The sequence below is a fragment of the Leucobacter sp. OLIS6 genome, from assembly GCF_002752355.1.
In the GTDB taxonomy this organism is placed as follows: domain Bacteria; phylum Actinomycetota; class Actinomycetes; order Actinomycetales; family Microbacteriaceae; genus Leucobacter.
Genome location: NZ_MRAV01000001.1, coordinates 113775 through 171146 on the forward strand (window position 1 = coordinate 113775; position 57372 = coordinate 171146).

The window sequence follows — 57372 nt, forward strand, 5'->3', positions numbered from 1 at the left end:
TCTCGGCGCTGAACGGGCGCTGACCCGCACCTGCGCTCCACGAGAGGGGGCCGAGCCGCTCGTCGGCCCGGCCCCCTCTCGTGCTTGAATACCGGCATGAGCGATGCAGCCGAGATCGATCCGGTACCCGCCCCGAGCCGGGCGGGCGCGACTGGCGGCGATGCCGCCCGCGAGGCGCGCGAGCATCCCGAGATCGAGACCTCGCAGCATCGCCCCGAATCCCGCACCGGCGCCGGGCGCTCCAGCGACGCGGCCGCCGAAGCGGAAGCGGAACCGGTGCTCGCTCTGCGCCCCGAACCCGTCGAGTTCCGCGTCGATCTCGAACGGATTCGCTTCTCGTCCTACTTCGCGAGGCTCTCCGCGGTCACGCAGGTCGTACCCCAGAGCGGGGTCGGACCCGTGATGCACAACCGGCTCACCCACTCGCTGAAGGTGAGCGCGGTCGCCCGCGTCATCGCCGGCCGCCTCGCCGGGCAGCAGGCCCGGCACGAGGCGTACGCAGCGGGTGCCGCCGTCGTCGACGACCCGACGGGCGCGATCATCGCCCGCCTCGGTGGCTGCGACACGATCGTCGCGCAGGCCGCGGCCCATGCCCACGACCTCGGGCACCCGCCCTTCGGGCACCTCGGAGAGCGCGTGCTCGACCGCGTCGCCCGCGAACGGCTCGGCCTGCCGGAGGGGTTCGAGGGCAACGCCCAGACCTTCCGGATCCTCACCCGCCTCGACACGCTCGGCCGGGACTTCTCGGGACTCAACCTCACCGCGGCCGTGCGCGCGGCGGTGCTCAAGTACCCCTGGACCCGTGCCCGCTGGATCGGGATCACCGCCGAGGAACTGCCCCTCGACGAGCGTCCTCGCGGAGTCGGCGGGGACCCCGTGAACGGCGCCGAGAAATTCTCGGCGTACGGCATGGACGCGCCCGAGATGGAATCCGCGCTCGCCGCTTTCCCCGCCATCGCGCCCGGCCTCCAGACGGTCGAGTGCAGCGTGATGGATCTCGCGGACGATATCGCCTACGCGATCCACGATCTCGACGACTTCGCGCGGGCCGGAGTGCTGCAGCAGGCGGCGGTCTCGGGGGAGTTCCGCGCCTGGCTCGCCGAGTCCGAAGAGCTGGCTCGGGTGTCGAGCGCCGAGCTGCGCGCCGAATGGCGCCGGCCGGGCAACTCGCTCGAGCTGCTCTGGCGGCGCCTCACTCGCAAGGATGACTGGATCGCGGAGCGCGAGACGTTCCGTGACGCGGTGGTCCGGGTCGGGGGTGAACTCCGCGACGAACTGCTCGCGGCCCCCTACGACGGAGGGATCGAGAGCGAGCGCGCCGTCTCCCGATTCACCAGGCGCTGGATCGAACACCTGCGGAGTTCCATCGTCGTCGAGGAGTTCCCGCACCTGCGCGGCGGCCACATCAGGCTCGAGCAAGCCGCCTGGCACGAGGTCGCGATCCTCAAGTTCGTGCACCAGCGTTTCGTGCTCGAGCGGCCGGAGCACGCGCTCGCCCAGCGCGGCATGGGGCGGGTCGTCTCCGACCTGGTGCTCGGCTTCGACGAATGGCTCGACGACCACGAGATCGCCGATCGTGCGCCGCGCCGGCTCATCGAATGGGTCGACGAGTCGACCGAGAGCCTGTTCGAGCTGCGGGCGCAGCGGCCCGAGCTGCTGACGGGCGACACGAGCGACGCCGGTCTGCGGCGGCAGGGGCGCTCGCGCGCCGTGCTCGACTACGTATCGTCGTTCACCGACCAGCAGGCGGCCGCGACGCACGATTCGATGACGGGAGCGGGGCCCGCGATCGCCTGAGCCGGTTCCTTGCGCAACCCTTGTCTGGGAATCCGCTGTCAAGTACGGTGAGACACGTGGCTCCGGGGGAGCCCTTACTCTCGACACACCTCGACTTCGTCGATCCACGCCCGGGCAATGCTGCCCGCGGGGATGACGGAAAGGCGCGATCAATGAAGCTCACCGTACCCACGCGCGCTCGCCGCACCGCCCTCGCGGGCGTTGCGGCAGCCGCACTCACCGCGCTCGCGGTCTCCTCGCCGATCGGACTCCCAGCGGCGCAGGCCGACGCGGCGCCGATCGACGGCGCCCCGAGCATCGGCGACTCGCTGTTCACAGGTATCGGCAACGGCGGATACGACGTCACGCACTACGACGTGAAGCTGCGGTATCAGACCGACAACACAATCACGGCGACCACGACGATCACCGCGAAGGCTGCGGTTCCGCTCAAGTCGTTCACCCTCGATTTCGAGGGGTTGAACGTGGACTCCGTGAAGGTGAACGGGGCTGATGCCGCGTTCACGCGCAACTCGGATCCGAGCATCGACTCGTACAAGCTGCGCGTCGCTCCGGCCGTCCCGGTCGCCGCGGGCGACTTCAGCGTCGAGGTCGCGTATTCGGGCACTCCGTCGACGCACACCGATCCCGACGGATCCAAAGAAGGATGGGTCAAGACCGCCGACGGCGCGACCGCCCTCGGCCAGCCGATCGGCACGATGACCTGGATTCCGAGCAACAACACCCCCGCCGACAAGGCGACTTACGACCTCGCGTTCACGATTCCCACCCAGATCGGCGGGGTCGACGCGGCCGCGGTCAGCAACGGCGAGCTGGTGTCGAAGACGCCCGTCAACGGCGGAGCCGAGACGACCTGGGCCTGGAAGCAGGATCGGCCGATGTCGACCATGGCCACCATGGTCTCGATCGGCAAGTATCTGTCCTACGAGGCGCCGATCACCCTGTCGAGCGGGCGCACGATCCAGGAGTGGAGCTTCGTGGATCCCGCAGTCACGACGGCGAACCAGGCCACGATCCAGACCCGTCGCGGCCAGATCGAGGGCATCCTGAACTTCCTCGAGTCGAAGTACGGCCCCTACCCCGGTGGAAGCACGGGCATCGTGGTCGACATCACGAGCCTCGGCTACGCGCTCGAGACGCAGGATCGCCCCTACTTCGAGCGGAGCGTTTCGCTCGGCACGCTCGTGCACGAGTTCGCGCACCAGTGGTTCGGCGACGCGATCAGCCCCGCCGACTGGAACAGCATCTGGCTGAGCGAGGGCATGGCGACGTACGCATCGGGCATGTACACCGAAGAGGTGAGCGGAGGGGCGAAGACCGCGGACACCTACTTCAACACCTGGAAGAACACCGCGGATGCGAGCCCCAACTGGGGCGTGCCGCCGGGCGGCATGACCGACCCCGCCGAACTCTTCGACTGGCAGGTCTACACGCGCGGCGCGATGGCCTACGAAGCGCTGAAGCAGACGCTCACCCCGCCCGTGTTCGCCGAACTGCTCAAGGAGTGGAACGCGCGCAACACGGGTACGAGCAAGACGACGGCGGACTTCCACGCGCTGGCAGAGGAGGTCTCGGGCAAGGACCTCGACGCCTTCTTCCAGGACTGGATCTTCGACGCCGACAAGCCGGCGTGGCCCGCGACCTGGAGCCTCGCGCTGACCAGCGATCCCGCAGCCGGGCAGATCGCAGCGGGTGACTCGGTCACCTACACGCTGACGGCGAAGAACACCGGCAAGGTCGCTCTGACCGGAGGCACCGCGACGGTCGACGTCGCGGCACTGCTGAAGCGCGGCACCATCGACGCGGGCGCACTGCCCGCCGGGCTCGCGCTCTCGGGCACGACCCTCACCTGGACCGTTCCCGAGACCGCGGCGGGTACCGACGCGACCGTCGCGTTCACGGGGAAGCTGAAGTCGACCGCGCACGGCGTCAGCATCCCCGTCACCGCGAAGTCCGACTCCCTCGGCTTCACCTGCACCGCGTGCTCCGTGACGCACACGACGCAGGCGCTGCCGAAGGTCGCCGAGGCGGATCTGACCGACGAGAACCGGGGCGGCATCGAAGCCCCGGCGACGGCGAAGCAGGGCGAGACCATCACCGTGCAGCTGGGCACCGGCGACTACGACGCCGAGCCGGTGACCGGCACGCTGTTCTCCGATCCGGTCGATCTCGGGTCCCCGACCGTCAGCGACGGATCGATCGAGCTGACGATCCCCGCGAACGCCGAGGTCCGTGCGCACAAGCTCGCGGTCACGAGCGACACGGGTGTGCTGATCGGCTGGGCCCCGATCGAGGTGCAGAAGGCCGGCGACAGCGCCGCGACCGCGGGCTCCGATGGGACCAGCGCAGCGGGCGGAGCGAACACCGGGGCGAACGGTAGCAGCACTGCCGGCGGCGCCGGTTCCGATGCGAACGCGAGTGCCGGCTCGAACGCCAACGCGAACGGCACCTCCGGAGCTGACGGGACCGGCCTGCCGACGACGGGCGGGGCAGCGCTGACGCCGATCCTCATCGCGGGTGGCGCAGTGATCCTGCTCGGCGCGATCGTGCTCGCCTTCGCCGCGGCTCGACGTCGCAAGAACGCTGGTGCGGAGGCCTCCGAGACGGAAACCGCCGGATCCGGTGACGAGGTGAATCCCCCCGCCTGATCCCGACACCGCGAGAGCGGGCGGCGCGTCATCGGACGCGCGCCGCCCGCTCTCGTTCGTGCGGAGCTCCGCTCAGCGCACCCGCAGTGCGGACGGCAGGATCGAGACCTCGAAGCCCGAGACTTCGCCGACCTCCTCGCCGTCGATCTCGAAGACCACGGGTGCGTCGAGGTCGACGGCGATGCGGCCCGCCTGCCGGTGCGCGGCGGTCGCGCTGCTCTCGGCCGAGTCCGCGCCGGTGAGCAGTCGCTTCAGTCCGTTGTCCCAGACCAGGTTGCGCATCGTGTCGAGCCAGGCGCCGACCCCGTCGGCGCTGAGCAGCAGGAAGTCGAGCCGGCCGTCGGCCGGATCCGCGTCCGGGAGCAGCGTGATCCCGCCCTGGATCGTGCCGCAGTTGGCGACGAGGAGGGTGTGGCCGCGGTGCGGTTCGGCCTCGCCGGAATCGAGCGCGGCGGTGAACTCCTGGACCTCCGCGCCCGAGACCGCGCGGCCGAGGGACTCGACGTACGCGAGCCACCCCGCGCGATCCTTGAGGTCGTCGTCGGTCTCGGCGATCATCTGAGCGTCGACGCCGAAGCCCACCATCACGGCGAAGCCGTGGCGCTCGGTGCGGCCGTCCGGACGCCGCAGCTCCACGATCCCGAGGTCGAGCGGGGATCCTTCGCCGGTGACGACCCGCGTCAGCGCGGCGGAGTGCTCGCCGAGCGGGATCCCGAGATTGCGGGCGAGCAGGTTGCCCGTGCCGAGCGGGAGGATTCCGAGTTCCGGCGCATCGTCGCGCTCGCCGAGCACCTCGGCGACCTCGCGGACGGTGCCGTCCCCGCCCGCGGCGACCACGACGGTGCAGCCCGCCTCGATCGCGGCCTCGGTCGCACCGCGGCCGGGATCCTCCGCGCTGGTCTCGAAGAGCCGGAATTCCGGCTGCGCCGGTCCGGGCGCGGAAGCCGCGTCGATGGCCGCGCGCAGCTCCTCCTCCTCGATCTTGGTGGGATTCCAGACGATGCCGATCAGATCGTTCACGATGCTCCTTCGGGGTCGGGTGCTTCCATCCTGTCTGCTTCGCGGCACCTCCGCCCGGATATCTGTGCTCTGCTGGACGAATTCACTGCATTCGTCCGGCCGAGCGCGGATATCCGGCCGGACGGGGGTCCCGTGCCGCACGGATAGTCTGAGTGGGTCGGACGAAGCGGGAGGAAGAGCATGGAACGGGACCTGGACGCGCGCGTCGCGGAGCTGATCGAGGTGGGCGCCGATGCGGTGTCGCGCGGGCTGGTGCTCGCGAGCGGGGGCAACCTCTCGGCCCGACTCGACGACGACGCGTTCGTGGTGACCGCCTCGGGCACCTGGCTCGATCGGCTGAGCCCCGCAGACTTCAGCGTCGTCGGCCTCGACGGCGAGGTGCGCGGCGGCAACCCCGCTCCGTCGAGCGAGTGGAAGCTGCACCAGCGGGCCTATCTCGCGCGTCCCGACGCCGAGTGCACGATCCACCTGCATCCGCAGCACGCGGTGGTGCTCGCGAGCCTCGGCAAGCCCATCCGGCTGCTCACGCTCGACCACGCCTTCTACGTCCGCTCCGTCGGCGTGACCCCCTTCTTCCACAACGGATCCGACGAGCTCGCCGACACCGCTGCCGAGCAGCTGCGCGAGCACGACTGCGTGGTGATGCGCCATCACGGCTGCTCCGTCGTCGCCGAGTCGGTGCGCATGGCCTACCGGCGCGCCCTCAACCTCGAGGACGCCGCGAAGGCGAGCATCCTGGCCCTGCAGCTGGGCGACACCGACACGGTGTTCCCGCCCGAGGCGCTCGCCGACATCCACCACGCCTGAGCCTCCGCGCCGGTTACGCGGCGGTGCGGCGCGCTCGGCCGGTGCCGAACGCGATCCCCACGCCGGCGAGGGCCAGCAGTGCCGCGCCGAGGATCACGATGCCCGCGGGATCCGAGGCGCCGGTGACGGCAAGGCCATCGCCCTTCGCCCCCGCGGTGCCCTGCGCATCGGTGCCCGCGCCTGCGGCGGTCGCGCCGTTCGCGCCATTCGCGCCGGAGCCGACGCTGCCGCCCGCTGCCGTCCCGTTGCCCGCGGCGGTGCCGTTCGCGCCCGACCCGGTGCTTCCGTTCGCGCCGGTCCCGGGTGCCGCGGTGATCGCGAGGGGGATCGCGACCTCGGAGCCGTCGGCACGCTTCGCGACCAGGGTGTGGGCTCCGGCCGGGGCGCTCGCGGGGATCGTGACCCGCTGCGAGAGCGTGCCCGAGGCGTCGGCGGTCGCGGTGCCGAGCGAGACCGGGGTCGAGTGCAGTTCGAGGGCGAGCTGCTCGCCGGGCGCGAAACCGGTGCCCGTGACCGTCACCGCGCTGCCGGCGGCGACCGAGGGGGCTGACACGGCGATCGCGGCCGGATCCGGCGTCGGGGCGTCGGGTTGCGAGACTCGCACCTGGTCGATGGCCCAGAACGCGCTGTTGATGCCGCTGTAGGAGAAGTTGAGCCGGATGCTCTTCGGCAGCCGGCCCTTCGCGTCGCGGGGCAGCTCGTACGAGAAGTGCTCGACCTGGTTCACCGGGTTCGCGCGGGTGCCGTTCGCGGGGTAGTCGACGAGCTTCTGCGGCTGCAGACCGGAGGCCTCGTCGAAACTGACGCGGACGCCGGCGCCCTGCGGGTCGTCGACGGCGTAGTCCGAGACGAAGGAGATGTCGACGGTGGCCGCACCGTTCAGCGGGTACTCGGGTGTGACGAGGGTGGAATCGAAGTTCCGGCTGCTCTTCGGACTCACGTCGTCCCACTCGTCGGAATCGGCGACGGCGAACACGTTGCGCGAGCGCACGTTGTTCTCGCGGTGCTGGCCGAGCTCGGCGTTCGAGAAGAAGTCGTCGGTCATGAAGGTCCAGCCGCGGAACTCGGTCGAACCGCCGGTCGGCATCTTCGAGTTGTCGACGGTCCAGCCTTCGGGCGCCTCGTTCGTCCAGCCGGTGATCCCGACGAGGCCCTTCTCGTCGACGGCGCCGCGCAGCTTCGGGCGCAGCGCGTCGAAGTCATCGGGCACGATGTCGTTCACGGCCTCGCCGTCGAGCTCCCAATCGGTCTTGCGCGCGATCCCGTCGTGTGCGAGCACGGTGGGAGCGATGTCGGCGATCCTGACGTCGTCGCGGGTGCTGCCCGCCGCGAACTCGGCGCCCTTCGCGATCACGAAGGTCTTGCGCTCGAGACGTGACGCCCCGCCGTGCCCGCCCGTGGGGGTGTGGCCGTGGTCGGCGGTGACGACGATGAGCCAGTCCTCGTTCGCGTAGTCGGGGCGCTGCTCGACGGCGCCCACGATCTTCGCGATCTGCTGATCCGCGGTCTTCAGCGCGGCGCGGTAGGCGGCCGAGGAGGATCCCGTGCTGTGCCCGGCGCCGTCGACCTCGTCGAGGTGCACGAACACGTCGTCGGGGTTGCCGGTGGACAGGCGCTCGACGGCCTTCGCGGTGGTGTCGGCATCGTTCTTGCCCTGCACCCGCTCGTCGACCGCGGAGCCGAAGACGGTGGTCGAGATCGGGCCCCAGGTGCCGACGACGAACGTGCTGCGCTGCGGCGCGGCCTGCTCGATGCGAGTCAGGTAGTCGGGGAACTGCGCGTAGTTCGGGTTGGTGAAGTTGTTGTCGGTGACCCGGTGCTTGTCGGGCCAGACGCCCGTGGCGATGGTCGACCAGCCGGCTCCCGAGACGGTAGGTGCCATGGGCGACGCGGGCAGGTTGCTGGTGGCGGTGAGACCGCCCTGCTGCAGCGCGTGGATCGACGGGGTCTCGGCCTGTTCGAGCACGTCGAACGAGGCGCCGTCGACGCCGATCACCAGGGTCTTCGGGGTGCGCGGCGCATCGGTCGGCACGGGGGCGCCGGTGGGCGTCGCGTTGGCGGCCGATCCGGCGCACACGCCGCTGATGCCGAGCAGGACTGCGGCGGCAGATGCCGCGACCGCGTGTTTCCTCACAGTGGTTCTCTCCAAATGGCTGAGGGGTTCGGGGACGGCCGCGCGAGGGAAGGACGGGCGACCGCACACCAGTCTGGGAAGGCGCCGGAGCGGACGCAGCGACACGCCAGACGGTCACGCGCGCTTCCGCGCGGAGACATCGTGGGTTCACTGCGGAGCTCGACCGATCCGCGGCCCGCTCGGCGTCAGCGCCGAGGAGCCGAAACAGGAAGATCCAGGTCCGATCGGTGAACCGGGGAAATCGACGAGCCGCACGGACGGTCCGCGCGAACTCCGGGGTTCGCGACTTCGCCGCCCGATGAACACTGCGGAAACGCGGCGGAGTACGCTTCGACCGTGACCTTCGAACCGCTGTTCCACCGCCTCGACCGCCTCGCCGGAGGCCGGAAGGCCGGCGAGCGGATCCCCGAGCAAGCATCCGAGCATCCGCGCACGCGTCGCTCGTTCCGCTGGATCGGCTGGCTGCTCGCCGTCGAACTCCTGATCGGGCTGGGCGCGGTCGTCGTCGCGGTCGTGCTGGCCGGGAACGGCGAGCAGGTGCCGTTCGCGGTCTGGATGCGCACGATCGTGGTGCTCGGCATGACGGCGACGCTGTTCTACTTCGCGTGGCGCGCCTCGCTCGGCTGGCGCTGGGCGTACCAGCGGCTGCGGCTGTTCGCGCAGATCTTCCCCGTGATCACCCTCGTCATGGCTGCGATCCCCGGGCTCTATCCCGCGTGGATGGTGACCGAGCAGATCGTCTTCAGCCTCATCATGATCGGGATCGCGGACTTCCTCACGAGCGACCACATGCGCGAAGCGTTCCGGGCTCCGTCGGAGGACCCGGCCGGGGACTGAACCGCCTCGTCATCCCGCCGCCCAGCCTCTCCGGGACACCGCTGCGCCGGTGAGACACCACGGAGTCTCGTGGTGTCTCACCGGCGCAGCGGTGTCCCGGCGGACCGCGGTCAGGCGAGCCGGCCGGCTGCGCGGGCGCGGACGATGACAGTGTCCTCCATATAGGCGACGGGCAGTTCCTCGAGCGCGAGCACCTCGACGGTGCCGACGCTCGCGCCGGCCGCGACGGCCCGCTCGATCGCCTCGGCGCGCACCGCGGCGACGGCCTCGGCGCGGGACGTCTCGCGCAGCGAGAACACCCGCTCCGCCTGCCCGGCGACGTCGCCGAGGGCCGCACCGACGGCGTTCGCCGCGCCCGCATGGTCGGGGCGGATCACGTCCGAGACGCCCGCGAGGCCGTCGGGGGAGATCACGGATCCGCCGCCGACGAGCACGATGGGCACGGGGGCCGCGCTCGGCTTCATGCGGTCGATCGATTCTTCGAGCAGCGCGCGGATCGCGGCCTCGCTCGCCTCGCGCAGCCGCGGCTCGACCGAGACCGGACGTCCGCCGTCGATCTCGAGGCGCCCGCCCGCGACCGCGATGTCGGTCGTGGTGAGCGTGCCGCCGCCGAACACGAGCGCCTCGCTCGTGATCCGGAAGCCGACGCTGTCGGGGCCGAGCACGACGGGGTTCTGCTCGGAGGCGCCGGTGCCGCGCACGACGGTTCCGCCGCCGAGCCCGACCGAGAGCACGTCGGGCATGCGGAAGTTGGTGCGGATCCCGCCGATCTCGGCCGCGTGCGCCGACTGGCGGGGGAAGCCGCCGACGAGCACTCCGATGTCGGTCGTGGTGCCGCCGATGTCGACGACGAGCGCGTCGCTCACCCCGCTCAGGTGCGCGGCGCCGCGGATCGAGTTGGTCGGGCCGCAGCCGATCGTCAGCACGGGGAACCGCAGCGCGAAGTCGAGTCGCATGAGCGTGCCGTCGTTCTGGCCGAAGTAGATGTCGGCTTCGATCCCGTGCGCATCGAGCGATTCGCGGAACCCGTCGGCCATGCGGCCGAGCGTGCGCACGAGCGCCGCGTTCAGGATCGTGGCGTTCTCGCGCTCCAGGAGCCCGATGGATCCGATCTCGGCCGAGCGCGAGACGGGCAGCCCGAGCTCCTCCTCGGCGATCTCGGCCGCGCGCAGCTCGTGCGCGTCGGCGACGGGTGAGAACACGCCGACCACGGCGACCGCGTCGACGGCTCCGCGCATCTCGGCGCAGGCGGCCCGTACAGCGGTCTCGTCGAGCGCGCTGATCTCGCGTCCGTCGAACTCGTTCCCGCCGGCGATCACGAAAGCCGGGCCGGCGACGGCCTCGCGCAGCTCCCGCGGCCAGCCCTCGAACGGCGGCACGGCCGTCGTCGCGGGGCCGCCGAGGCGCAGGACGCCGACCCGGCCGAGCCCGCGACGCTCGACGATCGCGTTGGTGCAGTGGGTGGTGCCGAGCATCGCCGCGCGCACCTCTGATGCCGGGATCCCCGAGGCTTCGAGCACGCGGTCGATCGCTCGGGCGACGCCGTCGCCCGAGTCGGCCTCGGTCGGCGACTTGATCGAGGCGACGACCTCCAGCCGCTCGTCCAGCACGACGGCGTCGGTGTTGGTGCCGCCGACGTCGATCCCGATCCGGTAGCTCATGCGCGGGCCTCCTCGGCCCGCAGCGCGAGCTCCTCGATCGACTCGTACGCGACGTCGTAGCCGAAGTACTGCGGACCCGCGGTCGCGAGTCCGATCTCGGTGCGCCACTGCGGGTGGCACGGGAACGCCACGACGGTGACGCGGGCGCCGTATCGCAGCGTCTCGGTGGTGATGGGGTGCCCGGTCGACTGATCGAGCACGGCGATGAGGTCGGGGGTGACCGCGGCGAGCACGCCGTCGCGGCGGCCGAGCAGCATCTCGTTCTGGAAGTCGAGCTCGAAGCCGGCGCCCCGGTCCTCTCCGGTGCCGGCGAGGATCGCGCGTCCCCTGGTGAAGCCGCCCGAGACGGTGCGCTCGATCTCGGCGACCTTGCCGTCGAACAGGCGGGTGCCGCCGAGCTCGTCGAGCATGCGGCCGATGCGCTCCTCGTCGCGCAGATCCGAACCGAGCAGCAGTTCGCCGATGCGGCGCGCGGTGCTCAGCGTGCCGGGGATCGCGACGTCGCGCACCACGGAGCCCGGGTACGCGTAGTCGATCATGGTGGCGGAACCGCCCATCTCGAACGACAGCACGCGTGCGAGCCGTTCGGACCACGCGCCGTTCACCGGTCGCGAGAGCACGGCGTTGCCCTGCGCGTCGACGAGCACCGTGGATCCCGGTCCGTAGCCGGCGAGGTGGTAGGTCACCATCTGCGCCTCGGGGAACGCGCGGCCCATGGCGTCGCCGTCGACGATCGGCAGACCGCGCTCGGCGGCCGCCGCGATCGGGATCAGCGAGTTGCCGCCGCCGATCTCGATCGGCATGATCGCCGCGACGCGCTGCCCCGTGCCCCGCTCGAGCAGGTCGATGGCGGTGACGAGCTCCTCGGCCGCGGCGATCTTCTCGATCGAGACGGAGGGGGCGCCGATCATGCCGACGGGGGCGACGATCCCGTCGTCGTCCAGGTCGGTGACGGCGACGACCGGCACGGGGCCGTGCTCGCGGATCGCGCGCTTCGCGTGCAGCGCGCCGACGTGCGGATCCCCGCCGCCTCCCGTGCCGAGCACGGCGGCACCGATCGCGATCGCGTCGATGTCCTCCTCGGTGATGCGGGTCAGGGCGGTTCCGGTGCGGGCCGCGGTCATCGATCGATCCCCTTCGCGATCTCGGCGGCGGCGCGCAGATCCTGCGCGGTCGCCTCGGTGATTCCGGTGTGGTCCTCGGTGCGCTCCGCCGCGTCGCTCGCGGCGGCGGTGCGATCGCGGCGCACGAACCCGATGAGGGCGTGGGCGGCGAATGCCGCGAGGATCGCGTCGAGCGCCGGGATGGTGGTGAGGCTGAAGAGCCCGAGGCCGAGCCCGTTGCCCGGTTGCGTCGTGCAGACACCGACGAGGCCGCCGATCGCCCACGAGACGAAGGCCCAGGGATCGACCGCCGGAACCGCGCTCGCGCCCGTGCGCAGGCGGCTCGAACGGCGGGCGAAGAACTCGGCGAGGTACACGCCGCCGTAGGGCGCGATGAACGTGCCCATGACCGAGATGAACGGGATGAACGCGTCGTAGATGCCGAACAGGGCCGCCGCGATCGCCACGATCCCGCCGATCACGGTGAGAGTCCGGCGGTTCACGCGAGTGAAGATCGTCGACAGGTTGAGCGCCGCCGAATAGAGGTTGTTGGTGTTCGTGGTCCACTGCGCGAGCGTGAGCACGACGACGGCGACCACGCCGAGGCCGAGCATGAAGAACATGCGCATCAGATCCTGCGCGCCCATCACGCGCGACAGGACCAGCGCGACGATCACGATGAGCGAGTTGCCGATGAAGAAGCCGATGAACCCGGCCGCCATCGCGTGCTTCGGGGTGCGCGCCCAGCGCGCGATGTCGGGCGAGATGACGACGCCGAAGACGAAGATGCCCATGACGAGCGAGACGGCGCCGCCGAAGGTGAACTGCGGGGTCACCTCGGCGAAGAGCTGGCCGCTGCCGAACTGCACGAAGGCGAGCACCACGGCGAGGCCGAGCAGCGCGATCAGCAGCGGGACCGCCCACGAGCTGAGGCGCTCGATCGAGCGGTATCCCCAGAGCGCGGTGAGGACCATGAGCGCGCCGCCGACCGCGGTGAACACCTGCACGGGCACGTCGACGTGCAGGAGCTCGTCGACCGCGATGCGGGCGTTGTCGGCGAAGAACCCGGTCTGCACGCCGAACCAGCCGAGCGACGAGATCGCCATCGCGATCGAGATCACGCGACCTCCGGCTCGCCCGAAGACGGTGCGGGCGATGACCGAGCTGGTGAAGCCGGTGGCCGCGCCGACGTAGGTGCAGGCCATCGCCAGCACGCCGAGCAGGATCGAGCCGATGATCGTCGCGGCGAGGGCCTCGCCGAAGGGCATGCCGGCGCCGAGCTGGACGCCCATGATGGTGCCCGACAGGTCGATGCCGATGGCGATCCAGATGCCGGCGATGGGCAGCCAGCCCTTGCGCTCCTCGGCGGGGACGACGCCCTGTTCGTAGTCGGAGCGGCCGCTGCTCTGCGGCGCGTCCGCCGGGGTGGACGGGGAAGTGGTCATGGTCGGTTCTCCTGAACCGGGATCCCGAAGCCGAGTGCGGCGGCCAGCAGATCCCAGGTGCGCGTGAGGTGCTCCGTGTAGAGCACGGGTTCGTAGTGCTTGAGCTGCAGGAACAGGCCGTCCATCAGGCAGGTGAAGTGCGCGGTGAAGGCGTCGGGATCGACGCGCGCGAACCTGCCCGCGTCGCGCCCCTCGATGTAGGTGGCGCGGATGGCTTCGGCGAGCTCCTCGTCCCAGCGGCGGAAGACGCCGGAGGGATCGGTGCCGGCGGGGATGCCGCCGGTGATGGACCGGAGATGGAAGTCCACGAGTTCGGGGCGCTCCTGGTAGAACGCGGGAACCCCCGTCAGGATCTTGTGGAGCCGTTCGAGCGGGTCGAGCTCGCGCGATTCTGCGAGCAGTCGGGTGAAGTAGTCGCGGTGCTCGGCGATGGACCGGGTGTAGACCTCCACGTAGAGCTCCTCCTTGCCGGAGAAGTGCGCGTAGATCGACGGGGCCTTGATCCCCACATCGGCGGCGATCTCCTTGAGGGACGTCTCCGCGTAGCCGGCCCGGGCGAATCGCTCGCGCGCGGCTGCGATGATCTGGGATCGGGTCATCTTCGAACCACCTAACTAACCTTCGTTAGGCAACGGTAAGACCACTGACCCGCGTTGTCAACACGGGCGGTGCCGGGACTAGGGGAGGACGGGGAACTCGCGGTCCCGATCCCAGTCGCCGCCCCAGCCGACCTCTGCGAAGAGCCGGGCGAGCAGCATGCCGGTGAACCCCCAGACCACGCGACCGCCGAAGCGCTCGTCGAGCCGGAACGCCTCGCCGCGGAACTCGTCGCCCGCACGGCGCAGCACCGAGGTGCCGCGGGCCGCCGGGTCGAGCAGCTCGGCGACGGGCACGCGGAACACCTCGACCGATTCCGTATGGTCGGCAGCGACCGCGCTCGGCAGGCGCCACCAGCCGACCACGGGGGTGACGAGGTTGCTGCTGACCGGCACCCAGATCTCGGGGAGCGTCCCGAGCACGTCGACGCCCGCGGGGTCGAGGCCCGTCTCCTCCCACGCCTCGCGCAGCGCGGTCGCGGCGCGGTCGAGGTCGCCGGGTTCCACACCGCCGCCCGGGAACGCGATCTGGCCCGCATGATGCCGCATGCTGTCGGCGCGGCGCGTCAGCAGCACGTCCAGGGTCGGCGGCACCGCAGGATCGGGCACCCGGCAGGGCACGTCGTCGAGGGCGCCGAACAGGATCAGCACCGCCGATCGTCGCGCAGGCAGCCCCGTATCGAGAGCCTGCGGGGTGATCGCGATGTCGAGCCCGGACGCGAGCGCGCGTTCGAGCTCGGCTCGTGCGTCCTCCGGGGTGCTCGGCACGGTCTCTCGATCAGCCCTCGTGCAGCAGCTCGCTGATCCCCTCGGGGACCCGCTGGGAACGAGCCCAGGGCTCGCGGTCGCGACGGGCGACGCGCTTCACCTGAGCGGTCTCCTCGGCGCGCGACCCGGTGAGTACCGCGATCACCGCGGCACGCTCGTGGTCGCGCACGCCGCGCGTCACGAAGCGGAAATCGTCGCCGTGCAGGGTCGGATCGGTCTCGCCGATCTCCTCGCGCTTGGCAGCGTCGCGGGCAGCAGCGTCCGGTGGCAGCAGTTCGTCGTTCACGTCGTCCTTCGGCCTAGAGCGGGATGTTGCCGTGCTTCTTGGCGGGCTGCTCGGTGCGCTTGCCGCGCAGGCCGCGGAGCGACTTGATGACCGCGAGGCGGGTGCCCGCGGGCTCGAGCACATTGTCGAGCTCGCCGCGCTCGGCCGCGAGGAACGGGCTCGTCACGTCGGCCGTGTACTTCGCGGTCAGCTCGGCGCGCAGCGCCTCGACGTCCTCGCCGCGCTCGGCGGCCGCGGCCAGCTCCTTGCGGTAGAGGATGTTGACGGCGCCCGAGCCGCCCATGACGGCGATCTCGGCGGTGGGCCAGGCGATGTTGAAGTCGGCGCCCATCTGCTTCGAACCCATCACGATGTACGCGCCGCCGTAGGCCTTGCGCGTGATGATGGTGACGAGGGGAACGGTCGCCTCGGCGTAGGCGTAGAGCAGCTTCGCACCGCGGCGGATCACGCCCTGCAGCTCCTGGTCGGTGCCGGGCAGGTAGCCGGGCACGTCGACGAGGGTGAGGATCGGGATCGAGAACGCGTCGCAGAACCGCACGAAGCGTGCGGCCTTCTCGCTCGCGTCGATGTTGAGCGTGCCCGCCATCTGCGCCGGCTGGTTCGCGACGATGCCGACGGTGCGGCCCTCGACGCGGCCGAAGCCGATCAGCATGTTGGGGGCGAACAGCGGCTGCACCTCGAGGAACTCGCCCGAGTCGAGGATCGCCTCGATGACGACCTTCATGTCGTAGGGCTGGTTCGGGCTGTCCGGGATGATCGTGTTGAGGCGGCGATCGACGTCGGTGATCTCGAACGCGGTGTCGCTGTCGTAGACCGGGGCCTCGGCCAGGTTGTTGTCGGGCAGATAGCTGATGAGCGACCGCGCGTAGTCGAGGGCGTCGTGCTCGTCGCTCGCGAGGTAGTGCGAGACGCCGCTCGTCTTGTTGTGCGTGAGCGCGCCGCCCAGCTCCTCGAAGCCGACCTCCTCGCCCGTGACGGTCTTGATGACGTCGGGGCCGGTGACGAACATGTGGCTGGTCTGGTCGACCATGATCACGAAGTCGGTGAGGGCGGGGGAGTAGACCGCGCCGCCGGCCGACGGGCCCATGACGATCGAGATCTGCGGGATGACGCCCGAGCACATGGTGTTCAGACGGAAGATGTTCGCGTACTTCGAGAGGGCAACAACGCCCTCCTGGATGCGGGCGCCGCCCGAGTCGAGGATGCCGAGCACGGGGGCACCGGTCTTGAGGGCGAACTCCATCGCCTTGACGATCTTCTCGCCGGCGACCTCGCCGAGCGATCCGCCGAAGGTCGTGAAGTCCTGCGAGTAGACGACGACCTGGCGGCCGTGGATGGTGCCCGCGCCGGTGACGACGGAGTCGCCGAACGGGCGGCTGTTCTCCATGCCGAAGCCCTGCGTGCGGTGCTTGACGTACTTGTCGAACTCGACGAAGCTGCCCGGATCGAGCAGCGCGGCGATGCGCTCGCGCGCCGTCATCTTGCCGCGGGGGTGCTGCTTCGCAGCTGCGGCGGCGTCGCGGTCGCCCACGGCCTCCTGGTACTTGCGCCGGTGGTCCGCGATGCGCGAGGCGGTCGTGGCGGCCGAGGGCTCGGTGGTCTCGGTGGCGTTCTCTGCAGTCACGGGTGTCAGCCTAGCGCGCGACCCATGCCGCAGGTTGGAGGAGCGCTCTCAAGGAACCGGCGATTCCGCTGGAGGAATCCTCCATCGGGCGGTGAGGAGGCCGCGCCGCTACGCTCGTTCGCATGGACCTGCCCCGCACCCGCGCCCTGCTGCCCCGCGTCGAGTGGCGCGAGTCGTCGCCCTCGACCAACGCCGAACTGCGCGAGCTCGTGGCGCGCGAACCGGGGCTCCCGAACGGCACGCTGCTCGCGACCGCCGATCAGACGGCGGGACGGGGGCGGCTCGGGCGCGGCTGGGTCACGCCGCCCGGCACGTCGATCGCGGCGTCGCTGCTGCTGCGCGGCCCGGGGATCCGAGCGGTCTCGGCAGAGCTCGGACCGGGCTGGACTCCGCTCATCGCCGGCTCCGCGGTGACGGACGCGCTCCAGTCGCGCTTCGGCGCGGACTCGGGCCTGCGGGTCGGCGTGAAGTGGCCGAACGACGTGCACGTGCGCGACGAGGACGACGCGATCGCGGGGCGTCCGGGACGCAAGCTGTGCGGGATTCTCTGCGAGATGCTGCCCGACGGGTCCGTGATCGTCGGCACCGGACTCAACCTGCTGATCCCCGAGTGGGAGCTGCCGACCGACCGGGCTTCGTCGCTGCTCGCCGCGGGCGCCGACGTGGGCGGCGCCGAAACGCTCGACAGCGACGCCGGCCGCGTCCTCGCCGACGAGATCCTCGCCGCGGTGACGGGCGGGCTGCTGCGCCTCGTCGAACGCGCGTCGCAGGATCCCGGCGCCGTGCGGGCGCGCGTGCTGCGGCACTCGCTCACCCTCGGATCCGAGGTGCGCGTGCACCTCGCCGACCGCGTGATCGACGGCCGCGCGCGCACCCTGTCGGACGACGGGTCGCTCGTGGTCGACCTGCCGACGGGCGGCGAACTCGTCGTGTCGGCGGGCGACGTGGAACACCTGCGGTAGAACGGATCGGCGTACGGCCTCTGCCCGCAACGGAATCGGGCCCGTGCCGGACACTCGACGATGCGAATGACCGGCGCGGGCCCGATCCTGGTTCGGCCGGAACCGACTAGCGGTTCGGCTCCAGCGGGAACTCGTCGCCGAGCTGGTCGATCTGCTCGGTGGTCGGCTCGCCCTCCGAGAAGTCCATCTTCGGCACGGGCTTGCGGAAGCCGCCGGTCACGATCGCGATGATGATCACGCCGACCACGAGCCAGATCGCGCCCACGAGCCAGGTGAGGGCCTGCAGCGAGGTCCACAGCCAGATGGTCAGCACGAAGCCGATCACCGGCAGCACGAGGTAGCGTACCCATTTCCAGAACCCGAACTGCTCGCGGCGGCCGCCCTTCGGGAACACGTAGGTGCGGATCACCGAGAGGTTCACGAGGGCGAACGCGGCCAGCGCGCCGAAGCTGATCATGAAGGCGACGGTGTCGAGCGATAGGAACAGCGCCGAGAGCGCGAAGATCGAGACGACGCACGCGGCGACGATCGGGGTGCCGAAGCGGCGGTGCAGCCGGGCGAGCGGCTTTGGCAGCATGCCGTCCCTGCCCATCGCGTAGAGGATGCGTGAGACGGAGACCTGGCCGGTCATGCCGGAGCCGAACGCGCCGACCACGTAGATCGCCACGAAGAACGCGGTGAACCAGCTCACGCCGAAGCTGTCCATGACCGTGGTGCCGGCGGCGTCGATCTGCTCCTTGTTGAGGGTCGACCAGTCCGGGTTGAAGGCGAGCGCGCCCGACCACGAGACGAGGATGAAGAAGAAACCGCCGACCAGGGTCGAGAGCAGGATCGCGCGCGGGATGTCCTTGCGGGGGCGCTTCGCCTCCTCCGACAGGGTCGAGACCGCGTCGAAGCCGAGGAACGAAAGCGCGAGCACCGCGGCGCCGGACGCGATGGCGCCGATGCCGCCCTCGCCGAAGGTGAAGGGATCGATGAGCCCGACCGACTGGTCGCCACCCAGGTACTCCTTGAACGCGAGCGCCATGAACACGACCACGAGCACCACCGACAGCGCGATGATCACGAAGTTCACCTTATTGACGAGGTTGATGCCCAGGATGTTGAACAGCAGCACGAGCAGCAGCGACGCGAGGGTGAATACCCACACCGGAACCGCGGGGAACTGCGTGTTCAGGTAGATGCCGATGAGCATGAAGTTGATCATCGGGATGAAGAGGTAGTCGAGCAGCATGACCCAGCCGGTGAGGAAGCCGATGGCCCCGCCGAAGGACTGCTGAGTGTAGGTGTACGCGGATCCCGCGACCGGGTAGCGGCGCACCATGGCGCCGTAGCTCGCCGCGGTGAAGAGCATGGTGACGACGGCGACCACGTAGGCCGCGGGCAGGTGGCCGTCGGTCACCTGGTTCACGATGCCGTAGGTGGTGAACACCGTGATGACCGTCATGTAGGTCACGCCGAAGAGCGTGAGGCCGGTCAGGCCGAGGGCGCGCTTGAGGTGCGGGCCCCCTGCGGTGCTGGTGGACACGGTTGCTGGATCGGACACGGGTTTTCTCCTTTGAAAAGGTCCGGATGAGCGCCTGGGCGCCCTAGGAGGATGATCCCACGAAGGTCGGACGACCCGCGAGCCACGTGCCGCGGATCGTGATCTCGGGGATCAGATTCGGGTCGACCGCGAGCGGGTTCGCCGAGAGCCAGACGAGGTCGGCGGTCATGCCGATGTCGAGGGTGCCTCGGTCGGTCGCGAGCGCCTGGCGGGCGATCCCGCGCGTGTAGGCCGCGAAGGCTTCTCCCGCGGGCACGCGTTCGTCGGGCAGCCACGACTCGGCGTCGGGTTCGAGGTGGCTGTGCCGGGTGATCGCGGTCGACAGCGCGGGGCGCCAGTCCTTGGTGGTGACGGGCCAGTCGCTGCCGAACGAGACGGTCGCGCCGCCGCGCAGCACCGAGCCGATGAGGTACTGCCAGCCCTCGCGGTCGTGCCCGATGTGCGGGATCGTGAGCGACTCCATCACCGCGTCGCACTGCGCCCAGTAGGGCTCGAAGTTCGCGATGATCCCGATCGCGGCGAAGCGCTCGGCGTCGCCGGGGGCGAGCATCGCGACGTGCGCGATCACGTGGTGCCGTTCGCGGGTCGGATCCTGCGCCTGTGCGGCCTCGAGCGCGTCGAGCGCCGATCGCACCGCGGCGTCGCCGATCGCGTGCAGGTGCAGCTGGAACTCGAGCGCGTCGAACGCGGCGGTGGCCGCCCGCAGCTCGGCCTCGTCCCAGTTGGGCAGGCCGCGGTCGTCGGGCCGGTCGGCGTAGGGGGAGGTGAGCGCCGCCGTGTGGTTCTCGATCACGCCGTCGACGAAGACCTTGACGGTCTCGGCGCTCAGGCGCGGGTGACCGAGTTCGCGGATCTCGGCGCGGATCGCGGCGAACTCGTCGAGCTGCTCGCGCCAGCGCATCGGATCGGCCCGCAGCGCCAGGTTGACGCGGGTGTGCAGCCGGTCCTCGCGCACCGCCGCGCGGTAGGTCTCGACGTCGCCGGAGTCGACCCAGGCGTCCTGGATCCACGTGGTGCCCTGCTCGGCGTAGGCGCGGGTCGCGGCCTCGATCGCGTCCACACGGGCTGCGAGGGAGAACCCGGGGACCACGTTCGCGAGGAAGTCGTTGGCGGCCGCTTCCTGCAGCGTGCCGAGCGGGCTGCCGTCCTCGCGGCGCACGATCCGGCCGAGGTGCGGATCCGGGGTCTCGGCGGTGATGCCGCCGGCCGCGAGCGCCGCGGAGTTGACCCAGGCGGTGTGGTAGTCCCAGGCGCGCAGCACGGTCGGGGTATCGCCCGTGACCTCGTCGAGCCAGCGGGCGTCGAAACGGCCGCCGGGCGCGAAGGTCGCGTCGTAGCTCGCGCCGACGATCCACTCGGCCTCGGGGTTCGCGGCCTTCCACTCGGCGACGGCGCGGAGGATCCCGTCGAGATCGGTCGCCTCGCGCACCGCGGGGCCGGCGGCTTCGAGGCCGCCGAGCACCGGGTGAGCGTGACCGTCGCCGGGCGCGGGGGCCAGGGTGCCGCCGGCGAGGTCGACGATCTCGGAGCCGGACTCCTGCGCGAGCGCGAGCGCCTCGGCCCCGTGGGCGATCACTCGGCCGTCGCGCACGGCGAGCGCGTCGCTCGTCTCCGCCGGCCCGGTCGCGGGCGCCGGGTCGATGATCACGGTGCCACCGGTGAAAACGGTCGTCATCTGCTGCGTCCTTGCTGCTGAGGGGCGTTCCGGCCGCTCGCGGCGCATGCGGGGTGCGGGCCGTGAGCGGAAGTGCCAAAATGAACAGGGTTCGTTTGAGCGCTGGGCAAGAGAATAGTACGAATGCCGTGCGGACGCGAATGAGTTTTGCGATCCGGCTCGGGGCGGGCCAGGATGAACCCGAGGGGGCGAAGATGACCACGACCGCGGACGACGGCGACCGCGCCGGCACCGGTGGCAGCACCGGGCCTTCGCGCCGTCGCGCGGGTCGTCCCGCGCAGGGGATCCTCTCGCGCCGGCTCATCTTCGAGACCGCGCTGCGCCTCGTGGATCGCGGCGGGGCGGAGGCCGCCGGGATACGGGCGGTCGCGAAGGAGCTCGGCGTGCAGCCCTCCGCGCTCTACAACCACGTGGACGGGTATCCCGACCTGGTCGCCGGGATGCGCGAGCTCATCAGCGATCGGATCCCGCTCGACATGTTCGATCGCAGCCCGTGGGACGAGGCGCTCGTCGAGTGGTCGGGGCACTACCGCGATACGTTCGCGGCGCACCCGTCGACCGTCGCGCTGCTCGCCGTGCTTCCGCTCGCCGAGGAGTCCACGACGACGCTCATGTACGACGGGGTGATCCGCGCGCTCGTGCGTGCCGGCTGGCCCGAGGAACGGGTGCTGATCCTGCTCGTCGCGCTCGAATCGTTCATCCTGGGGTCCGCGCTCGACCTCGGCGCCGACGAGCAGATGCTCGATCCCGGCCCGCGGGAGGACGTGCCCGTCTTCACCTCGGTCTACCGGGCCCGTGCCGCGATGCTCGCCGCGAAGCGGCAGAGCACGGCCGATGCCTCCTTCGAGTTCGGCTTGCGGGCCATGCTCACCGGCTTCCGCGCGGAGTTCGACGCGCTGCGGCGGGGACGGCCCGAGCCTGATCCCGCCTAGCGGAAGATGATGGTGCGGTCGCCGTCGGCCAGGATCCGGTTCTCGGCGAACCAGGTCACGGCGCGGCGCAGCGTGCGCGCCTCGCCGTCCTGGCCGAGCTGCATGAGCTCCTGCGGCGAGTAGGCGTGGTCGACGCGGGTGACGTCCTGCTCGATGATCGGACCCTCGTCGAGGTCGGTCGTGACGAAGTGCGCGGTGGCGCCGATCAGCTTCACGCCGCGCTGGTGCGCCTGGCGGTAGGGGTTCGCGCCCTTGAAGCCGGGCAGGAACGAGTGGTGGATGTTGATCGCGCGGCCCGCGAGCGCCTCGCAGAGCTCGGGGGAGAGGATCTGCATGTAGCGGGCGAGCACGACGAGCTCGATGTCCTGCTCCTCGACGACCTCGAGCACGCGACGCTCGAAGGCCGACTTGTCGTCGGGGCCGGCGACCGGGCGGTGCTCGAACGGCACGCCGTAGAAGTCGGCGATGTCGCGCACGGTCTCGTGGTTCGAGAGGATCAGCGGCACCTCGATCGGCAGCTGGCCGCCGCGCTGCCGGTACAGCAGGTCGTTCACGCAGTGGGTCGCGGTCGACGCGAGGATCAGGGTGCGCACCGGTCGGCCGACCACGTCGAGGCGCCAGGTCATGTGGTAGCGCTCGGTGACGGGCGCCAGCGCCTGCTCGAAGCGGGCCTCGAAGGTGTCGGGCTGCGCGACGGCCTCGACCTGCAGGCGCATGAAGAACCGGCCGGTGTCGTGGCTCGCGAACTGCTGGCTCTCGGCGATGTTGCCGCCGGCCGCGACGATCGCGCCGCTGATCGCGTGCACGATCCCCGGTCCGTCGATGCAGCTGAGGGTGAGCACCCACTGGGTGCTGGAGGAGTCCGTCGCGATCGTGTTCACGGGGTCCAAGGGTACTGGATCGGCGGACCCGCTCGCGGGCCGCGATCCACCGGTGACCGCGTGTGACCGGCGGCGTTCCCTTCCGAGCCCGGATTGCTACACTGTCGAACGTCGTGACTGGCGTGCAGATGGGACACCATCGGGAAACGACACCCCCTCTCGGAACGGCCGCTCGCCTGGGTCGAAAAACCGAACCGATGTCTTCCGCGCGCGCGGAACGAGAACCACGAGGAGTACACCGGATGTCGAACCAGTCTGCCTTCTTCAACGAGCCGCTCGAGGTCGTCGACCCCGAGATCGCGGAGGTCCTGAAGAACGAGCTCGGCCGCCAGCGCGGCACGCTCGAGATGATCGCGAGCGAGAACTTCGTTCCCCGCGCGGTCCTCGAGTCCCAGGGCTCCGTGCTCACCAACAAGTACGCCGAGGGCTACCCCGGTCGCCGCTACTATGGCGGCTGCGAGTTCGTCGACGTCGCCGAGGAGCTGGCGCGCGAGCGCGCCAAGAGCCTGTTCGGTGCGAAGTACGCGAACGTGCAGCCCCACTCGGGCGCCTCGGCCAACGCCGCGGTGCTGTCGGCCATCGCCGAGCCCGGCGACACGATCCTCGGCCTCGAGCTGGCCCACGGTGGCCACCTCACCCACGGCATGAAGCTCAACTTCTCGGGCAAGCTCTACAACGTCGTGCACTACGGCGTCGACCCCGAGACGTTCCTCATCGACATGGACGTCGTGCGCGAGAAGGCGCTCGAGCACAAGCCCAAGGTCATCATCGCCGGCTGGTCCGCCTACCCCCGCACCCTCGACTTCGCCAAGTTCCGCGAGATCGCCGACGAGGTCGGCGCGACCCTCTGGGTCGACATGGCGCACTTCGCGGGCCTCGTCGCCGCGGGCCTCTACCCGAGCCCGGTGCCGCACGCGCACGTCGTGTCGTCGACCGTGCACAAGACCATCGGCGGCCCCCGCTCCGGCTTCATCCTCACGAACGACCTCGAGCTCTTCAAGAAGCTCAATTCGAACGTGTTCCCCGGCCAGCAGGGCGGCCCGCTCATGCACGTGATCGCCGCGAAGGCGACCGCGTTCAAGCTCGCCGCGACCGACGAGTTCAAGGACCGCCAGGTGCGCACCCTCTCGGGCGCGAAGCTCGTCGCGGACGCGCTCACCAGCGAGGCATCGAAGGCGGCGGGCGTCGACGTGCTCACCGGCGGCACCGACGTGCACCTCGTGCTCGCCGACCTGCGCAACTCCGAGCTCGACGGACAGCAGGCGGAGGACGCGCTGCACGCCGTCGGCATCACCGTCAACCGCAACGCGGTGCCCTTCGACCCGCGCCCGCCGATGGTGACCAGCGGCCTCCGCATCGGCACCCCGGCCCTCGCGACCCGCGGCTTCGGCGACGTCGAGTTCGCCGAGGTGGCCGACATCATCGCGCTCACCCTCCAGCAGACGGGCGACGTCGAGGCCCTCAAAGCGCGCGTCACGGCGCTCGCCGACGCGTTCCCGCTGTACCCCGGCCTCGAGGAGTGGTGATCCTTGACCGCTGAGAAGCTCGACGGGACCGCCGCAGCGGCTTCGATCAAGCAGGAGCTCGCGGGGCGCGTCGCAGCGCTCCGCGAGCGCGGCGTCACCCCCGGTCTCGCCACCGTGCTGGTCGGCGAGGATCCCGGCTCGAAATGGTACGTCGCGGGCAAGCACCGCGACTGCGCCGAGGTCGGCATCGCGTCGATCCAGCGCGAGCTGCCCGACACGGTCACGCAGGAGGAGCTGGAGGCGGTGCTCGACGAGCTCAACGCCGACCCGGCCTGCACCGGGTACATCGTGCAGCTGCCGCTGCCGAAGCACATCGACACCGACCGGATCCTCGAGAAGATCGACCCGGACAAGGACGCCGACGGACTGCACCCGACCAACCTCGGGCGCCTCGTGCTGAACGCCAACACCGAGATCACCTCGCCGCTGCCGTGCACGCCGCGCGGCGTGATCGAGCTGGTCGAGCGCAACGGCCTGTCGTGGGCGGGCAAGAACGTCGTGGTCGTAGGCCGCGGCGTGACCGTCGGCCGTCCGATCGGGCCGCTGCTCACCCGCCGCGAGTTCAACGCGACGGTCACGCTCACCCACACGGGCACAGCGGACCTGGGTGCCGAGCTGCGCCGGGCCGACGTGATCGTCGCGGCGGCGGGCGTGGAGGGCATCGTGCGCGCCGAGGACGTCAAGCCGGGCGCGATCGTGCTCGACGTGGGCGTCTCGCGCAAGGTGGATCCCGAGACCGGCAAGAGCCGCGTCGTCGGCGACGTCGACCCGGCCGTGGCGGAGGTCGCCGCCTGGATCTCGCCGAACCCCGGCGGCGTGGGCCCCATGACCCGTGCCCTGCTGCTGAAGAACGTGGTCGAGATGGCGGAGCGCGCGGCCGACGCCGCCTGATCCGCTCGCGACACCACACCGACCGAGGAGAACCACATGTGCTCACCCGTGCGCTGCGCCGACTGCAGCAAGACCACCTGGGCCGGGTGCGGCCTGCACATCGAGGAGGCGCTGGAGGGCGTGGCCCAGGCCGATCGCTGCTCCTGCCCTCGCGACTGAGCCGCTGATCCGGTGCTGAAGCGCCGCGGGTCCGTTCCGACGGACCCGCGGCGCTTCGCTGTGCGTGCGGCGTGCCCGCCGGTGCCAGGCCAGTGCCAGAACCGCAGTGCATACTGGACTGCGGTGCCGAGATCCCGGTTGCCAGCCCACACCCGTGAACTGAAAGTCGGACCCCGGTGCTCCACTCCGCGCTCGCCTCGCTCGCAGGCTTCGTCACCCCGGCCCTGCTCGGCATCGATTGGCTCGACCCCGAGACGCTGCTGAAGGCGGGCGGCTGGGTCGCGCTGGTGCTCGCCTGCGCGTTCGTGTTCCTCGAGACCGGCGTGCTGGTGCTCGCGTTCCTGCCCGGCGATTCGCTGCTGTTCACGGTCGGACTGTTCTCGGCGACCGGCATCATCGACGTGCCCATCTGGATCACCTGCATCCTGCTCTTCGTCTTCGCGTTCGCCGGCGACCAGGTCGGGTTCATGATCGGGCGCAAGCTCGGTCCCGCGGTGTTCAGCCGCGAGAAGAGCAAGCTCTTCAACCCCGAGAACGTGCAGCGCACGCATGCCTTCTTCGAGAAGCACGGCCCGAAAGCGATCATCATCGCCCGCTTCCTCCCGGTGTTCCGCGCCTTCGTGCCGGCTGCGGCCGGTGTCGGCAAGATGGAGTACCGCCACTTCGTCGCGTACAACGCGATCGGTGCGCTGCTCTGGGGCGTCGGCGTCACGCTGATCGGCTTCTTCCTCGGTCAGATCCCGTTCGTGCACCAGTACTCCGAGGTGTTCATCATCGTGCTCGTGCTGCTGCCGGGCATCCCGATCCTCATCGAGGCGATCCGGGCGTTCCGTTCCTGGCTGCGCAAGCGCCGCGCCCCCCGGGATGCCTCCGCCGAGTAGCCCCGCCCCGCGCAATCTCCGGCATCGAAGGGGCCCCCTTTCCATCCTTCCCTCCGAGGAAGAGGAAGAAATGGGCCCGTTCTCTGTTGCAATGCCCCGCGTTCCCGCGCGCCCGGCGGACGGGGGTTGACGTTCGCGCGATCGCGACGTAATGTACAACCAAATGGTTGTACAAGAACTTTCCGACGCACAGATCGACCGGATCTTCCGGGCCCTCGCCGACGCCACGCGACGCGACATCGTCCGCCGCACGCTCACCGACGAGGCCTCGGTCTCCGAGCTCGCCCGCGACTACGACATGAGCTTCGCTGCCGTGCAGAAGCACGTGGCCGTGCTCGAGGCCGCCGATCTCGTCGCGAAGATCCCCCGAGGAAGGGAGCGCATCATCCGAGGAAACCCCGAGACCATCCGACGGGCGCAGGAACTCCTCCGCCACTTCGAGCAGCTCTGGCGCGGACGTATCGACCGACTCGATGCGCTGCTCGCCGAGGATCCGCCCGCGCGGTGACGCCGCTCCCGCTCCCGCTCCCGACACCGACCCCGCTTCGCGGATCGCTGATCACCGAACACGACCCCATCGAACACGACCCACCGAACACCTCGAACCGAAAGGACGCGCATCATGCCCGTCACCGCTGTCACCACCGATCCCGACTCGCTCACCCTGAGCGTCGTCGCCGATTTCACGGCCCCCGTGCGCCGGCTCTGGGACGCCTACCTCGATCCGCGCCAGCTGGAGCGCTTCTGGGGTCCGCCCGAGTACCCGGCGACGTTCACCCGTCATGACGGCTTCGTCGGCGGGCTCAGCGCCTACTTCATGACCGGGCCCGAGGGGGATACCCACGGCGGCTACTGGAAGTGGGTCGCCGTCGACGAGGGCCGATCCTTCGAGGTGCGCGACGGGTTCGCGAACGACGACGGGAGCCCGAACACCGAGCTGCCCGAGGGGCGGATGGTGCTCGAGTTCACCGAGACCGCGCTCGGTTCGCGCGTCTCGGTCACGAGCTACTTCGGCTCGGTCGAAGAGATGGAGCAGCTGCAGGCCATGGGCATGGTCGAGGGCATGCGCGAGGCGATGGGGCAGATGGACGCGGTGCTCGCGGACCTCGCCACCTTCGCCGCCGAGCTGCCGACGCAGCTGCAGCTCATCGGCGACACCCGGGCTCGCGTCTCGCGCGTGATCCGCGGCACCGTCGAGCAGGTCTGGCGCGCCCACCACGAGGCCGAGCTGATGCGCCGCTGGATGCTCGGTCCCGACGGTTGGGAGATGCCGGTGTGCGAGGTCGCGAGCGCGCCGGGCGAGCGGTTCCGCCAGGAGTGGCGCAACCTCGAGAGCGGCGAGACCTTCGGGTTCACCGGCGAGTTCCTCGAGGGCGAGCGCCCGGTGCGCGCGGTCACTACCGAGGCGATGACGACGCCCGAGGATCCCGACGGCGCGCAGAGCCCGGTGACCCGCAACGAGCTCACCCTCACGCCGGTCGAGGGCGGCACGCTCCTGACGCTGCTCATCACCTACCCCGACGCCGCGACGCGCGAGATGATCCTCGCGACCGGCATGGTCGACGGTATGGAGACGAGCTACCTGCGACTCGAGCGCGAGGCGCTCGTGGCCGCCTGACCCGACGACCGCGCCGTTCGCCCCGGCCCCGCGCATCGACGCGGGGCCGGGGCGAACGCACGTCTACTCGTGAGCGGGAGCGAGCAGCTCGGGATCCTGCTCGGGATCCGTGCCGGACCCGGTGCCCGGCCCTCCACGGCCGATGAGCGCGATCACGGGGAACAGGAACACCGTGAGCATGGCGGCGCCGACCATCGCGGCGGCGGTGCCGGTGTCGAGCACGCCCGTCTTCGTGCCGATCCCGGTGACCGCGATGACGAGCGGCAGCGTGGTCGCGGTGAAGAACGCGCTGCTGCGTCGGTCGGCTGCGGAGGATCCCGGATCCACCGTCCACAGCGCGGCCAGTCCGCGCACGAGCAGCATCGCGATGAGGAAGACGGGGATCAGGAGCAGTGCGCGCCGATCCTGCAGCAGCGACGCGAGCGGGAACGAGACGCCGGTCGCGACGAAGAAGATCGGCACGAAGAACCCGAAGGCGATCGATTCGAGCTTCGCCTCGACGACCTCCAGGTGCTCGGGATCGCCGCCACGCAGCACCACCCGCGCGAGCAGGCCCGCGGTGAACGCGCCGAGCAGGAAGTCGACGCCGAGCAGGAGCGCGAGCACGACGAGTACCGCGAGGATCGCGATGACGAGGCGCACCGCGAACTGTCCGCTGGTGCGCAGCGTGGCCGCGACGACACGGTGCAGCCAGTCGCGGCTGCCGTGCGAGGCGAGTCGGAACGCGAGGGCGGTCACGCCCGCGAAGACGAGCAGCGTGGCGAGACCCGCGATCGGCTGTCGGCCGCTGAAGAAGATCGAGATCGCCACGAGGGGCGCGAACTCGCCGATGGCGCCCGCCGATGAGAGCGCCGAACCGAGCGGGGTGCGCAGGATCCCCGAGTCGCGCAGCATGGGCATGATGGTGCCGAGCGCGGTGCCGGTCAGCGCGATGCCGATGAGCAGCGCGGCACCGGGTTCCGGTGCGATGAGGAAACCCGCACCGAGGGCGAGCACGGCCGAGGCACCCCACCCGGCGAGGGCGCGCTTGCCGCGATGGCCGAGCAGGGAGGCCGGTTCGATCTCGTTGCCGGCCATGAAGAAGAGCATCGCGAGACCGAGCTGCGAGAGCGCGTCGAGCAGCGGACCGTCGGCCACCCAGCCGAGGCCGCTCGGGCCGACGAGCATGCCGAGCGCGACCTCGAAGACGACGAGCGGGACGACGAGCGCGCGCGATACGACGCGCGCGAGCAGCGGCGCGACCACCGCGATGAGCGGCACCACGAGCAGCGTGACGGGAGCGTTCTCCATGGGACTCCGTGTCTCAGTGGGAGACCCGGTGGCGCTCGACGAGCACCACGAGGCCGGCCATGACGAGCGCGGCGAAGACGATCGGCGCGGGCAGGAACGCGCAGGCGGCGATCGCGATCGCGCCGAGCGGCACGAGCACCTTCGTCGTGCCCTCCAGGTTGTGCCGGAGGATCAGGAACCAGACGCCGAGCACGAAGATGCCGATCGGTACCGTGAGCGTCGCCGCCGACGTGACGGGGTCGAGCGCGCTCTCGCCCATCTGCGACGACAGCAGCACGGTGATGCCCGCCGAGAACGCGCCGGCCGCGGCGAAGACGAAGTAGTGCCCGTAGCCGAATGTGAGAGCGCTGCGGAGGTGGTCGAGACGTTCGGTGACCTCGGTGGCGAAGTAGAGCCACCACATGCCCGCAGCGAGCACGAGGCCCGCGAAGCCGGTCACGACGAGCTGGCCGAGATGGTGCGATCCGTCGGCGACCTCGACCACGGCCGTGGTCGAAGCCAGCACGGATTCGCCGAGCACGATGAGGGTGAACGAGCCGTAGCGATCGGCGATGTGCGCGGAATGCCACGGCGTCTTGCTCGCCGACTCGGCCCAGACCGGCACGGCGAGCTCGCACAGCACCAGCAGCAGGAACACCGGGATATGGAGGCTGGGCGAGATCCAGGGGAAGCCGATCCAGAGGATCTGGCAGATCACGACTCCGGCCGCGTACCGGAGCGCGGTGCGCCGCATCTCGGGATGGCTGCGCGAGGCGCGCAACCACTGCGTGACGAGGGCGAGGCGCATGATCACGTAGCCGAGGATCAGGACCCGGTAGTCGCCCTCCTCCATCGCCGCCTTGATGCCCGTGGCGAGCACGAGCACGCCGGCCATCTGGGTGAGGGTCAGCACCCGGTAGAACCAGTCGTCCACGTCGAACGCGCTCGCGAACCACGTGAAGTTCATCCACGCCCACCAGATGCCGAAGAAGGTGAGGAGGTATGCGACCACCCCCGCCCCGAGGCTCCCGTGGACCTCGATCTCGTGCAGCCGAGCAGAGCTGAACGAGACGGCGACGACGAAGATCAGGTCGAAGAACAGCTCGAGCGGGCTTGCCGCGCGGAACACCTGGGCGGGATCGCGGGGGCGCATGCGCGTGAGGCCGAAGCCTCCGCGGGCGTCGGCAGCGGTGTCGCCGGTCATGTCAGCCCTTCTTGGCCGCGGCCTTGGCGGCGCGCTTCGATTCGCGCACGAGCGCGAGCGTCTCGGGCGAGACGATATCGGCGACGCTGCGCATCGACCCCTCCTCGCCGTAGGGCGCCGAGGCCTCTCGCCAGCCGGCGCCGTCGAAGCCGCACTGCTTGCCGAGCAGCGCGAGGAAGATCTTCGCCTTCTGGTCACCGAACCCCGGCAGCGACTTCAGTCGCTTGAACACGGTCGGTCCGTCGGGGGCGCCCTCGGTCCAGATCGTCTCGGCGCGCCCGCCCCAGTCGTCGACCAGGACCCGGCAGAGCGTCTGCACGCGCCCCGCCATGGAGCCGGGGAAGCGGTGCACCGCGGGGGATTCGCGGAACGCCTCGACCACCGAGTCGGGGTCGGCTCCGGCGAGGGCCGCGGCATCGACGGTTCCGAGCCGCTCCTTGATCTTGAGGGGGCCCGAGAACGCGACCTCCATCGCGACCTGCTGGTCGAGCAGCATGCCGATGAGGAGCGCCGTCGGCTCGTCGCTGAGCAGGGCGTCGGCTGCGGGATCGTCGGTGAGGTGGATGGCCATGGGAACAGTGTGGCACCGGATCCACGGCTCGACCAGCACCGCGACCCCTGCGCGGGTGGCGCGGTGTGTGGGCTTCGCGCCTGTTCGGGCCTCGCTGTGCGCTGCCGACCGGACCCAAATGAACCGTTCCGAGACCGGAACGGTTCATTTGGGTCCGGTCGTGGGGAAGGCGAGGGTTCGGTCGGGGGGGGGCGTCCTCGGGAACGGAATGCCCCGGTCTCATGTGGATACCTGCTGATTCGAGATCTCGGCGGCGTACACTCGGATCATGGCACCGGATACGGCAACTCTGATTCGAGACGGACTCGCTCTCGACATCGATCAGCGCGCCCTTCTGGTGAACGCGCTGCTGGAGAGCCTCCACGAAGCGGCTGGATCGAGCGGGTCCCAGGCAGCGTGGCGTGCAGCAGCATCCCGGCGGTTGGCGGGGGTCCGATCCGGTCAGGTCGAACTGACGAATGCCGATGAGCACTACGCCAGTCTGCGTGACTCGCTGACTGCATGACGGCGGCGCAATGGGAGCACCCGGACGCCGTTGAAGAGTTCGATGCCGCGGCCCATTGGTATGAATCGCAGAGGCCAGGCACGGGCCTCAAACTTCTTGACCGGGCGCGTGAGGCACGCCGAGAGATCGCGGACTGGCCGGACGCCGCCCGCCTCTTCGCCAGGACCGACGACGGCGCCGTGATCCGGAGCAAGGACATTCGCGGTTTTCCGTATCGAATCCTGTATGCGCTTCTGCCGGATGCCATTGTGATTGTCGCCTACGCGCACGAGCACCGAAAGCCCGGGTACTGGGCTCGTCGCATTGCGAGCTCGGCCTAGAGACCGCTCGCGTTTCGACTTGCATCGGTCAATGTCGGTGGTGATTGCTACGTTCAGTCTGCTTGCGAAGTGGCAAGCAGATTGGAGAATTCAATGCCGAACTATGTAGTGAATAAGGTGCCTCAGGGAGGCACTCGAGACCATGAGGTTCATGATCGGGATTCCTGGAGAGGATGCGTTCCTGCTCTGGGTAACCAGGTTGATCTGGGCTATCACGCAAGCTGCGACACCGCGGTGCAGCAAGCTCGTGCTTACTACCCGACCGCCGACGGGTGCTACTACTGCGCGCCCGCTTGCCACACCTCGTAGTAGCCCGAGCCTGCTGGGTCCCCGAGCCGGGGACCCAGCAGCCTCACCGCACCGAGCGCACCTTCGCGACCGCGAGCGCGCCCGCGAACGCGAACACCCCCGCCATGAGGAACAGGCCAGTGAAGCCCGCGACGAACACCATGAGCGCCCCGAACAGGGGAGCCGCCGCCTGCGGCACGGCGGTCGCGATGTTCATGATCCCGAGGTCCTTGCCGCGGGTCTCGGGGTCGGGCAGCACCTGCGTCGCGAGCGCCTGGTCGACGGCGAGGAAGCAGCCGTAGCCAAGGCCGAGCAGCCCGGCCGCCACGAGCGTCGTCGCGAACGTCGGCACGAAGGCGAGCAGCAGCGCCGCGACCGCCTGCAGCGTCGACGAGAGGAACACGAACGACTTGCGCCGTCCCAGCGCATCGGAGAGCCGGCCGAGGGTGAGCGCGGCGATGATCACGAACACCATGTAGACGAGCACCGCGATCACGAGATCGTCCTCGGCGTTCTCGTCACCGAGTCCGAACTCCAGGAAGTAGAGCAGCAGGCTCGTGCCGAACGCGTTTCCGAAGTTCACGAGCACGCGGCTGAGCAGCGTCCAGCCGAAATCCGGGTACTGCCGCGGGCTGATCCAGAGCGAATCGAGCATGCCTCGCGGGGTCCACGGCTCCCGCTGGTCCGGCCGCAGCACGGCGTCGGGGCGCAGCAGGAACGGCACCACCAGCACCAGTAGCAGGATCGCCACCACCGCGTACCCGAGGAACGTGCCGAGCGACAGCATGGTCACGAGCAGGATCCCGGCGATGATGCCGATCGCTTGCGGAGCCGAGAGCCAGCCCGACACAGTGCCGCGCTGTCCGACGGGCACCTGGTCGCTGATGGTCGCGGTGAGCGCCGCGGTCAGCACGCAGAACCCGATGATCGCCAGCGACCAGAACACCCCGATCCCGAGGAGGGAGTGCTGCGCGCCGAGCAGCAGGAGCGAGAGCGCGAAAAGCAGCGCCCCGGCCGCGATCCACGGGCGGCGCCGACCGAAGCGGCTCGTCGTCCGATCCGAGAGCGCACCGGTGACGGGGAACGCGACGATCGCGCACAGCGCCGAGATCCCCGAGATCACCCCGAAGGCGAGGACGTTCTGCACCCAATCGGTCGTGCGCAGCTCCGCCTGGATCTGCGCCGGCAGCAGTAGCTGCACGGGCGTGAGCTGCGCCATCCACACCCCGAACCAGGCGAGCGCGAACGCGGCCACCCATCCGCCGCTCACCCGACGGGTGGGCTCGGCGAAGACATCGACGGTCGTCCGGATCGAAGAAGAGGCCATGGGCTGCTCCTGCACGTCATTGGGCGGAGCCGCGCGGCTACGCTGGCGACAGCGTACTCCCCGAACGCAGCGAACGGGTCGCTCGCAACGCCGTGCCCACCCCGATGAACGCGAGCACGGCGACTCCGGCTCCCATGACCGCTGCGGAGGTCGCGGCCGCGCTCGCCGCAGTCGCGGCGGGGGCCGCGGATCCGAGGGCGGAGCCGAGCGAGACGAGCACGCCGATGAGCGCCGAGAACACCGCGTTCGAGATGAGCTGGGCCGTGCTCACACCGGCCGCGGCCTTCGCGCTCTCCTCGGGCGTCGCCGCACTGCGCAGCGCGGCGACGCTGAGGTGGGGGAACGCGAGGCCGATGCCAGATCCGGCGAGCACGAGCGCGACGGCCCAGCCCCAGGCCGAGCCGGTGCTCGCGCCGGTCAGTTGCAGCAGCGCGTACCCGCCGAAGCCGAGCACCATGAGTACGGGACCGAGCACCATGGCCCGGCGGCGCCCCCGATCCGATTCGATGCTCACGCTGAAGATCTGGACGAAGCTCCAGCCGACCGAGACGGTCGCACCGAGGAGACCCGCGGGGAGTTCCGGCAGCCCGGCGATCTCCTGCCCGAATCGGGGCAGGTACACCTCGAGCATCGCGCCGGCGCTGGCGATGCCGAGCGTGAGGTAGATCCACTTCAGCGGGTTGCCGCGGCGGTAGGTGAACGCGGGCAGCACTGATGAGGACGCGCGGCGGTCGAGCAGCACGAATCCGAGGATCAGGGCGGCGCCCCCGAGGATCGCGCCGGCGGTCGCGGGGCCGGGCGGCACGATCGAGGCGATGCTGAAGGCTGCCGCCGCGAGCACGAGCGCGGACAGCGAGGCGATGGGGAATCGGCCGTTCGGGTGCGCGGGCCCGCGGCCGGCCGGCAGGGCGCGCAGCGCGAGCACGCCGAGGAGGAACGAGACGGCGGCGCGCAGCGCGAACGCCCAGCGCCAGATTCCGAGCTGCGCGAAGAGCCCGCCGAGCGCGGGCCCGATGAGCGTGCCGACGCCCCACATCGCCGAGATGAGGCCGGTCGCGCGGGTCCAGAGGTGCTCGGGCAGGGCCTGACGGATCACGGCGTAGCCGAGACCGGCGAGGAGCCCGCCGCCGAGCCCTTGGGCGACGCGCATCGCGAGGAAGAATTCCATGCTCGGGGCGAGGGCGGCGCCGAGCGTTCCGGTGCCGAACACCGCGAATGCGAGGAGATAGCCGCGGGCGGCGCCGAAGCGGCCGAGCACGCGCGTCACGAGCATCGATGCGAGCACGGAGGCGATGAGGAACGCGGTGACGACCCAGGCGAAGTACTCGGACCCGCCGACCTCGGCGATCGTCGAGGGGAGCAGCGCGGCGGTGAAGAAGGTGTTCATTGCATACATCGCGACGCCGCCGGCGAGCACGAGGGCGGCGGCGAGGTGCGCTCCGCTGAAGAGTTCGCGCCAGCTGCCGGAGTCGATCCGGGGCTCGGCGATCGGGATCGTGCGGGAAGGAGTGTCCATGGAGATGACGGTAGAACCTCAAGTGAAGTTGAGGTCAAGTCCGGTTCGGCGGATGCGCGCGACCGGCGCGTCCCCCGTTCGGGGGTCATTTCGGATCGAAGCGACGCGGTGGGATCGGACGGCGACTACGTTCAACGGTGAGTTCTGCCGTCACCGTGAGTCGGGGATCGTCCGTCGCCGACGGGAGGTCCCTGATTCGCGGAGCGTGTCGGGTGCGACCCGGCGCGACTGCGGCGATGACGTCCGATGGCGGAGTGCGGGAGTTCGTGTCCGCACTCGGCCACCGGTTCGACCGCCGATCCCGTCCCCGAGACGGGTCGGCGGTGGTTCGGCCGTGTCAGGCACCCCCTCTGCGCAGCACGGCCACGAACGGTCGATCGCGTCGGCGCACCGCCGGAGCGATCGGCCGTTCAGCCGCTCGGGGGAACCGGTCTCCCGGAGGACGCCTTGCTGCGGTACTGTCCATCCGGGGACGCTGGTGCGCGCGGGGGCGCGCCGATGCAGGGGGATACATGGTGGTTCGCGCGCTGCGGTCGACGATCGGCGACCTCCTCGGCGACCAGCGGGCGCTGGCGCGCGGGGACGGATGGGCGACGACCTCCGTGCTGCGGTCGATCCGCCGCGTCGCACTGCTCGTCGCAGCCGGATGGCAGCTCGTGATGCTGCTCGCCTCGTTCGCCGCGCTCGGGCCTGCGGCCTGGCCGCTCGTGCTCGCGCAGCTCGTGCTGGCCGCGACCGCGCTGGCCGCCCTGCGGCGACGGATCCCAGCCTTCCTGGTCCCGCTCGGCATGATGGGGATCGGGCTCTGGAGCTACCTGGCCAGCGGCGACATCGACTCGGCGCTGGTGTTCGCCGCATGCTGGGAGATCGACTTCGCGAGCTGCCTCATGGGACTGCTGGTGCTGCACCGGATCTCCATCCTCCTCGTCGTGGTCCCCGCCGTGGCGACGACCGCGACCGTGCTGCTGGCGCTGCCCGACTGGGGCGCGCAGCTGCCGGTCGCGATCATCGTGACCCAGAGCTCGATCATCCTCGCGATGCGGGCGGGACTGCCGTGGCTGCTGCGGCTCGCGGCCGAGACGGACGCCGCCACCGCGCGGGCCGAGACCGCGGCGTTGCGCATCGAGACGATCCGACGCACGAGCGCGCGGCTCGCAGAGGAGTCACGCACGCTGCACGATACGGCGATCAACACCCTCGGTGCGGTCGCCAACGGCGGCGCGGGCGTCGCGGATTCCGAGCGGGTGCGTGCGCAGTGCGCTCGCGACATCGACCTGCTGCGGGCGCTGCGCGGCGAACGAGCGGCGAACGAGCCGGTGCGGTTGCGTTCGCTCTTCGAACACGTCCCGCTACCGGTACGTCGAGCCGGGCTCGGCGACGAAGAACTCGAGCGGATCGGGAGACTGCTCGGCGCGGAACGGGTGCGCGCCGTGGTCGCGTGCGCGCGGGAGGCCGCGACGAACGCGGCCAAGCACTCCGGTGCGGATCGGCTCGAGATCCTGGTGACCGAGGACGCCGAGCAGCTGCGCGTCGTGGTGCGGGACTCGGGCCGCGGGTTCGACGGTGCGATCCCGGACGGGCGGGGGATCGCCTCGTCGATCCTCGCACGGGCGGACGCGGCGGGCTTCTCGGCCGAGGTGACCAGCCGCCCCGGCGCGGGCACCGCGGTCGAGCTGCGCGTTCCGATCCGCCCGGCGGCCGACGCGCAGGACGGGGAGCGGGTGAGCCGGGCCCCCGCGTGGAGCGGGAACGACGTCGGCGCGTCGGTCTCTGCCCTGCACGGACGCGCCGGGGATCTCTGGGCGCTTGGCGTCACCGCGATCAGTCTCGTGCTGACCCTCGGCGGCGGCACCAACCGTTACTTCGCGCTCTACCCGATGATCGGCGTCATGCTGCTCGCCTGGGCGGCGTCGCGGTCGGCCGCGCTCAGACGGGGGCCCGCCGTGCTGAGCACGGTCCTGGTCGCCTGCACCTGCGCAGTGTTCTTCCTCTCCGCAGCGGCGACCGCGTTCGGTTCGGACGGGGCGGTCAACTGGCAGGCCCTCGCCCCGACCGGCGCGTTCGTGCTGCTGCTCTCGCTCGACACGGGGCGCACGGCTCGGGCCGTCGGTGCGGCCGCCGGGATCTTCGTCGCCTTCGGGACCGCGATGATCGTCTGGCGGACCTCGCCGACGGCGGGGCAGATCACCGTGATCGCGGCGCTCGTCGGACTCGGTTTCGTCGTGGTCTGGGAGACGTTCCGCGCCCGGGTCGGGCGGCTCGCCGAGCAGGCGGAGCGGGCGCGGCGCCGTTCGCTCGAGGCCGAGCTGCGAGCCGAGCTCGACTCGGCGGCGCAGGCCGATCACCGGCGCTGGACCGACGCCGGGCTCGACACCTCGGTCGAGCTGCTGCGTGCCATCGCCGAGGGAGAACGCGACCCGTCCGATCCCGAGCTCCGACTCGCCTGCGCGGCGGAGGAGCGCTACCTGCGGCAGCTCGTGCAGCTCAGCCCCGAGCTCGTGCACCTGAGCCGCTCGCTCGTGCCGGCACTGCGGCTCGCGCGCGAGCGAGCGGTCGACTTCTCGCTGCGGATCGGCGGGACCGACACGGGTGATGAGGCGGCCGCGCGCGACATCGCAGGAACCGTTCTCGGGGGCCTGCGCGCGGCGCCGCGCGGATCCGCGCTGTCGGCCTCGCTCTTCCCGGTCGGCGAGTCACTGCAGCTCACGCTGATCGGCCCGGGCATCGTGCCCCAGCGGTCGCTCGGACCGGGGGAGCGGCACGAGCGGATCGGGGAACTCGAACTGTTGGAACTGAGCTACGCGCGCGATACGGTCGCGGCGGGGAACACGGAGGAATCATGATGCCGAGGGGATCCGCGGTGTGCCGCGTCGCGATCGTCGAGGACCACGCCCTGCAGCGGGCCCGCACGGAGGAACTGCTCGGGCGGGACGGCGAGTTCGAAGTCGTGTTCAGCGGAACGACCGCCCCGGAATTCATGGCCTGGGCCCGCTCCGTGCCCCGAGAGCGACGGCCCCACCTGCTGGTGCTCGACCTGATGGTGGATCGGGAGCCGAGCGTCGACGTCGAGCTCGTCGCGTCCCTGCTCGCCGCAGGGCTCCGGATCGTCGTGCTCTCGGCGCTCGCCTCGCCGCCGCTCGTGCGCGGCATCGTGCGCGCCGGAGTCTCGGGTATCGTCGGCAAACGCGACAGCGAGGCCGACATCCTCGCGGCGATCCGCGCGGTGCTGCGCGGCGACGAGTGGATGACGCCCGAACTCGCCTCGGTGATCGCCGGCGACCCCGAGCGTCCGAGCCTCAGCGTGCAGGAGGAGCGCGCCCTCGTGCTCTACGCATCGGGGCTCACGGTCGACCAGGTGGGCGAGGCCATGAACATCGGGCGGGAGACCGCCAAGCAGTACCTCGACCGAGTACGCAAGAAGTACGCGTCGGTCGGTATCGCCGTGAGTTCGAAGCTCGACTTCGGCCGCATCGCCTGGGTCGAGGGGTACCTGGATCCGGGGTTCCCGGCTGCGGCCGGACTGGAGCCGCGGACCTCGACCGAGAACTGACCGGTCGCCTCGACGATCCGTTCCGCAATGATCGGGCCCGCAGGCCGAACGCTCTCGCACACCGTCTGCACCCCGGCGCATCTTCGGGCCGTTCGGCTCGAGCCGACGACTGCCGTGCGGTTCCGGTCGTCGACGTTCCGGCGGGAGGCGCTGCTCATCACGGGATGAGGGTGCACGATGGTCTGGTGAAGATGCTCTGGATCGGCGGCCTCCTGGTGCTCGCGGGGGCGGTCGCCTGGGCGACCGGTGTCGTCTCCGGTCCCGTCGTCGCCGATACGGTGGAACGTGCCTGGCCGGTTCTGGTATTCGTCATCGCGATCACGGTGGTGGCCGAGCTCGCCGCCGCGGCCGGGGTCTTCGAAGCCGCAGCCGCGAGGCTCGGAGCCGCCGCGCGAGGGAGCGTGCTCACTCTCTGGCTGCTCGTCGTGCTGCTCGCGGTCGTCTGCACGGCTTTTCTCTCGCTCGACACCACCGCAGTTCTCCTCACGCCCGTGGTGCTGTCGTTGGCGAGAACCCTGGGCATCGCGCCGCTGCCCTTCGCGATCACCACGGTCTGGCTCGCGAACACCGCGTCTTTGGCATTGCCCGTGTCGAACCTGACCAACCTCCTGGCGGCCGGTCGGCTCGATCTCCACGGGAGCGGCGACTTCGTCGGGCTGCTGGGCCTACCCGCCCTGTGCGCGATCGCCGCCACCGCGGTCCTGCTCTGGACGCTCAACCGCGGCGGCCTGCGCGGCCGATACTCGGTTCCTCGAACGCGTCGCGTCGTCGACCGTCCGCTGCTGCTGCTGAGCAGCGCGATCGTTGTCGTGCTGATCCCCTTCCTCGTGCTCGCTCCCGCACCCTGGGTGCCTGCCCTGTGCGCGGCGTCCGCTCTCGTCCTGCTGTTCCGGATTCGCAGGCCGGCTGCGCTTCGCCCGGGTCTGGTCCCCTGGCCGTTGCTCGTCTTCGCCTCCGGGCTGTTCCTGATGGCCGGAGCGATCGAAGCCTCCGGTGCGCTGGCCTGGCTCGGTCCTGCGCTCGGTTCAGGTCCGGGGAACGTCTGGGGGTTCGCCGGCACCGGTGTCATCGGGGCGAACGCGATCAACAATCTTCCGGCCTACCTCCTCTTGGAGCCGGCGGCATCGAACCGCTCCTCCCTCGCGGCCCTCCTCATCGGAGTCAACGTCGGGCCCCTCATCACTCCGTGGGCCTCGTTGGCGACGCTGCTGTGGCATCAACGGCTCATCGCCGACGGCGTCGCATTCTCCTGGGCGCAGTACGTGCGCTGGGGAGTGATCGCGGCGCCGCTCGTAACCGCTGCAGCGGTCCTTCCGCTGTTCCTGGCCGCCTGACCGGGAGGGACGCCCCGAGACGTCCCTCCCGGCGCGGATCCCCTCGATCTACTGGCCGCTGAACTTCTGCGGGTAGAGCCCGGCCGCGATCCGCTGCACCGCGTCGATGTTGCCCAGGGTGCCCGGGAACGTGTCGCTGAACGGGATCGAGATGAGGCGGTCGTTCTTCACCGCGGGCATGTCGGGGAAGGTCTTCCGCAGGTAGTCTCGCGTCGCGCGCTCGTGCGCGTCGTCCGTCACCGCGAACACGAGCGCGTCCGGGCGCTTGGCCGCGAGCGCCTCCGGGGTGATCTGGGCGGCGAAGAAGTCGGCGAATGCGGGATCCTTCGGGCCGTAGAGGTTCTCGGCGCCGGCGAGGCGCATGATGTCGTGCTCGACGCCGGCTCCGATCGCGGACAGCGAGGTCCCGTCGACGTAGACCTGCGCCGCCTTCGGCTTCGGCTCGCCGTCGATGGTCCGACGTACCTCGGCGAGATCCTGTTTCGCCCGGTCGGTGAGTCGAGCCGCTGCATCCTCGGCCCGGAAGATCCGGCCCAGGTTCTGCAGGTCGACGAAGAGGTCGTCGACGGTTCCGGTCATGCGGCGGTCGAAGCACCCTCCGGTGGCGACGTAGGCCGTGGCGCCGGCGGCGGTCAGCTGGTCGATGCTGGCGAATCCCTTCTCCGCGGTGAACTCGTAGGTGGTCGGCGAGTAGACGAAGTCCGGCGCTGCCGCGAGCAGATCCTCACGGCTCGGCGGGGACGCCTCGCCGATCACGGGAATCTTCGTCGCGAGCTTCGCGACGTCGTCGGGGAGGGCGAGCGAGGTGGTCTGCGCCTGGCCGACCATGCGGTCGGCGACGCCGAGGCGGAGCAGCAGTTCCGTCTGCGACGGGTGGAGGCCGACCACGGCCTTCGGCGTGCTCGGCACGGTGATGTCTCGACCGCAGTTCTCGAGCGAGACCGGGCCGGCGTCCGTCGAAGCCTGCGGCCGATCATTCGCCACAGCGGTGCCGCAGCCGACGAGAGCGAGTGCGAGCACCGATGCCGATACCGCGAGCGGGATCCGGGCTCGGACCGCTCGTGATCGCGGGGTGGTGATGCGCTGGTGCATGGTTCTCCTTGATTATTCGTGCGCGGGTGCGCGGGTGGGGTCGGGTTCGGCGAGCGGCCGGAACCTCAGGAAGCGGTGGCCGGAGGCATCCTCCGTCGACGGGCGCGGATCGACCCCGAAGACCTCACGGACGAGGGGTGCGCTGAGGACATCGCCCGGGGAGCCGAACGCGCGCACTCGGCCCTCGTGGAGCACGGCGACGTCGTCGCAGAAGTCGGCGGCGAGCGCGAGGTCGTGCAGTGCGGCGACGACGGTGATGCCGAGTCCGCCGACGAGTCGCATGATCTCGAGCTGGTGGGTGATGTCGAGGTGGTTGGTCGGTTCGTCGAGCACGAGGATCCGTCCGTCCTGCGCGAGCGCTCGCGCGAGCATCGCCCGCTGGCGTTGACCGCCGGACAGCTGCCGGAGCAGCCGCTCCGCGTGCGCTTCGAGGCCCACGGTTCGCAGCGCTCGATCGACGGCGAGCCGATCGATCGCGCGGTCCGGTGCGAACGCCGCCTGGTGCGGTGCGCGACCGACCATGACGGTCTCGCGCACCGTCAGGTCGAATTCGGACGGCGCGTCCTGGAGCATGACGGCGACCGTCCTGGCGAGCTGCCGCGGCGGGATGCCCACGACGTCGGCGCCGTCGATGGTGACGCGGCCCCGCGTGGGCCGGCGGGCGCCGAAGACGGTGCGCAGCAGCGTCGATTTCCCGCTGCCGTTCGGTCCGATCAGCGCGGTGACCCGGCCGGGCCGGATCCGCAGGTCGACGCCCGTCAGGACGGGGCGTCCGCCGAGGTCGACGCGGAGGCCGTGGAATTCGATGCTCATCGGTCGAACCCCGCTCGTTCGCCGCCGCGGCGCATCAGCCACAGGAAGAAGGGGGCGCCGACGAAGGCCGTGAGGATCCCGAGGGGGATCTCGGTCGGCACGGCGACGGTACGGGCGAGCAGGTCGGCGACCATCAGGAACAGCGCCCCGGCGAGCACGGTCGCCGGCAGCATCCTGCGGTGGTCGGAACCGACGAGCATGCGCGCGGCATGGGGGACGACGAGCCCGACGAAGCCGATGCCGCCGCTCACCGCGACCACCACTCCGGTGAGCAGGGATGCGATGACGAGCAGGAGCGCTCGGAGCCGGGTGGTGCGCACCCCGACGGCCAGCGCGGACTCGTCGCCCGAGAGCAGCGCGTTCATCGGTCGGGCGAGCGCCAGTGCCGCTGCGCAGGACACGAGGAGGGCGACGGCGGGGATCGGCAACGACGACATGGTCGCGGCCGAGACGCTGCCGAGGAGGAAGAACATGATGCTCACGACGTTCTGCGCGTCCGTCGTGAGCGTGAGGTAGCTCGTGACGGCGCTGAGGAGGGACCCGAGCGCGACGCCGGCGAGGATCATCCGGGTGGGGGAGAGCTCGCCCCGACGGCGGGCGAGGAAGACCACGAGGATCCCGGCCAGCATCGCGCCGAGGAAGGCGGCGCCGCTGAGCCCGAGCCCCGCGGCCGCGGCGCTCCCGCCGATGATGACGAGCACGGCGCCGACGCTTGCTCCGGAGGAGACGCCGAGGATGTAGGGCTCTGCGAGCGGATTGCGGACCACCACCTGCATGATCGCGCCGGCGAGTGCGAGGCCCGCCCCCGAGATGCCCGCGAGCAGGGCACGGGGCAACCGGAACTGCCAGACCGCCTGATCCTGAAGCGGGGTCAGCGACCCGTCGGTCATCCACGGCATCCCCGGGATGAGGTGCCCGATTACGAGCCGTGCAGCGTCGGCGAGCCCGACCTGCACCGTGCCGGTCGAACCCGAGACCACGAGCACGGCGAGGATCCCGCAGGCCAGCGCGCTCAGCAGTGGGACCCGGCGGAACGCGCCGGTCCGGCGGCCGGCGGTCATGCACCGGCCATCCCGGTCGTGCGCGCCGCGAACGAGAGGATCCGGGACCCGATGGCGTGCAGCGCATCCAGGTGGTTGATCCCGTGACCGGCGTCCCCTGCTTCCCAGAGCTCCGCCCGACTGCCGCGCTCGCGCAGGGCGTCGATGACGCGCCGGGTGTCGTCTGGCGCCACTCGGGTGTCCTCCGCGAGCACGATACCGAGGAACGCCGGAACGGGCTGACCGGGTCGCAGGCTCCTCGCGCGTTCGAGCGGCGAGAGGCGTCGTAGCCGTTCGCGGCTCTCGTCGGTCCCGTCGTCGCCGAACTCGTCGCGCCACAGGCGCCCGAGCGGGTGGGCGTCGAGGGCGAGCAGGTCCAGCGGCGCTGCGGTCGTCGCGATCCCCGCGAAGCTTCCGGGATGTTCGAGCCCGCAGGCTGCCGCGATGCATCCGCCGTGGGATGCGCCCGCCAGCACCAGCAGCTCGGGGCGCGTGATGTCGGCCGCGCAGAGCCCCGCGGCCGCAGCGGCGAGATCGTCGACGGCGCGCTGCTTCCGCGCTCCGCTTCCCGCCCACCACCACTCGTTCCCGCGCTCGCCGCCGCCCCGGATCTGCGCGATCGCGTATCCGCCCCCGTGGGCGACCCAGGCGGGGATCGTCGGCTCGAACGCGGGGAGGGTCGGCACGCCGAAGCCGCCGTAGCAGGTGAGGATCACGGGGATCGGATCGGTGCGGTCACGTGGGAGGGTGAGGATCACCGTGATCTCGGCCCCGTCATCTGCGCGCACGGTCAGCGTCGAGGTGCGGGACCCGTCCTCGGAGCCCGGCGCGAGCTCGGTGTTCGTGGTCGGGGCGGTCGCCTCGGCCAGCGGGATCACGCGGGGCGGAAGGAGCGGGGCCTCGACGCGGACGACCGCCCCTTCTTCGGTCATCGCGATCCCCGTCGCGGCAACGGGGCCGTGGCCGGCGAGGACTTCGCGGACCTCGCGGAACGCTCCGTCGGACAGGCTCACGATGACACTGCGTCCGTCGCGGACCCCGAGCGCGAGGATCCCGTCGCCGGAGGAGGCGAGGTCGGTGATCCGGAGTCCCGGTTCGTGCCAGCTCCACCGGTGCGCGCCGCGGCAGGAGAAGCGGTCGATGCCCCGGTCGTGCCAGACGACGAACCCCTCGGCGCAGATCGCCGTCCGGTGCACCGCGCCGTAGCGGCCGACCGATGCACCGGTGCTCCGGTCGATCAGTTCGGTCGGTCCGCCGTCCGGACGCCGGGCCAGCAGGCCCTTCGCGCCTCCGGGCAGCAGTCGGACGCGTTCCGCGCCGGCAACGGGCGTTCTCGTGATCCGGCCCGATGCGACGTCCAGCTCGACGATCGCGCGTTCCCGGCTCGCGGCGACCTCGAGGCGAGAGGAATCGGCGCTCCAGAGCACCGGGTCGTAGCGCACGCCGATGCGCTCGTGGAGACGGAGCTCCTTGCGCTCGACGTCGACGATCCCGAGCACGGCGTTCTCATCGGCGCGGCATGCCCACTCCACCGCGATCCGGCGCCGATCCGGTGACGGAGTGATGCGGAGCAGGTGGCCGTCCGGCTCGATGACGGTGGTGCCGTCGACGCGGTAGAGCCCGGTCCGGGGCCTCATCGGGCGGCGGCCGAGCACGAAACCGTCGACGGGGAGACCGGGGCGCTCGTGCGCTTCCCAGCCTCTGAGGGCGGTGTCGAGCGAGTCGGCGATCCGCGTCCGCGGCGGGGGCGATGAATCAGGCATGTCGGCGAGTCTAGTAGATATTGAGAATCATTTTCATCTAGGGTGTGATCACTCGCCCGGCGAGTCCGTCCGAGAACCCTCGGACGGTGCACACACGAAAGGACGCACCGCAATGGAGAAGCGAATCATCGCCGAGATCGAAGAGACCGAGCAGCTCGCGCATCACTCGGCAACCCACTCGAACGCTCTGGTCGAGAACCCCTTCGACTGAGAACGGGGCCTCCCTCGGCCCGCATCCGGCCCGGTCGGGCGATTCGTCGCCCGACCGGGCTCCCCCCCCCCCGAGAACCACACTGAGGAACCACATGGAACAGCAGAAGCAGGCGCTCCCGATCCCGGACACCCGAGCCCAGCTCGTCGCCGCCGCCCCCGCCCGGGACGTCGTGCACCTGGCATCCGGACGGCTGGTCCGGATCCAGGACCGTCCCGACGATCTCGAATCGCTGCTCGGCGCGGGAGGCCTCGGTGCCGCAACCGACCTCGACGCCGAGTACCTCCGGCGACTGGCCGAGGAGATCCGGTCCGAGGAGGCCGCGGCCCGGGCCGAACGCTGGCCCGGGCACCGCCGCGAGGTGCTGCTGATCGGCCCTGCCGGAGACGTGCTCGATGCAGTCGAGGCCGCCCTGGGGGCCTGGGGCGCCGACGTGCGCCGGGCGGATCTGGGGTCGGACTCCGACCCCGTCTCGGGGTCCGGGCCCGGACTCGCCGTCCTCTACGCCGAAGATGCGCGCTCGCGGGGCGCCTGGCCGGCCTGGGAATCCCGCGCAATCGATGGCACGGCCCGCATCCGGGCGTATCGAGAAGGGGAGACCGTGTTCGTGGACCCCATCGCAGTCGAGGCGGGCGACCCGACCGCGGAACAGGTCATCGGTCGTCGCGTGGCCGCGAGCTCGGCGCCGGACGAGCTCGAGGCCTGGATCGCTACGGCGGCGGAGCCGCCGTACCCGCTCGACGCGGCGGCTCGAACGCTCCTTGTCGCCCGGGTGCTCGAGCTCGCGATCGCCTGGGCTCGAGCCGAAGCGACCCTCGACGCCCTCCGTCGTACGCTCTGGAAACTCGTGGTGCCGACCGGCTCGATCGGGCTGCACCCGCTGCTCGCGTACCCGGAGACGCCCGAGCGTGCGATCCGCTGAACCCGTGCCCGCACCGCACCGCTGCTCGGCGCGGGACGGCGTCGAACTGAGGGGACTGCTCTGGGCCCCGCGGAACCCGCGCGGTACCGTCCTGATCCGCACCCCCTACGACGCCGGGGCGCACGCCCCGATCGCCCGCTCCTGGAACCGGCGCGGATACCGCTGCATCGTGCAGGACGTGCGCGGCCGGTACGCCTCCGACGGCGAGTGGGACCCCTACCGGCGCGAAGCGGAAGACGGCGCCGACACCCTCCGTGCCGTCGATCGCGAATTCCCCGGGACCCCGCTCCTGCTCTACGGGGCATCGTACGCGGCGCACACCGCGCTCGAAGCCGCCCGCGCCTGGGACGGAACACCGTCGGGAGTGCTGCTGCTCGTCCCGGCGCTCGGGCTCGCCGAGACCGCCCGCTCCGCCGACGGCACGCCCCAGTATCGATCCCGCATCGGATGGTGGCACGAGCACGGTCGCGGTCCGCGCTCCGCACCGCCCCTGCCCGAGGACGAGCTGTCGGCCCGGACGCTGCACGCCCACCAGCACGGACCCCTGCGTGCCGCCGAGACCTGGGGGTGGCCCGCGGACGTTCTCGAACGCTGGCGAAACCTCTGGGACGCCAAGCCACGGGACTTCGCCGGCTGCACTTCGGAGCGTACGGAACCGCTGCTCATGATCCGCGGAGACGCCGACTTCTTCCACGCCGATGCCGGACGGCTCGCCGCGGTCTGGCCCGGCCGCACCCACCTCGTCGACGGCCCGTGGGGTCATCGGCTCGCCGCCGACCTCGATCCGACGTCGGCGGCGGCGCTCGGGGCCGCCGGCGGTCTCGGCGTCGTCATCGACGGCTGGCTCGCCCGCGAGGGTCTGCCCGTTCCGTCGCCCAGCAGACCCCTCGTCCTCCCCGACGGCCCGGCCACCCGCTCCGTGTTCGACCCCGCAGACGGCGCCTGGCGCCATGAGAGGATCCCCATGCACTCGTCCCACCTGACCGAGCCGCTTCCCGTCGAGGCCCTGGTCGATGCGGAATGCGGGATCATCCGATCGATCGCCCGGGTGGAGCCGCCGCCCGGTACCCCGCCGGCGTACCTCGCCCTCACCGCGTCGGTATCGGACGCGCGCCGCCTCGGCGAGTGGCCGGCGGACCGCGTTTCCCTCGGCACCTCGTTCGGCGATCCGGCCGCGGCGCGCATCGCCGCGATCGGTGAGGGGATCGAGCGCTACTGCGGCAACTGGATCCCGGCGGATCCGCTTCCCGAGGACCTGCGCGTCGGCACCGCCGAGCAATTGCGCGCCGACGGCGAGTCGGTCGTGCCGCCGACCGAGCTCCCGTCCTTCGCCCCCTGGCAGCTCGATCGGACGGACTTCCCCTACCAGCCCCTCCGCGAGGACACCCCCACGCTGTGGGCCCGCTGCTCGGATCGTACGGGGCGAGCCCACTGGCTCCCCGCGGCGCTGACGCACCTGAACTGGCGTCAGCGCCGGTTCCGCGGGCTGCCGCGGACCCACCACCTGAACTACGCCGGGATCGCCACGGGAACGGGGGTCGAGGACGCGGCCGACCGCGGCGTGCTCGAGGTGATCGAGCGGGACGCGCTCGAAACCTGGTGGCATCTCGACGGCCCGACCTTCGGCATCGACCCGGCGACGGTTCCCGGCCTGCTCGACGACCTGGACGGCGGCGACCTGAGCGTGCACCTCGTGGCCATGCCGTCGGAGTTCGCCCCGGCGGTCGCGGCGCTCGTGCACGACGAACGGCGCGGACTCTACGCCGCTGGGTTCTCCGCGCACCTCGATCCGGTGCGGGCCGCGCGCAAGGCGGTGCTCGAAGCGGTGCACACCTGGGTCTACACGCAGGGGTGCACGGCGGCCGACGGCTGGGTGTTCCGCGCGATCGACCGGGGGCTCATGGCCTCGGGCCTGCATCTCGAGCACCGTGCGAACGCCGACTACACCGCGATCGCCGGCCCCCGGTTCGAACGGGTGATCGATCTCGGTGCGCACGTGCAGGTCTGGCTCGATCCCGAGGTGCACCGTGAAGCCCGTCGGTTCACCGAGCCGGCGCTCGGCGTCCGCTCGATCGATGCGCTCGTGCCGACGACCATGCCGCAGGTCTACACGGAATTGGAACGGCGCGGCCACCGCGTGCTCACGAGGGATCTCACCAGCCCCGACGTGCTCCGCACCGCGCTGCGCGTCGTGCGCACCGTGGTCACCGGGCTCGTGCCCAATGCTCCGGCCGCCTTTGCCTACCTCGGGATGCCGCGCTTCGGCGAGGCAGCGCTCGAACGCGGCTGGCGTGATCGCTGGACCGGGGGCCCGGACGAGTTCACCCTCGTCCCGCCCCCGCACATGTGAGACGCACGATGGAACCGCGCATCCTTCCCTCGCCCGTCGCGGCGCCCCCGATCCCGGAACTCCTCCGGCGCGCATTCTCCGGCGCGCACCCGGGCCCTCCGGTGCCTCCCGGCCCGCGCGGGAACCCCTGGTGGAACGCGGGCGCCGAACCCGCGGAGGTCGCACCTGGGGTCCAGGCGCTCGCCGACGCGCTGCTGCGGGCGGGGGAGCCGCACCGCACCGCATCGGGCGAGCCGACCTCGATCCCTCGTCGTCCGATCCCCTCGGCCGGGGGCGCGTACCCGGTGCAGCTCCACCTGGTGGGTCCCGACGGCGGACGTTTCGCGTACGACCCCGATGCCGCCCGCTGGTGGCGACGCAGCCCGACGCGGGAGCGCGCTGCCGGATGGCCCTCCGGGGTCCGTCCCCGAGGAAGCCGCCTGGTGCTCGCGGTCCAGCCGGGACGGAGCTTCGGCCGATATCGGCATCGGGCCTGGCCGCTGTGGATCGCGGACACGGCGTATGCGCTGCAGGCGGCGCGCTTCGTGCTGGCCGGCTCTCACCGGGTTCGGCTCGGTCCCGACGCGGACCTCCGCGCGCTGTTGGCGTTCCCCGCCGCGCACGACGACGATGCCTGGCTCCGGCTCGGGCTCGCGCCGCTGCTCCCGCTCGCGATGATGGAGATCGCCGACGACCCCGCGGTGCTCGAAGCGCATCGGAATCTGCTGCGCGAGCGGCGGAGCCCGGAACATTCGGAGTATCTCGCCCGGGCCGAGGGAGATCCGCCGGATCCCGGGGTCGAACGCGTCGCGCTCGCTTCGGGGCAATCGTGGGTCCGGGGAGCCTCGGCGGTGCGCGTCTGGTCCGTGCCCGCCGATCCGCCGGCCGACCTGCTGCTCCGAGAGCTCTGGCGTGCGCATCTCGAGGCCGCCGAACTGCTCACCTCGGCGCTGCGCTCGGGCGCGTACGGCGTTCGCCCGGTGTCCGGCTTCTCGCCGGAACCCGGCACCTGGATCCTGCACGCCTCTGCCCTGCTCGCCCGCTCGAAGGAGTCCGACCGATGATGCTGGTGCCCGTTCTCTGGCGCGAGGCCCTGAGATTCCCTCTGCCCTTCCTCCTCTCCGCGGTGCTGCAGCTCGCCGTCCTCGCCACGCACGTGCTGCAGGCGGCCGCCATCGCGTGGGCGCTGTCGGGCTTCTTCCGCGGCGACACCGCTCAGGTGATCGCCTGCGCGGGGGCGATCCTCGTCGGCGCGGTGCTCAGGATCCTGCTCGCGCTGGGGCAGGCGGCCTCGTCCGCGCGTCTCGGCGGGTGCGTCCGGAGCTCGCTGCGCCGCCGGGCGCTGATCTCGGTGCTGCGCCCCGAACGGCTGCACGACGCGGCAGCGGGCGACGGCGCCGCTGCTGCCGCGATCGTCGACGGAGTCGAAGGGACCGACGCGTACGTGTCGAAGTACATTCCGGCGACCGTGCAGCTCGTCGTCGGCACCCCGATCGTGCTCCTGGTCCTCTGCTCCATCTCTCCGCTCGCGGCTGGATGCGTCGCCCTCGGCGTCCTGCTCGCGGTGCTCGGCCCGCTGCTCTGGAAGCGAGCACTGGCGCGACGGGGCGACGGGCAGTGGGGCGAGTACGAATCCCTGAGCGGCGAAGTGCTCCACTCGCTGCGGGGCATGTCGACGCTCCGCCTGCTCGGCGATGTGGATCGCACGCGGGAGCGCATCGCGCGCAGGTCGGACGCGCTGGGCCGGGCGACGGAACGAACCATGCGGGCGTCTCTCGCGGGCACTGCGGTGACCGACTTCGCAGTGCAGGGCGGGCTCGTCGCCGCCGCGATCGTCGCGGTCGGGAGCGCGGTCTCCGGCTCCCCGGCGCCGTTCGCGATCTACGCCGTGCTCATGCTCTCGTCGGAGGCGTTCCGGCCGGTCCGCGATCTCTCCCGGCACTGGCACGCCGGGTTCCTCGGCCTGACCGCGGTGCCCAGTCTGCGCGAGCTGGGCGCCTTCTCCACTGAAGATCCGCGTCGGGATCGCGGTCGGGGGCTTCCTTGCCCCGGGGAAGGCCCCGTCGCATCCCCGCGAGGAGAGGTCCTCCGGCTCGACCGGGTGTCGTTCCGCTATCCGTCGGCGGAACAGGACGTGGTGCACGACGCCGAGCTCGTCGTGGAGCGCGGCCGCCTGCACGCCGTCGTCGGGCCCTCGGGCGTCGGCAAATCGACGCTGTTCGATCTGGTGCTCGGCTTTCTGACTCCCGACTCCGGCCGGATCGAACTCGACGGACGGCCGCTCCTGCCCGGCGATACCGCCGTGCTCTCCCAACGGCCCGTGCTCTTCGCGGGCACGCTGCGCGAGAACCTCGACCCGCACGGGAGCGCATCGCAGGAGGCGCTCGTCGACGCCTGCGCCCGCGCCGGAATCCTGCCGGAGATCCGCGCCCTGCCCGATGGCTTCCGTACCGAGGTGACCGAGGCGGGCTCGAGCTTCTCCGGCGGGCAGCGGCAGCGGATCGCCCTCGCCCGGGCACTCCTCGCCGACCGCCCGATCCTCCTCGTCGACGAGCCGACCAGCGCGCTCGATCCGGCGAGCGCGGAGATCGTGATGCGGTCGCTCCACGAGGTCGCTCGGGACCGGATCGTGCTCATGATCACCCACCGGATCGAGACGCTCCGCGGCGTCTCTGACATCCATCTGCTCGACGCCGGCCGGCTCCGGTCGCAGGAAGGCATCGTATGAAGACGTCGGAGGCCCTGCGCGCCTATGCCCGGCTCCTGGTGGCCCTGCGGCCCGAACGCGCCGGCATGGTGCGGGGATTCGCGACCGGCGCCGCGAGCGCGGTGGGCCTCGCCGTGCTCTCGGCGCTCATCGCCGGTGGCGTCGGCGGGGCGCTCGTGACGGGAGCGTGGCCGCCGGTCTGGTGGACCGCCGTGGTCCTCGCGCTGGTACTCATCCGTGCAGTCCTCACCTGGCACGAGATGGACTTCTCCCACGCGCTCGCGTACCGGGTGCTGGCCCGCCTCCGGGCGGCGCTGTTCGACTCCTACGCACGCAGCACGCCGGCCCGTCGGCGGGAACACTCCGCGAAGGGAGCTGCGGCCGCGCTGGGCGACATCGAGAAACTGGAGTTCTTCTATGCGCACACCGTCGCGCAGCTCGCGACCTCGGTGCTCGTGTTCGTGCTCTCCGCGCTCGCGTCCGCGGTGCTGCTGCCCGCCGCGGCCCTGGTCGTGCTGCTCGGCGGGGCGCTCGTGCTCGGGTCGATCGTGCTCGGCGCCCGGACGGCGCGGGCGCTCGGCGTCCGCGAGCAGCGTGAGCGGGAGCAGCTGACGACGAGCATCGTCGATGCGCTGGGAGCGCTCCGGGAGGTGCTCTCGGCCGGTCTGGAACTCCGGGTGGTCGCCGGTGCCGAGGCGGCGACCCGGCGGTCGGCGCGGGCCTCGGCCCGCACCGAAATGCTCGCGCAGGCCGTCTCCGGGATCCGCGAGCTCGCCGTCGCGGTCGTCGTCATCGGAGTCGTCCTCGCCGGAGCTGCGGCCTCCGGGCTCCTCGGCGGCGATCCGGTGCCGGCCGACACGACGGCGACCCTGCCCGCACTGATCGCGATCGCGGTCGCCGGTGTCGCCGCGCTGAGCGATGCCACGGCCACCCTCGGGCAGCTCGGCCCCCTGGTCGCGAGCGCGCGGAACGTCGCAGCAGGGCTCGACCGACCGGCCGTCGTCGGGTGGACGCGGGACGGAGAACCGCTTCCCGATGGCCCGCTCGGGATCCGATTCAGATCGGTGGGGTTCACCTACGGCGGACGGAGCGCCGTGCTTTCGGGCTGGTCTGCGACGGTCCGTCCCGGCGCCCACGTCGGTCTCGCGGGCGCCTCAGGATCGGGGAAGAGTACCCTGCTCGCCCTCGCCGGCCGGCTTTGGGATCCGGACTCGGGCTCGGTCGAGCTCGTCGACAGCACCGGACGCGGGTACGCGCTCGACTCCGTCTCCGATGCGGAACTCCGCCGGGCCATCGGTTTCGTGGAGCAGGACGGGCATCTCTTCCCCGGGACGGTCCGGGACAATCTGCTCCGCGGCGCGGGCACCGAGGAGTGCGGCGATGAGGTCCTGCGCGATGCGCTCGCCGAGGTCGGCGCCGATGATTGGATCTCGCTGGACGACGAGCTCGGAGAGCAGGGGGTCCGGTTATCCGGTGGACAGCACGCGAGGTTGCGGCTGGCTCGCGCGCTGCTCCGGCGCCCCCGCGTGCTGATCGTCGACGAGATCACCGCCAGCCTCGACCCCGAAGCGGAGCGCGTGATCTCCGAGGTCATCGCCCGGTTCCCCGGAACAGTACTGGCCGCTTCCCACCGCACCGAAACCCTGGAACGCTTCGACGAGGTGCTCCGCCTCGATCCGGCCCGTGCCGCCCGTTCGGGCGATCCTGCGGGCGATCCCGGGAGCGAGTCCGCCTAGCCCCGCTCGCCGCCGCGGGGCGATCCCGCACTGCCCAGGGAATCGAGCGCATCGCGCAGGAGCCGCTCGTTCCTCACGAGTGCGGGGTCGCGTCTCAGCCAGGGGCGGAGGACGCGGGTCACCGTGGGCATCACGACGAACGTCATGAGGGGGACGAGCGAGGACACCAGGAGGAGGGAGCGCACGGCGATCGGGAGGTGTCCCCACCACGGCAGCTGCGTCGCTACGGAGGTCACGCCGATGTTGAGCGGCAGCATGCCGCACCAGATCGCCGTCGCCTGCTTCCAGCGAGGCGGTGCCGAAGACGGGGACACTGTTCCCGGACGGTCCCGCTTGGTGCCGCGACCGGGCGAGGCCTGGGTCTCCGCGAACCACCCCTCCAGCCCGGTGCGCCGCTGAACATCGGCCACTCGGGCCAGGGGAGCACCGTCCCGCGTCCATCCGTGCCACTGCTCCGAGTGGTTCCACCGCTCGAGCGAGCGCCTGTCGGTGAACGCGTAGACCGTGATCAGCACGTTCTTGCGGGAGGCATCTCGCAGAACACCCCCTCCGAGATACCCCTCGAAGTCTCGGGCGAGCAGGAGGCCCTGATCCAACCAGGCTAGGACCTCATCCACGCGTGTATCGACCGTTTCTCTGCGCACTGTGACGGTGACCGGAAGGCTCATGCGCACCAGTGGAACAGAGCAATGTTCGGGAGCGGTTTCGCGACGGTTTCGGGGAGGTTTCGATCTGGGCGGGCTCGGGTCTGCCCGGGACCGACGAGGCGCCCGTCGCAGAGCCCGTCTCCCTGTCAGGCCCCGACGAGCTCTGCACTCCGGGTGTTGTTCGTCGCATCGACATCGCCGGGCAGATCCAAGATGGTGGAGGTGATGCTTCCGCTGTAGCTGGGATCGATGTCTGCGGCAATCGTCGCGGGGGCGTCGCCGGGCTTGAGCGCCTGTTTGGTCCGACACGTCACCACGAGGGTCTCCGTGAAGGCTCCCCCCGTGTTCAGCGTCGTGGGCAGCGGCGACGGATCGCAGGTGAGACGGGGGTCCACCGTCCAGGTCGCGGTTCCCACGCCGCCCCCGTACACGTTGTTCTTGATCGTGAACTCGACGACCGACCCCGCAGGCACGGCGGCGGTCGAAGCAGCGCTCGGGCCGAATGAACCGGTGTACGTGATCGACTGCACGCCGAGGTCGTCAACCGAATTGGTCAGGTCCGCCGTCACCTCGCCGTCGAGCACGGTCGGCTTCGGCGTCGGCGTCGGCTCCGGTGTGGGCTGGGGCGTCGGCTCCGGCGTCGGCGCGGGTGTGGGTGCGGGCGTCGGCTCCGGCGTCGGTGCAGGCGTCGGTGCTGCTGTCTGAACCTTTGCCGGGGGACAGGGGGAAGCCGCAACCGCCGGCTGGGAGGCAAGGCCCGTCAAGGTCGCCGCGCCGACCAGAATCGCGGTCAGTACGAGAGCTCCCTGAACGGCGCGCGGTGCCCTTCTGCGCAACACCAATGCCGTGCCGAGCACGAGGGCTGCAGCCCCCGCGATCAGAAGAAAGAGATTCGGTTCGCTCCCCGTCTCCGCCAGTACACAGTCCATACGACACGCTCCTCCAGGAACAGATTTTCAAGAGAAAGAGTTGGTCCCATGCTGACGAGCATCATGCGACCCGCCGCGGGCAGCGGCACCCAGCAGAGGTACTCGTCGAAGTGACCTCTGGCAGGACCGACTTGTCGCACCGGGCGGTGGGTTCGTTCATTCTCCCCAGACGGATGACCCGTCGCGCCTTGCGTTCGAGAGCAAGGAGCGCCTCATTATTTCATTCATCCTGGTCGACGGTGTCGCGCCGAGCGCAAGCCGACTTCAGCGGGGCGTTCTTCCAACCGCGTGACGCGTTGGCCGATCGAATCTGCAGTCCCGATACAGCAGAAGACCCCCGCCGAAGCGGGGGTCTCTGGCCCTGGTGAGGAGTGGGCCCGGCGGGGCTCGAACCCGCGACCCGATCCGCGGACTATGGGTTCGCTCTTTCGTGGTTCGACGAACCAGCCAGTGGGGTGATCCACGTCGACTGCAGCGGGCCGGTCTTTAGATACTTGGCAAGCCAACCGCGTCCAGAAGCGGCTATTTGAAACAATGCGCTGAGGCGCGGAACCTGTACCTTTCGCGTTTTCAGCAGGAGTGTCATGGGCCACGCTACCCGCGCTCGCGGCCCTCCGCCGCCTCGAGCAGCACGGCGCGGAAGTACTTGAGAGACCGTGCCGATGCTGCTCGCGAGGCGCGAGGCGCGAGGCGCGAGACCGACACCGCGCGCGACGTAGCCGGGCTCATCGCCGCCCGCCCGCAGCGCCACTACGAGATCGCCGACGACGCCCGCAAACTCAAGGCGCAGCCCGAGGCTCCGAGGGGGACCTGATCGCGGGCCTCATCGAGCCCGCGCCGTCGTTCGACGACCCCGGTCCGCGAGGCCGACTGGCGGCGCCGCGCGGACACGGTCGCCTGCTACCGCGACCAGTACGGCGTCGACACGGACGACGCGCTCGGCCGCGAGCACACCTACGCACGGAACCGGGAACGCGACCGGCACATCGCGGCGGCGGCGGACTCAGGCCACACGGAGCCCACCTTCGAACATCAGTAGACGGCGACCCATCGACCCAAACCTGTCACTGGCCCACGTTCTCGTCGTAAGCAGCGGTGCCCCGCCCTCCCCGAAGAGCGGGCGCGGAGCACCATTGGCTGCGGAGCCTGTCAGCGCGTCGTCTGCGGCCCACTACACAGGATCTTCAACCGCTGATGCTCGGTAGCCCGAGTCGAAGCCGACTTGCGCGGTGCTGCGTCAGGGGTCAGAGTGCGAGCAGGCGATCGGCGCGGGCAGATTCAACGCCGCCATGCCAGCCGGAGAGGGGCGGAGGGACGTCCGACCTCGGCCCGCCCGCCCACGCCGCGGCGACCTCCTGGCGGGAAACGAAGCGATCCCAGCTCGCCGCATTCTCGCTCGGCAGCACGCCGAACTCCGCGAGACCGATCAGGATCCCGTAGCGCTGGAACTTGTCCGTTCCGGGGAGGATCTTCGCCCGGGCGACCGCCTTCTCGAGACCCCCCGCGCTCATGCCTCCGGGCTGCGCTTCAATCACGGCGAACAGTGCGCTCAGGCGCTCCCGGTCTTCCGCGGTCGGCGTCGGCAGGCCTTCGGCGACGGCAGTCTCGAGATCGGCAAGGTAGAGGTAGGGGCGCTCGTTCCAGGCCCAGCCCAGCGCCAAGCGCAACAGCACCTCGGTGACGTCGATCGCCGGAGGGATTGTATCGAGCCCGCAGTCGGGCAGGTCGTCCTTCTGGATGGGGGCGCCCGAGAGATAACGGGCCCACGCGAAGGAGATCAGGGGCTGTCGACCGCGCGGCGTACTGCCGAGGCCCGCAACGAAAGCTCGGAGCACATCGTCCTCGTCGAGGGCGGACACCGCGTCGATCGACCTCCGAAACACCTCCATCGGGGTGAACCGCTCTGTCTCGCGCACCGGCCATCCGAAGTTCTCAGCTTCGGCTATCGTGGCTGCATCGCGAATCGGCTCTGCGCCGGCGACACCTCCCGTCCGCGTGAACCGATACCCGTAAACGCGCATGAGTGCTTCGAGCTCGGCGCCTCGCGGGATCCGTCGAGGGGCCGACAAGAGGTCATCGTTCGTCAATACTCGTCCCTCGAGGTTCTCGTCAGGACATCGCGGAGGGCTACTACTGCGCGAGTCACACCCGCCATTCCGACTCTCCTGATATCGCCTTCGTACTCCTCTGCAGGAGTCTAATAGGCGAGCATCGAAAGGGACCGGTGCTCGGTCCGTGCGCCAGCGACGCTGCAGCGGGCAGCGTACTTCGAGGTAGGCCATACCCGACAGAAGATCTCCGCCGAAACGGGGCTCTCTGGCGCTGTTGTGGAGTGGGCCAGTCGGGGGCCAGCACAACGCGCTCGGCCTCGCGGAAGCCTACGCCCCGAGGCCGGGCATCCGTTCAACGCCACTGCGGCCCAGTAATGCGGTGAGGTAGCCCTTCGTGCACACGCTGCGACAGATTCGGCGCTCGAAGCTGTCTTGTACTCATGACGGGCGTTTCTGCTGCTCGAGACCCCCCTTCTCGGCGCGGCCCGTTGTTCTGCGTTGAGCGATCACGTCGAACTGGGCGGCCGGCCAGCTACCATTCCCCCTTGGGTTGGCCGGCCGCCCTTCTTCTGCGTCGGAACCAAGGGGCGTAGGATTCGGGGACCTACATGGGGGTGGGGGCACATGAGTGAGGCCGAGCTGGTCGTGCGAGCTAAGCAGGGGGATGCCGCATCCGCGGCGCAGATCCTCGGAGCACATTTGCCGTATTGGATGGGTGCTGCTCGAAAGATCATCTCCACGGATACTCGTAGTGCACGAGTCGGTGAAGTCATCTCAGACCCCGCAGACCTCGTGCAGCAAGCCGCAGTCAGCCTGTTAGAGGCTTGGGGCGATGGGCGCGGGCCGGATCGAAACGTGCGCTCCTATGTCTCGGCGATCATGCGCAATAGCTACGCGAACAGCCTCAGGTCGCCGCGGGCGCGCGAGCAGTTGCTTGACGAGGACCAAGTTGACTCGCGATTTCTCGTCGAGGATGACCTCCGGCTGATCGATATCGCGGCCGAGACCGATGCGGTGCGGCGCGCCTTTAGCAAGCTGAACCAGGACTACCAGAAGGTTCTACAGCGGGTGGTCGTAGAAGGGCGCAAGCCAGCGCAGCTCGTGGAGGAGCTCGAGCGTCCGGCTCCCGCGATCTCAAACCTACTTGCCCGAGCCAAGGCCGCGTTGTCTCGGCAACTCCTGGTCGAATATCTCACGAGCGGGGGAGAGGAGTGCGAGCAGAATGCGAACGCACTCCCCGCACGCGTTCACGAACAAGTCGGTGCGCACTCAAGGACCGATCGAGGCTTGGCTCATGTATTCGACTGCGAACGATGTCAGCGCAACTGGAAACGATTTGCCGCGATTTCCGGGACTCTCGGAGTCACCCCGCTCCTCCTCGTGACCGGCCTCATGGATGGCGGAGCGCCTGCATACGCTGCTGCCGACGGCTCTCAGCCGGAGCATGCGAA

50 protein-coding genes and 1 riboswitch (2 of these 51 running past the window's edge) are annotated in these 57372 nt (G+C 70.7%); of the genes, 26 read left to right on the forward strand and 24 right to left on the reverse strand.

Annotated elements, in window-relative coordinates; all coding sequences use genetic code 11:
- The 3 genes from BMH31_RS00530 to BMH31_RS00540 form a co-directional block, all read left to right on the forward strand.
- On the forward strand, nt 1-23 hold the final stretch of the coding sequence (locus BMH31_RS00530) for a hypothetical protein (RefSeq protein WP_099723960.1). Its footprint begins 931 nt before the window's first position; 23 of the gene's 954 nt are visible here — the last part of the coding sequence; its start codon lies off the left edge, out of view; it ends in the stop codon at nt 21-23.
- 73 nt (nt 24-96) lie between these two features.
- Nucleotides 97-1797 (forward strand): dGTP triphosphohydrolase, encoded by a 1701-nt coding sequence (gene dgt, locus BMH31_RS00535; RefSeq protein ID WP_099723961.1) that lies wholly within the window; start codon nt 97-99, stop codon nt 1795-1797.
- 152 nt (nt 1798-1949) lie between these two features.
- Nucleotides 1950-4445: a M1 family aminopeptidase gene (locus tag BMH31_RS00540; RefSeq protein WP_099723962.1), complete on the forward strand. Its 2496-nt coding sequence runs from the start codon at nt 1950-1952 to the stop codon at nt 4443-4445.
- A 72-nt stretch (nt 4446-4517) separates the two neighbouring features.
- Here BMH31_RS00540 and BMH31_RS00545 read toward each other — a convergent pair whose 3' ends face one another.
- Complete coding sequence (locus tag BMH31_RS00545; RefSeq protein WP_099723963.1) at nt 4518-5465, reverse strand: diacylglycerol kinase family protein; 948 nt, start codon at nt 5463-5465, stop codon at nt 4518-4520.
- 180 nt (nt 5466-5645) lie between these two features.
- On the opposite strand from BMH31_RS00545, the gene BMH31_RS00550 reads away from it, so the two are divergent.
- Nucleotides 5646-6272, forward strand: coding sequence for a class II aldolase/adducin family protein (locus BMH31_RS00550; protein ID WP_099723964.1), 627 nt, complete (start codon nt 5646-5648; stop codon nt 6270-6272).
- A gap of 13 nt (nt 6273-6285) precedes the next feature.
- Here BMH31_RS00550 and BMH31_RS00555 read toward each other — a convergent pair whose 3' ends face one another.
- Nucleotides 6286-8406: an alkaline phosphatase family protein gene (locus tag BMH31_RS00555; RefSeq protein ID WP_158234914.1), complete on the reverse strand. Its 2121-nt coding sequence runs from the start codon at nt 8404-8406 to the stop codon at nt 6286-6288.
- Between the two features lie 336 nt (nt 8407-8742).
- Here BMH31_RS00555 and BMH31_RS00560 point away from each other — a divergent pair, with 336 nt between their 5' ends.
- On the forward strand, nt 8743-9243 hold the full coding sequence (locus BMH31_RS00560; RefSeq protein ID WP_099723966.1) for a hypothetical protein: 501 nt from the start codon (nt 8743-8745) through the stop codon (nt 9241-9243).
- Between the two features lie 110 nt (nt 9244-9353).
- Here the strand turns inward: BMH31_RS00560 and BMH31_RS00565 are convergent, their stop codons facing one another.
- From BMH31_RS00565 to BMH31_RS00595, 7 genes are all read right to left on the reverse strand, one after another.
- Nucleotides 9354-10904, reverse strand: coding sequence for a hydantoinase/oxoprolinase family protein (locus tag BMH31_RS00565; protein ID WP_099723967.1), 1551 nt, complete (start codon nt 10902-10904; stop codon nt 9354-9356).
- The gene (locus tag BMH31_RS00570) at nt 10901-12028 is read right to left on the reverse strand and encodes a DUF917 domain-containing protein (protein ID WP_099723968.1); all 1128 of its coding nucleotides are present in this window, start codon (nt 12026-12028) and stop codon (nt 10901-10903) included. The genes BMH31_RS00565 and BMH31_RS00570 overlap by 4 nt, the downstream gene beginning before the upstream one ends.
- Nucleotides 12025-13452: a cytosine permease gene (locus tag BMH31_RS00575; RefSeq protein WP_099723969.1), complete on the reverse strand. Its 1428-nt coding sequence runs from the start codon at nt 13450-13452 to the stop codon at nt 12025-12027. The genes BMH31_RS00570 and BMH31_RS00575 overlap by 4 nt, the downstream gene beginning before the upstream one ends.
- Complete coding sequence (locus tag BMH31_RS00580; RefSeq protein WP_099723970.1) at nt 13449-14051, reverse strand: TetR/AcrR family transcriptional regulator; 603 nt, start codon at nt 14049-14051, stop codon at nt 13449-13451. Before BMH31_RS00580 ends, BMH31_RS00575 begins: the two co-directional genes overlap by 4 nt.
- A 78-nt stretch (nt 14052-14129) precedes the next feature.
- Nucleotides 14130-14816 (reverse strand): CoA pyrophosphatase, encoded by a 687-nt coding sequence (locus BMH31_RS00585; protein WP_099723971.1) that lies wholly within the window; start codon nt 14814-14816, stop codon nt 14130-14132.
- A 10-nt stretch (nt 14817-14826) separates the two neighbouring features.
- Nucleotides 14827-15102 carry a hypothetical protein gene (locus BMH31_RS00590; protein ID WP_099723972.1) on the reverse strand — a complete coding sequence of 92 codons (276 nt, stop codon included), beginning with the start codon at nt 15100-15102 and terminating at the stop codon, nt 14827-14829.
- 13 nt (nt 15103-15115) lie between these two features.
- On the reverse strand, nt 15116-16726 hold the full coding sequence (locus BMH31_RS00595; protein ID WP_099723973.1) for an acyl-CoA carboxylase subunit beta: 1611 nt from the start codon (nt 16724-16726) through the stop codon (nt 15116-15118).
- A 122-nt stretch (nt 16727-16848) separates the two neighbouring features.
- Between BMH31_RS00595 and BMH31_RS00600 the strand changes: the two genes are divergently transcribed.
- Nucleotides 16849-17688, forward strand: coding sequence for a biotin--[acetyl-CoA-carboxylase] ligase (locus BMH31_RS00600; protein WP_099723974.1), 840 nt, complete (start codon nt 16849-16851; stop codon nt 17686-17688).
- Between the two features lie 106 nt (nt 17689-17794).
- Here the strand turns inward: BMH31_RS00600 and BMH31_RS00605 are convergent, their stop codons facing one another.
- Both BMH31_RS00605 and BMH31_RS00610 read right to left on the reverse strand, forming a co-directional pair.
- Entirely contained in the window at nt 17795-19234 is a 1440-nt protein-coding gene (locus BMH31_RS00605) for an APC family permease (RefSeq protein WP_099723975.1), read from the reverse strand.
- Nucleotides 19235-19277: 43 nt separating this feature from the next.
- Nucleotides 19278-20909: an amidohydrolase gene (locus BMH31_RS00610; protein ID WP_099723976.1), complete on the reverse strand. Its 1632-nt coding sequence runs from the start codon at nt 20907-20909 to the stop codon at nt 19278-19280.
- Between the two features lie 194 nt (nt 20910-21103).
- On the opposite strand from BMH31_RS00610, the gene BMH31_RS00615 reads away from it, so the two are divergent.
- Complete coding sequence (locus BMH31_RS00615; RefSeq protein WP_099724007.1) at nt 21104-21841, forward strand: TetR/AcrR family transcriptional regulator C-terminal domain-containing protein; 738 nt, start codon at nt 21104-21106, stop codon at nt 21839-21841.
- On the opposite strand, the gene purU is transcribed toward BMH31_RS00615, so the two are convergent.
- Nucleotides 21838-22722: a formyltetrahydrofolate deformylase gene (gene purU, locus BMH31_RS00620; RefSeq protein ID WP_099724008.1), complete on the reverse strand. Its 885-nt coding sequence runs from the start codon at nt 22720-22722 to the stop codon at nt 21838-21840. The two genes, BMH31_RS00615 and purU, sit on opposite strands and share 4 nt — an antisense overlap.
- A gap of 103 nt (nt 22723-22825) precedes the next feature.
- Nucleotides 22826-22911, forward strand: a riboswitch (ZMP/ZTP riboswitch).
- A 53-nt stretch (nt 22912-22964) separates the two neighbouring features.
- Between purU and glyA the strand changes: the two genes are divergently transcribed.
- From glyA to BMH31_RS00645, 6 genes are all read left to right on the forward strand, one after another.
- Complete coding sequence (gene glyA / locus BMH31_RS00625; protein WP_099723977.1) at nt 22965-24248, forward strand: serine hydroxymethyltransferase; 1284 nt, start codon at nt 22965-22967, stop codon at nt 24246-24248.
- A 3-nt stretch (nt 24249-24251) separates the two neighbouring features.
- Nucleotides 24252-25139, forward strand: coding sequence for a bifunctional methylenetetrahydrofolate dehydrogenase/methenyltetrahydrofolate cyclohydrolase (locus BMH31_RS00630; protein WP_099723978.1), 888 nt, complete (start codon nt 24252-24254; stop codon nt 25137-25139).
- Nucleotides 25140-25175: 36 nt separating this feature from the next.
- A complete protein-coding gene (locus BMH31_RS15800) occupies nt 25176-25298 on the forward strand; it encodes a hypothetical protein (RefSeq protein WP_256382371.1) in 123 nt (40 codons plus the stop codon).
- 176 nt (nt 25299-25474) lie between these two features.
- Nucleotides 25475-26179 carry a VTT domain-containing protein gene (locus tag BMH31_RS00635; protein ID WP_099723979.1) on the forward strand — a complete coding sequence of 235 codons (705 nt, stop codon included), beginning with the start codon at nt 25475-25477 and terminating at the stop codon, nt 26177-26179.
- Nucleotides 26180-26342: 163 nt separating this feature from the next.
- A complete protein-coding gene (locus tag BMH31_RS00640; protein ID WP_099723980.1) occupies nt 26343-26687 on the forward strand; it encodes a metalloregulator ArsR/SmtB family transcription factor in 345 nt (114 codons plus the stop codon).
- A 114-nt stretch (nt 26688-26801) separates the two neighbouring features.
- Nucleotides 26802-27797 (forward strand): SRPBCC family protein, encoded by a 996-nt coding sequence (locus tag BMH31_RS00645; RefSeq protein WP_099723981.1) that lies wholly within the window; start codon nt 26802-26804, stop codon nt 27795-27797.
- A 63-nt stretch (nt 27798-27860) separates the two neighbouring features.
- Here BMH31_RS00645 and BMH31_RS00650 read toward each other — a convergent pair whose 3' ends face one another.
- Genes BMH31_RS00650 through BMH31_RS00660 form a run of 3 tightly spaced genes read right to left on the reverse strand, consistent with a single transcriptional unit; the run spans nt 27861 to nt 30841 of the window.
- Nucleotides 27861-29087 (reverse strand): cation:proton antiporter, encoded by a 1227-nt coding sequence (locus tag BMH31_RS00650; protein WP_099723982.1) that lies wholly within the window; start codon nt 29085-29087, stop codon nt 27861-27863.
- Nucleotides 29088-29100: 13 nt separating this feature from the next.
- Entirely contained in the window at nt 29101-30270 is a 1170-nt protein-coding gene (locus tag BMH31_RS00655) for a low temperature requirement protein A (protein WP_099723983.1), read from the reverse strand.
- A 1-nt stretch (nt 30271) separates the two neighbouring features.
- Complete coding sequence (locus tag BMH31_RS00660) at nt 30272-30841, reverse strand: HhH-GPD-type base excision DNA repair protein (RefSeq protein WP_099723984.1); 570 nt, start codon at nt 30839-30841, stop codon at nt 30272-30274.
- A gap of 268 nt (nt 30842-31109) precedes the next feature.
- Between BMH31_RS00660 and BMH31_RS00665 the strand changes: the two genes are divergently transcribed.
- Together BMH31_RS00665 and BMH31_RS00670 are read left to right on the forward strand one after the other, a co-directional pair.
- Entirely contained in the window at nt 31110-31346 is a 237-nt protein-coding gene (locus BMH31_RS00665; RefSeq protein ID WP_099723985.1) for an addiction module protein, read from the forward strand.
- Entirely contained in the window at nt 31343-31666 is a 324-nt protein-coding gene (locus BMH31_RS00670) for a plasmid stabilization protein (RefSeq protein WP_099723986.1), read from the forward strand. The genes BMH31_RS00665 and BMH31_RS00670 overlap by 4 nt, the downstream gene beginning before the upstream one ends.
- A gap of 352 nt (nt 31667-32018) precedes the next feature.
- Here the strand turns inward: BMH31_RS00670 and BMH31_RS00680 are convergent, their stop codons facing one another.
- Complete coding sequence (locus tag BMH31_RS00680) at nt 32019-33281, reverse strand: MFS transporter (protein ID WP_099723988.1); 1263 nt, start codon at nt 33279-33281, stop codon at nt 32019-32021.
- A gap of 37 nt (nt 33282-33318) precedes the next feature.
- Nucleotides 33319-34797: an MFS transporter gene (locus BMH31_RS00685; protein WP_099723989.1), complete on the reverse strand. Its 1479-nt coding sequence runs from the start codon at nt 34795-34797 to the stop codon at nt 33319-33321.
- 512 nt (nt 34798-35309) lie between these two features.
- Between BMH31_RS00685 and BMH31_RS00690 the strand changes: the two genes are divergently transcribed.
- The 3 genes from BMH31_RS00690 (at nt 35310) to BMH31_RS00700 (ending at nt 39681) form a co-directional block, all read left to right on the forward strand.
- Entirely contained in the window at nt 35310-37640 is a 2331-nt protein-coding gene (locus tag BMH31_RS00690) for a sensor histidine kinase (RefSeq protein ID WP_099723990.1), read from the forward strand.
- On the forward strand, nt 37640-38347 hold the full coding sequence (locus BMH31_RS00695) for a response regulator transcription factor (protein WP_158235149.1): 708 nt from the start codon (nt 37640-37642) through the stop codon (nt 38345-38347). Before BMH31_RS00690 ends, BMH31_RS00695 begins: the two co-directional genes overlap by 1 nt.
- 191 nt (nt 38348-38538) lie before the next feature.
- On the forward strand, nt 38539-39681 hold the full coding sequence (locus BMH31_RS00700) for an SLC13 family permease (RefSeq protein WP_099724009.1): 1143 nt from the start codon (nt 38539-38541) through the stop codon (nt 39679-39681).
- A 48-nt stretch (nt 39682-39729) separates the two neighbouring features.
- On the opposite strand, the gene BMH31_RS00705 is transcribed toward BMH31_RS00700, so the two are convergent.
- From BMH31_RS00705 to BMH31_RS00720, 4 genes are read right to left on the reverse strand one after another with little or no spacing between them, the layout of a single operon-like run.
- Entirely contained in the window at nt 39730-40773 is a 1044-nt protein-coding gene (locus BMH31_RS00705; RefSeq protein ID WP_099723992.1) for an ABC transporter substrate-binding protein, read from the reverse strand.
- Between the two features lie 12 nt (nt 40774-40785).
- A complete protein-coding gene (locus BMH31_RS00710) occupies nt 40786-41586 on the reverse strand; it encodes an ABC transporter ATP-binding protein (protein WP_099723993.1) in 801 nt (266 codons plus the stop codon).
- Nucleotides 41583-42647, reverse strand: coding sequence for an iron ABC transporter permease (locus tag BMH31_RS00715; RefSeq protein ID WP_099723994.1), 1065 nt, complete (start codon nt 42645-42647; stop codon nt 41583-41585). Before BMH31_RS00715 ends, BMH31_RS00710 begins: the two co-directional genes overlap by 4 nt.
- Complete coding sequence (locus BMH31_RS00720; protein ID WP_099723995.1) at nt 42644-44389, reverse strand: prolyl oligopeptidase family serine peptidase; 1746 nt, start codon at nt 44387-44389, stop codon at nt 42644-42646. The genes BMH31_RS00715 and BMH31_RS00720 overlap by 4 nt, the downstream gene beginning before the upstream one ends.
- A gap of 112 nt (nt 44390-44501) precedes the next feature.
- Between BMH31_RS00720 and amiA the strand changes: the two genes are divergently transcribed.
- From amiA to BMH31_RS00745, 6 genes are all read left to right on the forward strand, one after another.
- Complete coding sequence (gene amiA, locus BMH31_RS15625) at nt 44502-44600, forward strand: streptamidine family RiPP (RefSeq protein WP_241898059.1); 99 nt, start codon at nt 44502-44504, stop codon at nt 44598-44600.
- 94 nt (nt 44601-44694) lie between these two features.
- Nucleotides 44695-45522, forward strand: coding sequence for a hypothetical protein (locus BMH31_RS15630; protein WP_241898060.1), 828 nt, complete (start codon nt 44695-44697; stop codon nt 45520-45522).
- Between the two features lie 4 nt (nt 45523-45526).
- Nucleotides 45527-47872, forward strand: coding sequence for a YcaO-like family protein (locus BMH31_RS15635; protein ID WP_241898063.1), 2346 nt, complete (start codon nt 45527-45529; stop codon nt 47870-47872).
- Between the two features lie 8 nt (nt 47873-47880).
- Nucleotides 47881-48915: a hypothetical protein gene (locus tag BMH31_RS00735; protein ID WP_099722834.1), complete on the forward strand. Its 1035-nt coding sequence runs from the start codon at nt 47881-47883 to the stop codon at nt 48913-48915.
- Nucleotides 48912-50579 (forward strand): ATP-binding cassette domain-containing protein, encoded by a 1668-nt coding sequence (locus BMH31_RS00740; RefSeq protein ID WP_099722835.1) that lies wholly within the window; start codon nt 48912-48914, stop codon nt 50577-50579. Before BMH31_RS00735 ends, BMH31_RS00740 begins: the two co-directional genes overlap by 4 nt.
- Nucleotides 50576-52294 carry an ABC transporter ATP-binding protein gene (locus tag BMH31_RS00745; protein ID WP_099722836.1) on the forward strand — a complete coding sequence of 573 codons (1719 nt, stop codon included), beginning with the start codon at nt 50576-50578 and terminating at the stop codon, nt 52292-52294. Before BMH31_RS00740 ends, BMH31_RS00745 begins: the two co-directional genes overlap by 4 nt.
- Here the strand turns inward: BMH31_RS00745 and BMH31_RS00750 are convergent.
- Nucleotides 52291-52911 carry an antibiotic biosynthesis monooxygenase gene (locus tag BMH31_RS00750; protein ID WP_143469772.1) on the reverse strand — a complete coding sequence of 207 codons (621 nt, stop codon included), beginning with the start codon at nt 52909-52911 and terminating at the stop codon, nt 52291-52293. The two genes, BMH31_RS00745 and BMH31_RS00750, sit on opposite strands and share 4 nt — an antisense overlap.
- Nucleotides 52912-53087: 176 nt before the next feature.
- A complete protein-coding gene (locus tag BMH31_RS00755) occupies nt 53088-53870 on the reverse strand; it encodes an LPXTG cell wall anchor domain-containing protein (RefSeq protein ID WP_099722838.1) in 783 nt (260 codons plus the stop codon).
- A gap of 646 nt (nt 53871-54516) precedes the next feature.
- On the opposite strand from BMH31_RS00755, the gene BMH31_RS15445 reads away from it, so the two are divergent.
- Nucleotides 54517-54684: a hypothetical protein gene (locus BMH31_RS15445; protein ID WP_158234924.1), complete on the forward strand. Its 168-nt coding sequence runs from the start codon at nt 54517-54519 to the stop codon at nt 54682-54684.
- Between the two features lie 430 nt (nt 54685-55114).
- Here the strand turns inward: BMH31_RS15445 and BMH31_RS00760 are convergent, their stop codons facing one another.
- Entirely contained in the window at nt 55115-55891 is a 777-nt protein-coding gene (locus tag BMH31_RS00760; RefSeq protein WP_199068329.1) for a hypothetical protein, read from the reverse strand.
- A 654-nt stretch (nt 55892-56545) separates the two neighbouring features.
- On the opposite strand from BMH31_RS00760, the gene BMH31_RS00765 reads away from it, so the two are divergent.
- On the forward strand, nt 56546-57372 hold the 5' portion of the coding sequence (locus tag BMH31_RS00765) for a sigma-70 family RNA polymerase sigma factor (protein WP_099722840.1). The gene runs 586 nt beyond the window's last position; the window shows 827 of its 1413 coding nt (coding positions 1-827); it begins with the start codon at nt 56546-56548; the stop codon falls past the right edge of the window.

Coding starts and splice junctions, on each gene's coding strand:
- BMH31_RS00665 (WP_099723985.1), top strand. CDS start 31,110: ATGGCACCGGATACGGCAACTCTGATTCGAGACGGACTCGCTCTCGAC.
- amiA (WP_241898059.1), top strand. CDS start 44,502: ATGGAGAAGCGAATCATCGCCGAGATCGAAGAGACCGAGCAGCTCGCG.
- BMH31_RS00550 (WP_099723964.1), top strand. CDS start 5,646: ATGGAACGGGACCTGGACGCGCGCGTCGCGGAGCTGATCGAGGTGGGC.
- BMH31_RS00570 (WP_099723968.1), bottom strand. CDS start 12,028: ATGACCGCGGCCCGCACCGGAACCGCCCTGACCCGCATCACCGAGGAG.
- BMH31_RS00640 (WP_099723980.1), top strand. CDS start 26,343: ATGGTTGTACAAGAACTTTCCGACGCACAGATCGACCGGATCTTCCGG.
- BMH31_RS00755 (WP_099722838.1), bottom strand. CDS start 53,870: ATGGACTGTGTACTGGCGGAGACGGGGAGCGAACCGAATCTCTTTCTT.
- BMH31_RS00700 (WP_099724009.1), top strand. CDS start 38,539: ATGCTCTGGATCGGCGGCCTCCTGGTGCTCGCGGGGGCGGTCGCCTGG.
- BMH31_RS00565 (WP_099723967.1), bottom strand. CDS start 10,904: ATGAGCTACCGGATCGGGATCGACGTCGGCGGCACCAACACCGACGCC.
- dgt (WP_099723961.1), top strand. CDS start 97: ATGAGCGATGCAGCCGAGATCGATCCGGTACCCGCCCCGAGCCGGGCG.
- BMH31_RS00650 (WP_099723982.1), bottom strand. CDS start 29,087: ATGGAGAACGCTCCCGTCACGCTGCTCGTGGTGCCGCTCATCGCGGTG.
- BMH31_RS15630 (WP_241898060.1), top strand. CDS start 44,695: ATGGAACAGCAGAAGCAGGCGCTCCCGATCCCGGACACCCGAGCCCAG.
- BMH31_RS00575 (WP_099723969.1), bottom strand. CDS start 13,452: ATGACCACTTCCCCGTCCACCCCGGCGGACGCGCCGCAGAGCAGCGGC.
- BMH31_RS00610 (WP_099723976.1), bottom strand. CDS start 20,909: ATGACGACCGTTTTCACCGGTGGCACCGTGATCATCGACCCGGCGCCC.
- BMH31_RS00600 (WP_099723974.1), top strand. CDS start 16,849: ATGGACCTGCCCCGCACCCGCGCCCTGCTGCCCCGCGTCGAGTGGCGC.
- BMH31_RS00740 (WP_099722835.1), top strand. CDS start 48,912: ATGATGCTGGTGCCCGTTCTCTGGCGCGAGGCCCTGAGATTCCCTCTG.
- BMH31_RS00670 (WP_099723986.1), top strand. CDS start 31,343: ATGACGGCGGCGCAATGGGAGCACCCGGACGCCGTTGAAGAGTTCGAT.
- BMH31_RS00715 (WP_099723994.1), bottom strand. CDS start 42,647: ATGACCGCCGGCCGCCGGACCGGCGCGTTCCGCCGGGTCCCACTGCTG.
- BMH31_RS00615 (WP_099724007.1), top strand. CDS start 21,104: ATGACCACGACCGCGGACGACGGCGACCGCGCCGGCACCGGTGGCAGC.
- BMH31_RS00685 (WP_099723989.1), bottom strand. CDS start 34,797: ATGGACACTCCTTCCCGCACGATCCCGATCGCCGAGCCCCGGATCGAC.
- BMH31_RS00710 (WP_099723993.1), bottom strand. CDS start 41,586: ATGAGCATCGAATTCCACGGCCTCCGCGTCGACCTCGGCGGACGCCCC.
- BMH31_RS15800 (WP_256382371.1), top strand. CDS start 25,176: ATGTGCTCACCCGTGCGCTGCGCCGACTGCAGCAAGACCACCTGGGCC.
- BMH31_RS00680 (WP_099723988.1), bottom strand. CDS start 33,281: ATGGCCTCTTCTTCGATCCGGACGACCGTCGATGTCTTCGCCGAGCCC.
- BMH31_RS00540 (WP_099723962.1), top strand. CDS start 1,950: ATGAAGCTCACCGTACCCACGCGCGCTCGCCGCACCGCCCTCGCGGGC.
- BMH31_RS00705 (WP_099723992.1), bottom strand. CDS start 40,773: ATGCACCAGCGCATCACCACCCCGCGATCACGAGCGGTCCGAGCCCGG.
- glyA (WP_099723977.1), top strand. CDS start 22,965: ATGTCGAACCAGTCTGCCTTCTTCAACGAGCCGCTCGAGGTCGTCGAC.
- BMH31_RS00735 (WP_099722834.1), top strand. CDS start 47,881: ATGGAACCGCGCATCCTTCCCTCGCCCGTCGCGGCGCCCCCGATCCCG.
- BMH31_RS00695 (WP_158235149.1), top strand. CDS start 37,640: ATGCCGAGGGGATCCGCGGTGTGCCGCGTCGCGATCGTCGAGGACCAC.
- BMH31_RS00660 (WP_099723984.1), bottom strand. CDS start 30,841: ATGGCCATCCACCTCACCGACGATCCCGCAGCCGACGCCCTGCTCAGC.
- BMH31_RS00655 (WP_099723983.1), bottom strand. CDS start 30,270: ATGACCGGCGACACCGCTGCCGACGCCCGCGGAGGCTTCGGCCTCACG.
- BMH31_RS00580 (WP_099723970.1), bottom strand. CDS start 14,051: ATGACCCGATCCCAGATCATCGCAGCCGCGCGCGAGCGATTCGCCCGG.
- BMH31_RS00720 (WP_099723995.1), bottom strand. CDS start 44,389: ATGCCTGATTCATCGCCCCCGCCGCGGACGCGGATCGCCGACTCGCTC.
- BMH31_RS00645 (WP_099723981.1), top strand. CDS start 26,802: ATGCCCGTCACCGCTGTCACCACCGATCCCGACTCGCTCACCCTGAGC.
- BMH31_RS00745 (WP_099722836.1), top strand. CDS start 50,576: ATGAAGACGTCGGAGGCCCTGCGCGCCTATGCCCGGCTCCTGGTGGCC.
- BMH31_RS00760 (WP_199068329.1), bottom strand. CDS start 55,891: ATGCGCGTTTACGGGTATCGGTTCACGCGGACGGGAGGTGTCGCCGGC.
- BMH31_RS00690 (WP_099723990.1), top strand. CDS start 35,310: ATGGTGGTTCGCGCGCTGCGGTCGACGATCGGCGACCTCCTCGGCGAC.